The sequence below is a fragment of the Oscillibacter acetigenes genome (genome assembly GCF_025567605.1).
GTDB lineage: Bacteria > Bacillota > Clostridia > Oscillospirales > Oscillospiraceae > Oscillibacter > Oscillibacter welbionis.
On sequence record NZ_JAOQKG010000005.1, the window covers coordinates 14,296 to 58,305 of the forward strand.

Here is a 44,010-nt window from a genome sequence, read left to right on the forward strand (position 1 = left end):
GAAATCGTGGATGTCGATGGCGTCGTCGATGCAGTGGATCAGGGTCTGGACCCGCCGCCGGGTCTCCTCGGTGACGCCGTCGTCCGTCACCACCGGGTCCATGTGGATCACTGCGTCGCAACCCAGCTTCTCCCGCAGCTCCTTCTCCACGTTGTCGATCTCATCGTGGAGGGCCAGCACGTCCTCGTTGGCGGGCACCTCCGCGTGGAGGGAGATCATCACCCGGCCGGGGCCGTAGTCGTGGACGATCAGATCGTGGATGCCTAGAATGGTGCTGTGGGCCATCACCAGATCCCGGATGCGCTGGACGAACTCATGGGTGGGCGGCGTGCCCAGCAGGGGGTCCAGCGTGTCCCGCACCGCATTGATGCCGGACCAGAGAATAAAGGCCGCCACCAGCACGCCGCACCAGCCGTCGATCTCCAGGCCCGTGAAACGGCCCACCAGCGTGGCGATCAGCACCGCGGCGGTGGCCACACTGTCGCTGAGGGAGTCCATGGCGGTGGCCTCCATGGCGGGAGAGGCCAGCTTCTTCCCCAGCCGCCGGTTGTAGAGGAACATATACAGCTTCACCAGAATGGACGCGCAGAGGATCGCAAAGATCAGCGGGCTGGAGTCCACCGGTTCCGGATGCAGGATCTTCTCAATGGACGTCTTCCCCAGCTCCAGGCCCATCAGCAGGATCAGGACCGATACCGCCAGGCCGGAGACGTACTCCATCCTCCCGTGGCCGAAGGGGTGTTCGGAGTCCGGCTTCTGCCCCGCCAGCTGAAACCCCACCAGTGTCACGAAGGAGGACCCGGCGTCCGACAGGTTGTTGAAGGCGTCCGCCGTGATGGCGATGGACCCGGAGAGGGTGCCCGCCAGAAACTTTCCGGCGAACAGCAGCACGTTCAGGCAGATGCCCACAATCCCGCAGAGGACGCCGTAGGCCCTGCGGGTCTCCGGCTCTTCCCGGGCCGGGTCCGGTTTGATAAACAGCCGCGCCAGCAGTGAGATCAAAGCAGGTTCCTTCCTTTCCATGGGGCCGCGGCCCCGGTGTCTATATCCAGCCGGGCATCTCCGGCCAGGAAAAAGCCGCCCTGCGGCGGCGTGGTTTTGGGCCAGGGTGCGCTTTTCCGTCCCATGGCCGGACCGGTGGAGCGGATCAGTTCCGCTTTCCGGGGATCACCAGCTTCATGTGGCAGCAGAGATCGTCCAAGTCCCGGTCCGTGGCGGCCGGGATCCGAAGCTTGGCCCCGCAGTCCCGGCAGATGAGATCCACGGCGCTGCGGCGGATCTCCATACCGTACCGTCCGCTGCCGCAGGCGCAGGTGATTCCATCCGGCCGGGCGGCGATATCCTTCAGCTCAGACAGGATCTCGTACATGATGACGTTGTCCACAAATGCCTCTTCGCCGTCCTCCTGCTGCTGGTGCTCCTTCTCCGCCAGCACCGCCAGATCCCGCAGGTTTTTCTCCACCGTCCCCTCCGGGCCGATAAAGCAGCAGAATTGCCGCGTCTTGGCGCAGCCCAGGGCGGTGGCGCCCCGGAGCACCCGCTCCGGCGGGCAGTGGGCCTCATGGGTCTCCCCGCAGATGCCGCAGGGGACGTAGATGTGGTACTCTGTCCCGTCGAACTCCACCTTCAGGGCAGACTTGCCGCAGGCGCACTCCACCTCGGCGTTGGATGCCTCCAGCGCAAAGACAGATCGGGTCCCCATGACGGTTTTGCCGCACTGGGGGCAGAGGTATCCAAATGTCCGCATCTCTTCTTTCATGGTATGCGCCTCCTGACCGGGATGTTTCCATTAGATGAAGATTATACCACCACGCGGAACAGTTGTACAGAGTTTTTTGAACATTAGCAGAGGCTAACTGCCCGTTTTCTCTGAAAACAGGTCTGTTCAAGTCGTTTTTTCTGTGCTATGATGGGGCAAAAGGAGGGAGCTGTATGTATCATCTGCTGTCCGTGTCCTCTGCAATGCTCATCTCCTTTTTGATCGGCCTGCTGTTTGCCGCTATGTGTGCCATTGTGGGCCGCCAAAAAGGGTATTCCACTGCATTGTGTATCCTGCTGGGCTTTTTTGGCAGGCTCATTTGCTTGCTTATTCTGATTCTTCTACCAGATCGGATGCAGGAGCAGTACGAGTCCGACCATCTGAAGCAGGAGCTGTCCTCTCTACGCCAACGGATGGCCGAACTGGAGCAGGCTTTGGAACCAACGCCCGCCCCGGAGCCTGCCGCCCCGGCAGCGGATGCTCAAGCAGCGCCCCCCAAGCGTCCGCCGGACGCCCCTGCCGTCTTTCCCGCCCGGACGGAGGAGGTCATCGCCTGCCCCCGGTGTGGCCGCCACCAGAAGGGCAATCGGGATTCCTGCTACGCCTGTGGCCTGCCGTTTCAATATGAACATGAATAAGTACAGGAGGTGCCGCTATGTTTGCTGCGCTGAACCTTGATGCGAACGACGCCTCGATCTCTCCCTCCTGATCGTCATGGCCTGGGCAGTCATCAGCTTCTTCTGTGGCCGTTATGGCCGGGAAAAGGGCTACTCCTTCTGGTTCAGCTTCCTGTTGTGCCTGTTGGGGCAGCTGATCGGTCTGCTGGCAGTGCTCCTGCTGCCGGACATCGCCCGTATCCGTGCGGACGCCGTAGGACGTGACCGCGCCCAGGATCAGGAGATCGCCACATTAAAGGCGCGCCTGGCTGTTTTGGAGAGCGGATCTGGCACACCTGCTGGCACCCGAGTTGAAAGCCCGCCTGCCGCCCCCGCCGTCTTTCCCGCCCGGACAGATGAGGTCATCGCCTGTCCCCGCTGCGGCCGCCGCCAGAAGGGCAATCGGCATTCCTGCTACGCCTGTGGCCTGCCGTTTCGATATGAACAGGAATGACCTTTCAGAGGTCCGGCTTCCGCCGGGCCTCATATTTTTGCCTCTTTGGGACAATCTAGCTACGAAAACTTTCTTCAATTGCGAGGTGGCGCATCATGAATGACAAGCGTCTGGGCCGCCAGACCGTGGCCCTGGCCCATCCCCCCTCCGTCCTCTCCTTTTCCAATATTGGGGGGAAATTCGAGGGCCAGGGCCCCCTGGCGGACTTTTTTGACGAGATCAGCAACGACTCCTTCTTCGGGGAAAAGACCTGGGAGAAAGCAGAGTCCGCCATGCAGAAGACGGTCCTTCAGCGAGCGCTGGAGAAGGCGGAGCTGACGCCGGAGGACCTGGACTATATCCTGGCCGGAGATCTGTTGAACCAGTGTATCGGCTCCTCCTTCGGCCTGCGGGACTTCCGGGTGCCCTTCTACGGGCTCTACGGTGCCTGCTCCACCATGGGAGAGAGCCTGAGCCTGGCGTCCCTGCTGATCGATGGCGGCTACGCCGACCGGGCCGCCGCCCTGACCTCCTCCCACTTCTGCACCGCCGAGCGGCAGTACCGGATGCCGGTGCCCTACGGCAGCCAGCGGACGCCCACCGCCCAGTGGACGACCACTGCGGCTGGCTGCACCATCCTGGGCAGCGACGGCCCCGGCCCCTACGTCACCCACGTCACCTGCGGCCGGATCGTGGACAAGGGCATTACGGACGCCAACAACATGGGCGCCGCCATGGCCCCCGCAGCCTACGACACCCTTTCCGCCTTCTTCCGGGACACCGGGTACAAGCCCGCGGACTTCGACCTGATCCTCACCGGTGACCTGGGAGAGCTGGGCCACGCCATCGTCCGGGACTTCTTCCAGCGGGACGGTGTGGACATGGGCCCCCAGTTCCAGGACTGCGGCCTGCTGCTGTATGACCGGAAGCACCAGGATATGCACGCCGGAGCCTCCGGCTGCGGCTGCTCTGCCTCCGTGCTCAACGGCTATCTCCTGCGCAAGATGCGGGAGGGCAAGTGGAAGACCATTCTCTTCGCCCCCACCGGGGCGCTGCTCTCCCCCACCTCTTCTGGCCAGGGGGAGTCCATCCCCTCCATCTGCCACGCCGTGCGCCTGAGCGCCGTCCGGGAGTAATTGGTCAACCTATATAAATTTCGGATAAATTTTTGGCGGATTCAGCAGATTTCTTGTGAAGAACGTGTCTTGACGCTGTCCGTCTACCGTGGTAAAGTGTTCTCCATCAAAGGCAAGGGCGCCTGTGAGACCATCTCACAGACGCCCTTGCCTGTATTTGTTCCAAGGCGCGGCGTGACGCGCGGCCGCCGCCCGTGGTGATTTAGGAGGGAACACGATGTATTCATCAGTCAACACCATCTGGGTCCTGCTAGGCGCGGCGCTGGTCTTTTTGATGCAGGCGGGCTTCGCCATGTGCGAGGCCGGCTTCACCCGGGCCAAGAACACAGGCAACATCCTCATGAAAAATCTCATGGACTTCTGCATCGGCACGCCGGTCTACTGGCTGCTGGGCTTCGGCCTGATGTTCGCCAGCGGCGGGGCCCTGATCGGCGGCCTGGACCCTATGGTCCAGGGGGACTACTCCGCCATCCTGCCGGAGGGCGTGCCCCTGTTCGCCTATCTGATCTTCCAAACCGTTTTCTGCGCCACATCCGCCACCATCGTCTCCGGCGCCATGGCGGAGCGAACAAAATTCCTCTCCTACTGTATCTATTCCTTCTGCATTTCTGCCTTCATCTATCCCATCTCCGGCCACTGGATCTGGGGCGGCGGCTGGCTCAGTGATCTGGGCTTCCACGACTTTGCCGGCTCCACGGCGGTCCACATGGTGGGTGGCATCTGTGCCTGTATCGGCGCCGCCATCCTCGGCCCCCGACTGGGCAAATACGACAAGGACGGCAAACCCCGGGCCATCCTGGGCCACAGCCTCTCTCTCGGTGCCCTCGGTGTGTTCATCCTGTGGTTCTGCTGGTTTGGGTTCAATGGGGCCTCTACCGTCTCCATGACCGGAGACAACACCCTGGTCTCCGCGGGGCTGATCTTCGTCAACACCAATATGTCTGCTGCCGTCGCCTGCTGCGTCACCATGCTGTACACCTGGCTCCGCTATAAAAAGCCAGATGTGGGCATGACGATGAATGCCGCCCTGGCGGGACTGGTGGCCGTCACCGCCGGATGTGATGCGGTTTCCATCGGCGGCGCCGCCATCATCGGCATCGCAGCCGGCCTGCTGCTGCCTATCTCCGTGAACTTCTTTGACTCTGTGCTGAAGATTGACGACCCGGTGGGCGCCATCTCTGTCCATGGCGTCTGTGGGGCCGCAGGTACCTTGCTCACCGGACTGCTGGCAGTGGACGGCGGTGTGTTCTACGGCGGCGGCTTCCATTTCTTCGGCGTTCAGTGCCTGGGTGTAGCGGCCACGGCGGTCTGGACCATTGTCACCATTACCATTGTGTTCCAGGTGCTCAAGCATACCATCGGTCTGCGGGTTTCACCCGAGGAGGAGGTCAAGGGACTGGACATCACCGAGCACGGCCTGCCCACCGCCTATGGCGGCTTTGCCTTTGCCTATGACGATACCCCAGACGGCGCTGCTGTACTGAATCCTGCCGCCCCGGCCGCCGCGCCGGTCCCGGTGCAGGAGGCGGTGCCGGTGGAGGTGGTCACTGCCCCGGCAGATGCGGTATCCGCTTCCCCCGGCGTCAAGATGACCAAGGTAGACATTCTCTGCAAGATGGAGCGGTTCGATGCCCTGAAGCGGGCCATGTTCGACATCGGCATCACCGGCATGACTGCCATCAACGTCATGGGCTGCGGCGAACAGCGGGGCAAGACCGAGGGCTACTTCCGGGGGGCCAGGGTGGAGGCCACTATGCTGCCCAGCATTCAAGTGTCCATTGTGGTGTGCAGGCTGCCTGTGCGCCTGGTGGTAGAGACCGCCAAAAAAGTTCTGTACACCGGCCATATCGGCGACGGCAAGATCTTTATCTACGACGTGGAGAACGTCATCAAAGTCCGAACCGGAGAAGAGGGATACGGCGCACTCCAGGATGCGGAATAAACATCTCTTTTCGCCCCATGGTTTCATCACGGCCCGGAGATCTGTGTCTCCGGGCCGCACTGCATAATCCCGCCGGAACCGGGCACACTGCTCTTATGAAAAGAGGGGGAGACATCTCATGGAATATCTCAACGCGTTTCTCTGCGGCGGTATCCTGTGCGCCGTGGGACAGATCATCATCGACAAGACTCAGCTGACCCCCGCCCGCATTCTCACCGGATACGTGGTAGTGGGCGTGCTGCTCAGTGCCCTGGGGCTGTATGAGCCCCTGGCCCAGTGGGGCGGCGCCGGGGCCACGGTCCCCCTGACAGGCTTCGGCCACACGCTGGCCAAGGGCGTCCGGGAGGCGGTGGCCTCCGATGGCTGGATCGGCATCTTCACCGGCGGGCTCACCGCTGCGGCGGGGGGCGTCACGGCCGCCGTGGTGGCGGGCGTGCTCATGGCGGCCATCTTCCGGCCGGGGGACAAGCGGTAAGGGAACCGGGGCCGCCGCGGCATTCGTGCCCGCAGGCGCATCAAATTCTGGGTTCAGCCGCCTCCTGCGCACGGCCGAAACCACTTCCCGCCCCATCTGTGCAAGACCTGTCCGTCTCCTATGGCGGGCAGGTTTTGCGCGCTGGGTCTGCAGCTCTAAAAGAGTGGCTGCAGCCACTTTTTTGCGGTCTCAGGGCAACCGTTGCCGCCCTGTTCTTATTTTGTCATTTTTTTGTTGTTCTTTCCTGTCCGGTTTCCTGCTATACTATGGTCACCGACAAAAATCGACAGAAAGGAACATCCGATCATGCGCCGTTTTACCGCACTGCTGCTTGCCGCGCTGATGCTGCTCTCCCTGGCTGCCTGCGGGCAGGGAGCCTCCGCTGGCGGCTCCGCTCAAAATGCCGCCGGAGACCCGACTCCGGAAGAGGAGGCCCCGGAGTTGCCGGAGCCGGAACCCTATGAGATTTCAGACCCCACGGTCATGCCGGAGGGCGGCGTTCGGGACGGTGTCACCTACGCGGCCTATGACGGCATCGTGGAGCACCTGTTCTTCCATCCAGTGGTGGCCTATCCGGAGCTGGCCTTTGACGGAGACGCCCAGGCCAACGGCATTGACGATTACATGGTGACGGTGGATGAGTACAACAAAATCCTCCAGAGTGTCTATGACAAGGGCTACGTGCTGGTGGACATCGGCGATGTGTGGAGCGAGACCACCGGCGAGGACGGTCAGCCTAAGATGGTTCGGAACACCCTCTACCTGCCGGAGGGCAAAAAGCCCCTGATCCTCTCCTACGACGACACCAACTACTATGAATATATGCTTGCCAATGGCTTCACCTACAAGCTGGTGATCGGGGAGGATGGCAAGATCGCCTCCTGGGGCAAGGACCCCCAGGGCAATGAGGTGACCTCCCGGGACCTGGACGCCATCCCCATCCTGGACAAGTTTGTGGAAGAGCACCTGGACTTCTCCCCCTTCGGCGCCAAGGGCTGCCTGAGCCTGACGGGATATCAGGGCATCCTGGGCTACCGCACCCAGACGGATCAGGATGTGGAGTGGACCGCGGAGCGGGAGGCCAACCGCCAGAAGGAGATCGAGGCGGTGAAGCCTATTATCGCAGAGCTCAAGCGCACCGGCTGGACCTTCGGCAGTCACACCTGGGGGCACATCCGCCTGGGCACCAAGAGCCTGGAATCCATCCAGGCGGACACCCAGCGATGGTTTGACGAGGTGGGCAGCCTGGTGGGTCCCACTACCATCCTGTTTTACCCTCACGGGGAGCGGCCCGACGGCAACGACTGGCAGAACACCGGCCCGGTGTTCCAATACCTCCAGAGCCAGGGCTTCCGAGTCTTTGCCTCCGTGGGCATTGAGAGCTTCAGCTATATCAAGAAGGATCTCTGCGCCGTCATCTGCGACCGGCTCCACCCGGACGGCACCACCCTGCGCCATTCCAGAGACCGGTACTTGCAATTTTACGACGCAAAGGATATCATGGATGTAACGGTTCGTCCCCAGCGGGAGATCGACTGGGCGTAAGGGGGGAGAGCCACCGTGAAAAGGTGTGTCTATTTGTTTCTGCTGTCCATCCTTCTGGTGGCCGGGCTGACGGCCTGCGGCTCCGGGAAAGCAGAACAGGAGGTTCCCTCCCTGACTGAGATCGAGGGCATGACGAATGATGAAGCCGCTGAGGCCCTGTCCGGTTTTTGCCGCCAGGACATTCTGGACGCCTGGGGAAAGCCGGGCGGCGGCCTGTCCGGCCTGTTCGGGGACATTTATGATGCCCCCACCCTGGGCGGCTGGGTGATCGTCCAGTATGATATCCCGGCCACCACCAGCACGGACACCGACCTGAATGCTCTGCCGGTGAGCTGGGTGTCGCTTCCGGCCGTCAGTTGAGCGCATCTTGCAAAGGAGTGTATTTCCATGACCCGTGAAGAACTGAAGGCCGCGGCCGTCGCCATGCTGGACCGGGCCTACATCCCCTATTCCCACTTCCCCGTGGGCGCCGCCCTGGAGTGCAGCGACGGTACGGTGTTCACCGGCTGCAACATCGAGAACGCCTCCTTCGGTCCCACCATCTGCGCCGAGCGGACCGCGGTGGCCAAAGCCGTCAGCGAGGGGCACCGGGACTTTGTCCGCATCGTGATCGCCGGGCGGAGCCGTGAGCTCTGCGTCCCCTGCGGCGTGTGCCGCCAGGTGCTGCGGGAGTTTGCCCCCAACATCGAGATCATCTGTCTCAACGGCGCCGGAGAGGAGCGGACCTTCACCCTGGAAGAACTGCTGCCCCACAGCTTTGGCCCGGAGTACCTGCAGTGACGGCTCCCGCCGAAGGGGCGCTGCGCATCCTGAAACTGGAGCCGGTGGACTTTTGCTGCGGGGAGGTCCTGGCCGAGTCCCAGATGTGGGTGCTGGCAGAGGACCGGACCGGAAAGCGCCTCTCCCGCCGGATCCCAGCCACCAAGGCCGCGGAGCTGGGCCTTCTCCCAGGCGGTTTCTGCCGCCGGTCGGATCTGCACATCTGAATCAAAACATGCCGCCGGTGCTGAGGCACCGGCGGCATGGGCTTTATACCAGCTTTTCAAAGTAGAAGAAGGTGTCGTCCTCCCCCTTCTTCCGCATACAGGCCGACAACATCTTGTAGGACGCCTGGTTCTCCTTGTAACACTTGGCCACCACCCGGCTCAGATGGATTTTGTACAGGCCCCACTCCGCCACAGCAGCGAAGGCCTCGGTGCCGTATCCGTTTCCGGCGTATGCCTTGTCAATCCGGCAGCCCAGCTCCGCGCCGCCCCGGCAGTCGAACCGGTACAGCACCGCCTCGCCGATGAGCTTCCCATCCAGCCGGACGGCAAAGTTCACCGCCTGCCGGTTTTCAAAATCCCGTTTCGCCACGTCGAAGAAGCTCCGCTCCTCCACCCGGCCGCCCAGGCCGCCCACATCGTCATAGCCCCACCAGCGGTTCCGGTCGGCGTCCAGCACCAGGGCGTTGTAGGCGGGGATATCCGCCTCTGTCAGGGCGGAGAGGGTCAGCCGCTCCGTCTTCAGCTCCGGAATGGCCTGCACGTGGTTCAGCAGCTCATTCTGGGGATCGAACCGGTACTTGGGCGCCAGCCTGGCCGGGCCGTACTGGAGCTTGGAAGTCCTGAGGCCCTTGTCCGCCGCGTCATCCTCCCGGTTGATCCACTGGCAGCCATCGCCAAAGGCGTCGGCGAATGCCTGGACCAGCGCAGGATATACACCGGTATAGGAGTAGAGGGCCTTTTCAATGTGGATGATCAGGGTGTCCCCACACTTTTCCGCCAGGGACAGGGCGATCAGCTTCTCCCCGTCAAACATGCCGCCGGTGAAAAAGTAGGGCTTGCCGGTCATCTTCAGCATCTTTTTGGCCAGCTCCAGCTCATTTTTGGCCTTGGCGTTGCTGTCCTTGGGGAACTCCGCCTCATAGTCCTGCCAGAACTGCTCGATCACCGGTGCGTCCGCCGCCGTCAGGGGGCGGAACTGCGCATCCGGCCACTTGGACCGGAACTTGTTGATGTGGTTCCGCTGGCCGGAGTACCGCCGCCCGGCGAAGAACTGCAAATCCTCCCGGTAATAGACGTAGTCCCGCCAGGTCCGCACATCGCTGACCCGCACATAGGGATACCGGCCCAGCAGCTTGGCGGCCCTGCACTCCGGCACCACAGAGATCACCGGGGGGATACCCCGCTCCAGACAGTCGTTCTCAATGGCCTCCAGGGCCGCATCCTCGTCCCCCTCCGGGCCGGGAACCGGGTAGTCGAAGACTACCTGGCCGTCGATCTCATTGCGGACCACCAGGCATCCGGCAATCTCCGCCCAGGCCGGGTGGAGCGCGGCCTTCCACATGAGCTTGGTGCCCACGGAATACTCACACAGGCCGAACTCACAGGTCTGGTAATACCGCCGGAGGCGGGGGGCCTCCTGCTTTGTCACTGGTTTGAACTCTAGCATACTTTCATTCCTTGTCCTTGATCGTAAAGCACGGGATATGCCTGTGCCGTTTCCTACTCTTCCCGCAAAGTATATGCCCCGCTCCGCAGGGGTGCAGTCGTTTTCGCAACAGCTCTCCGGGCTGTCAGCGGAGAAAACGGCCGCGGGTGCCAGCCCGCGGCCGCTGCGTCACACATCAGTTCATCTGCTTGCGGCGGCTGAGATTCATCGTGCCGTCCTGCATGGCGTTCAGGGAGTCCAGACTCTTGCCGGTGCCCAGCGCCACACAGCTGATAGCGTCGTCGGCAATCACTGTGTGAATGCCGGTCCGGGCCGTCACCAGCTTATCAAAGCCGGAGACCAGGCTGCCGCCGCCCGTCATGACGATGCCGTTGGTGGAGATGTCCGCCACCAGCTCCGGCGGCGTCCGCTCCAGTACGGAGTGGATGGCCTCCATGATCCGCTCCACCGGCTCCTCAAAGGCATCCATCATCTCCGTGGAGCTGACGGTGACCACCTTGGGCAGGCCGGTCAGCAGGCAGCGGCCCTTCACGTCCATGGTCTCCTCCTCGTCCTTGGGGAAGACACAGCCGATCTGCTTCTTCATCTCCTCAGCGGTGCGCTCGCCCACCAGCAGGTTGTGCTTGCGGCGCATGTACTTGACCACGGCCTCGTTCAGCTGGTCGCCGGCGATCTTGATGGAGGCGCTCTCCACCACGCCGGACAGGGAGATGACAGCGATGTCCGCGGTGCCGCCGCCGATGTCCACCACCATGTGACCGTCGGGCTGGGTGATGTCGATGCCAGCGCCGATGGCTGCGGCCACCGGTTCTTCAATGAGGTAGACCTTCCGGGCGCCAGCTTGGATGCCCGCGTCGATGACGGCGCGCTCCTCGACCTCCGTAATGCCGGAGGGCACGCAGATGATGACCCGGGGCTTGAAGAAGGACACGCCCGCCACCTTGTGGATAAACTCCCGCAGCATCCGCTCCGTCATGTCGTAGTCGGAGATGACGCCCTCCCGCAGGGGGCGGATGGCGATGATGTTGCCGGGGGTCCGGCCCAGCATGGCCTGAGCCTCTGCGCCCACCTTCAGCAGCTTGCCGGTTGTCTTGTCCATGGCCACCACGGACGGCTCGTTCAGGACGATTCCCTTCCCCTTTACATATACCAAAACCGACGCGGTACCCAGATCGATACCGATATCCTTCGTCATGGACATACTGACTCCACCTCATTTGATCTTTCTGTCTTATAGTATAAGCGGTTTTCCCGCGAACAATCATACAGTCTTTATTATACTGGCAGTTTCCTGGGAATGCAACACTAATTTGTGAACAATTTCCACCGATTCAGGCCTTTTTCCCGCTGTCCCTCTCCAGCGGCGTCAAGGCCGCTGCGGCGCAGACCACGTCTGCCGCTCCGGCCTCCCGCAGCACCCGGGCGCACTCTGCCAAGGTGGCGCCGGTGGTGCAGATGTCGTCCACCAGCAGGATACGATGCCCCGAGATCCGCTCCGGGTCCACCGCCTCATAGACCCCCAGCACATTGGCCCGGCGGGCGGCAGCTTCCTTCAGTCCCGACTGGGCGGGGTTGTGGACGGTCTTGCGCAGCAGCGGCAGCGGCTTCGTCTCCCACAGGCGGCAGGCGCTCTCCGCCAGCAGGCGGGCCTGGTCATACCCCCGCTGACGCAGGCGCCTGGGGCTGACAGGTACCCAGGTCACCGTGTCGAACGCTCCGGAGAAGTGCTCCGCCGCGCACCCGGCGATCAGCTCTCCCAGGGGCGCCGCAGCAGAGGACATCCCCCGGAACTTGAAGCGGTGGAGCCCCTCTCGGGCCAGGCCCTGGTACCACAGAGGCGCCGCGCAGAGAAAGCCGCCGGGCCCCCGGCGCAGGGCGTCGGCTCCCTCCGTCCAGGGAAGCTCCCCGCGACAGGTGTCACAGATGCCCGGTCTGTCCAAAACACGGCCGCAGAAGGGGCACTTGGCTGGGAAGATGAGGTCCAGGAGGGCGGACAGCAGGCTCATCGTTTCTCTGCCTCCGCCAGCAGTTCGTCATACGTGGTATGCAAAGCGTCACGGATACCCCGGAGCTGGGAAGCCTTGATATGCTGAGCCCCTCGTTCAATCTTCACCAGCGATTCCCGGGTGATTTCCACGCCCTCCAGCTGGAGCAGGCGGACCAGTGCCATGGGCTTGATGCCTCGATTTTTTCGGATCCGCCGAATATTGGCTCCAATCCGGATGTCCTGCTTGATCTTCTGCTCCTCCATAGACGCCTCCGCAACAGGACCTGTTTCGGTCCGATTTTGCTTTATTCTATGGAGGAAAGGTAAAAAAATGGGACCCATATGGGTCCGTGTTGCACGCCTGTTCTATGAAACCGTTGGCGTCAGTTTCCATCTGCAAAACTCAGCCATGACGGCTGGGCGGATACGCAGGGGACGCCGGATGGCGGCCTCGGGGTGTCTGCTCCCGCAGGGGCTGGTCCAGCAGGGATACAGCCCCCGTTTCTCTTTTGTCTTTCCAAAAGGGAAACGGGGGTGTATCTGCCCAGCCAGCAGCATAACTGCCCGTCCCGCGTCCAATGGGACGCACCCCATCCTCCACCGGCAGCAAACCTGGCGGCCTTTATCTCTCCGCCGGATCCGCAAAATGTGCCAGCCTCCACCGGAGGCCGGAATACCGCCGCTGCTGACGGTCGTTGGCCGCCATGGCCCGGATGGCCGCGTCGTCCCCCACCACGATCAGAAGCTCTCTTGCACGGGTCAGGGCCGTGTACAGCACTCCCCGCACCATCAGGGACGGCGCTGCCGGCATGGCCGCCAGCACCACGCACTGGTACTCGCTGCCCTGGGCCTTGTGGACCGTCATGGCATAGGCCAGATCGATCTCATTGAGCATATCCAGCGTGTACGTGGCGATCCGGTCATCAAAGTTCACCACCAGCAGCTCTCCGGACGGGTCGATCTCCACGATCCTTCCCACGTCTCCGTTGAACATGCCGGTGCCCACGGTGCCGTCCGCCTTTTCCCATACCACGTTGTAGTTGTTTTTCGTCTGCATGATCCGGTCTCCGGTGCGGAACAGCCGCTCTCCCCACTGGATCTCCCGTTTGTCCGCCGCCGGCGGGTTCAGCGCCGCCTGAAGACAGCGGTTCAGATTCTCCGTGCCGCTGGGCCCCTTCCGGGTGGGCGTCAGCACCTGGATCTGGTCCGCCGGGATGCCCATGTGGTCCGGCAGCCGGGTTTTGCACAGCTCCACCACCGTGGAGAGGGTCCGCTCCCCATCCCGGCGGCAGAGGAAGAAGAAGTCTCCCTGGTTGTTGGCCAGCTGGGGCGGCTGGCCCAGGTTCACCGCGTGGGCGTTGCGGATGATGGCCGACTGCTCCGCCTGGCGGAACACCTCCCGGAGGAACACCGTCTCCACCCTGCCGCTGCGGATCAGGTCGGAGAACACGTTTCCCGCCCCCACGGAGGGCAGCTGGTCCGCATCCCCCACCAGCACCAGCCGGGTGCCGGGCCGCAGGGCCCGCAGCAGAGCGGAAAACAGCGCCAGGTCCACCATGGACATCTCATCCACGATCACCGCGTCCGCCTCCAGCGGCTCCTTTTCCGTCTTTTGGAACGTCACCTGATGGGTGACGTCGTTCCAGCTCATCCCCAGCATCCGGTGGACCGTCTGGGCCTCCATGCCGGTCAGCTCGCTCATGCGCTTGGCCGCCCGCCCGGTGGGGGCCGCCAGGACGATCTCCAGGCCCATCCGCCGGAACAGGGCCACGATGCCCCGGACTGTGGTGGTCTTGCCGGTGCCGGGGCCTCCCGTGAGGACCAGCACCCCCGTCCGGGCGGCCAGCTCCACCGCCTGCCGCTGCAGGGGCGCATAGGTGATGCCCTGCTGGGCCTCCAGCTCGTCCACCGCCCGGCCCGCCTGGGCACTGCGGTCTGTATCCGCAGCCAGCAGCCCCGCCAGGCGGATGCAGGCGGAACACTCCGCCTCCCACAGCCGCCGGAGGTAGCAGGCCTCCACATGGGCCACCTGTTCCTGGACCACCGCGCCCCGTTCAATGAGGCTGTCCAGAGCCTGCTCCACCAGCTCCGCCCCGCTGTCCAGCAGCTGGGTCGTGGCGGAGATCAGCTTGTTCCGGGGCAGGAACACGTGGCCGTTGTTTTCATTGTGGCTCAGCTCAAAGGTCACCGCCGCCTGGAGCCGCTGGTCGCTGTCCGCAGCCAGCCCCATGCCCATGGCGATCCCGTCGGTGACGGAGAACTCCACCCCGCACGCCTCGCCGGAGAGGAGGTAGGGATTCTCCCGCACCTTCTCCAGCGCCGCGTCGCCGTACTGCCGCCGCAGCTCCATAGCCAGGACAGGAGGCAGCTGGTACTGGGCCAGAAAGGCCATCAGCCGCCGCAGGCCCATGTGCTGGCGGAAGCTCTCCGCGATCTCCTGGGCCTTGCGGGCGGTGACGCCTTTGAGCGTGGTCAGGCGCTCCGGCTCCCGCTCCAGAACGTCCAGGGTCTCCGCCCCGAACCGCTCCACAATCCGCCGCGCGGTGGCGGGGCCCACCCCCTTGCAGATGCCTGAGGAGAGATAGCTGAAGATCTCCTCCTCGTCCTCCGGCAGGCTCCGCTCCAGCTCCACCGCCCGGAGCTGTTCCCCGTGCTGGGGGTGGGTCTCCGGCACGCCGGAGACCGCCAGGTGCTCTCCCGGCGCCACGCAGGGGATACAGCCCACCACCGTAATCACCTCACCCTCCTCCGTCAGGAGGCGCAGGACCGTATAGCCGTTCTCGGCATTTTGAAAAATGATGCTATGTACCGTTCCCTCACAGGTGACCAGCTCTTCCATGCTCTTCCTCTTTCGTATGCTCGTTTTCGTCCAGACGGATCACAGCGCCGTCCGTCAGCGCCACCCCCGGATCCCGGTCCGCCAGATAGGCCGCCAGCGCCCGGGCGTCCCGGGTTAGCCCACAGTCCGCCAGCACGATTCTGGCCCCGGGCAGGCGCCCCCGCAGGCGCCGCAGCTCCCGCACGTCCGCCTCCATGGCCAGGGCCTCTCCCCGCAGGGGCAGCACCAGCAGCAGCCCCGGCACCGCCGGCCGCCCCGCCCGGAAAAAGGCCCCTGCCACGATCCACACCAGGGTGGTCACGCCCACCGCGGAGAAGAACGCGATCAAACCGTCTTGCAGCAATGTCATCCCAAATCACCTCGGGATAGTGTATGCAACGGGGCAGATTCGGTGTTCCGGGGCGGGAGTGTTTGGGGTGCGTCCCATTGGACGCGGAATGGCAGCTATGATGATAGCTGGGCAATGCACCCCCCATTTTCTTTTCGGTCTTGCCGAAAAGAAAACGGGCCGTGCACGGTCCAAAAGAAAAGGCCGCTTGGACGCGCTCCGGTGCAGTGGCCCTCCGCGCTGACGGGGGTCGGCGTACCGGTGCCTGCTCCGATTTTGCCTAGCCTTCGGGCACGCTTAGGTCTTCTGCGGTTCCCCCAACTGCCGACCCGTGGCGGATGGTGCGGAGGTCGTCGGGGTGCAAGATCGCATTTGACCAGCTTCTCTTTTCGCGCGTTCCGCGTCGCTACGCGCTGGCTGGTTCTCCGCGGAAGCGTGAGCGGCAGCGGAAAGCGAAGCAGGGGTATCCCTGAACCTCCCCGGGCCTAAGGATTCCCCAAGGGCGGTGCGTTTCCGTCCCTGACTTCTGCAAGGGAGTGCCAACCATCCCCCGCCGGCGGCAGGAGGTCTGCGCTGGCGCAGACCGCCCCGCCGAAGCGCTTTTTCTCTTCCACCGGGCGCGGCGCATTCTCTTTTTGGCGCAACCAAAAAGAGAATGGGGGGCGCATCCCGCCGGACAAGCCCCCTGCGGGAGCAGAGATCCCCGAGGCCGCCGCGACGGCGGCCCATCTCATGTTACCCCCGCTTGTCGCTTCGCCCCACCAGATAGTCGATGGTGACGCCGAAGTGGTCCGCCAGCTTCCAGGCGTTTTCCAGGTTGGGGAGGTTAACACCACCCTCAAATTTCTGGTAGTGCTGCTCAACAATCCCAATCGCCTCAGCTACCTGAACCTGTGTCTCTTTTTTCTCCTTGCGCAATTCTCGCAGTCTTTCTTTCAAAAGCATTTTGTTCCTCTTGACACCGCGAATTAACTGTGTTATCTTTTCATCATAGCACAGTGAAAATGGTGTTTTTTGAAAGGTGGTTTCTATGTCAGACTTTATGATATGGCTTTATCTCCACTACATCAAGCCCTACCTGGACACTGTCCCAGCGGACGACTATAACTTCCACATGGATATGATTCATAACGAGTTGGGTTATCACGCCTTGGAAAGCTATGAAAAAAACCTGGAGTTCACCGCCATCCACGCTTTCCTGCTGGGCCTGCGCACCGGCCGGGGCCTGCCCCGGGAGTGATTCACCGCCCGATGCCCAGCTCCCCCAGGATGGCTTCCTCTCTCGCCCGCATCTGGGCCTTCTGGGGCCCCTCGTCCAGATGGTCGTACCCCAGCAGGTGCAGAACAGAGTGCACCACCAGATAGCTCAGCTCCCGCCGTTTGGCGTGGCCGTACTCCCTGGCCTGGGCCGCCACATGCTCCATGGAGATCACCATGTCCCCCAGGGGCACCAGGCCGGTGCCCGGGTCTGCGTCCTCCGGTGCGGGCAGCTCCCCGGGCCGAAGGTCGAACTCCGGAAAGCTCAGCACGTCCGTAGAGGCGTCCACCTGCCGCATCTCCCGGTTGATTTCGTGAATGCCGCTGTCGTTCGTCAGCAGCACGTCCACCTCACAGGGAACGTCCACCCCCTCCGCCGCCAGGGCGGTGCGGATCACCTTGCGGATCAGGGCGCAGTTGCCCTCACTGGCGGCGCCGGGCACGTCGGCGGTGACGGGGATATAATGCCGCTTCGCCATCACTTCCGCCCCTTTCCGCCGTTTTTCGCGGTCTCGTACCGCTCATAGGCCTCCACGATCCGCTGGACCATCACATGGCGGACCACGTCGGCGTTGGTCAGCTCGCAGATGCCGATGCCCTCCACGTCCCGCAGGACCCGCATGGCCTCCTTCAAACCGGACGCCTTGCCGTCCGGCAGGTCGATCTGGGTCACGTCGCCGGTGATGACGATCTTGGACCCGAAGCCCAGCCGGGTCAGGAACATCTTCATCTGCTCCCGGGAGGTGTTCTGGGCCTCGTCCAGGATGATGAAGCTGTCGTCCAGCGTCCGGCCCCGCATATAGGCCAGAGGGGCCACCTCAATGTTGCCCCGCTCCAAATACTTCTGATAGGTCTCCGCCCCCAGCATGTCGAAGAGGGCGTCGTACAGCGGCCGCAGGTAGGGATCCACCTTTGATTGCAGGTCCCCGGGCAGGAAGCCCAGCCGCTCGCCGGCCTCCACCGCCGGACGGGTCAGGATGATGCGGTTCACCTGCTTGTCCCGAAACGCCTGCACGGCGGCGGCCACGGCCAGATACGTCTTGCCGGTGCCCGCCGGGCCCACGCCGATGGTGACGGTGTTCTTCAGGACGGACTTGATATACTCCTTCTGACCGATGGTCTTGGGCTTGATGGGCCGGCCCTTGGCGCTGATGCACAGTACGTCGCCGGTGAGCTCGGTGATCTGGGACTCCTTGCCGCTGCGCACCAGGCCGATGACGTAGCGGACGTTCTGCTCCCCGATGGCCTCCCCCCGCGAAGAGAGGGTCAGCAGGGCCTGGATGGCCTTGCAGGCCAGCATGGTGTCCTCCGGCTCGCCCTCCACCCGGAGCTCCCCGTCCCGGTTCACCACCGTGACGGAGAACTCCTGCTCCAGCAGGCGGATGTTCTCGTCAAAGGAGCCAAAAATATTCACGGCCTGCTCCAGCCGCTCAATGCTGATTCGCTGTTCCAAGGTATCACTCCTGTATCTCCCGGGCATCAGCCGCCCGATTCTTCTGTGGGGTCTGTGTAGATGGGCACGGCCCGGCCGATCTCCTCCACACACTCCGCCGTCAGTGTCACCAGCAGTCCGTCCCCCTCCCGGCGAGAAGTGCACAGGGTAGAGCTGACGGTGCCGTAGGGGTCCACCAGAGTGTGGAGGTAGTCCGTGAGGATCGCCTCACCCCGGCTCTCCGCCTGGGCGGCGGAGACCTCGGCGGGGACCGTCTCGTAAAAACGAAAGGTCTCCTTCACAAAGGTGACCGGCAGCGGCAGCCCGAACAGGGACCACTGGGTCCTTTCGGTTATTTTATCATAGTTTCCCGTCCCGATGCTACTGTTTAAAAAGAATTTTACCCGATTTGTCCCAAAGACCAGGGAGTAGCCCTGTTTCTCCTCTCCGGTGTACTGCTTTTCCGCCACCGTCAGAGGCATTACTGTGGAGAGGGTGTACCAGGTCCGGGCCTCCGCCTTTCCCATGCCGGTCAGGACCCGGGCGCCCACGGTCTCCGTGTCCTCCACGCCGGAGATCAGCAGCTCGCCCGCCTCCACCGACGTCCCCGGCAGCACGCACCGGACCCCATCCATCGCCTGGATGTCCAGGATCAGCCCGTCCCGGCGGGCCACCACGTTGGTGGGCTCCCGCTCGTCCACCGGCTCCGGCGCCTCCACCCGCTCCCGCACCTCTACATAGGCCCGGCAGCCGGAGACGTTCACTGTGATCCACAGCAGCTCCGGAATCTCCAGCAGCACATGGTTGCGGATGTCCTCCGTGTCCAGGGAGATGCCGAAGGTCCCGATCCCCACCCCCTGCCGCTGCAGCGCCCGCAGGATCTCCTCGTCTGTGACCCGCTGGTTCCCCTCCACCGTGAAGTCCCAGATGAAGAAGGAGCCGAAGAACAGCAGTGCGCTGCACAGGGTCAGTCCCGCCAACAGCGCGTGCCGCCGCCGGAACCGGCCCAGGAAGAAGGGTACCCCCTCCTTCCGCACCACGGTCAGCCGGCAGTCCAGCTGTTTCACCGCCCGGCGCAGGGCGTAGTAATCCCGCCGGTTCAGCCGGCAGGTGAAGGCAGTCTCGGACTCCCACTCCATATCCCAGAAGGCCAGGTTCCGGGCGCCGCACAGATTCAGCACCCGCTCCGGAAAGGGGGTCTCCACCCGGATCCGGACCTGGCCCTGGAGCCGGTTGACGATCTGATTCAGCATGGTGTCACCTCACCCACTCCACGGCGGCAATGTCCCCGCCGATCCGCAGCTCCTCCGCCGTCATGGCCATCAGGGCCAGGCGGGCGCCCCGGACCCGCAGCACGCCGCCGGTAGTGTTTACGTCGATCTGCTCGTCGCTGTACGCCAGGATGCCTGTGTGGTGCTCCAGATACAGCTGGCGGCTGCCCATCATCTCCAAGTGGGGCAGGCCCGCCACCAGATCTGCCGGCAGGTCGAACAGCTCCGCCACCGTGTCCAGCACGCCGCCGTTTCGGTCCTTTCGATTCCGCTCCATACGTTCACCTCTTCCCGACTGTATGCACAAACGTCCCGCAACATGCCGGGGGCATAGTGTCCCCCGCTCCGGCATAGGGTGTGGAGAGGTGATGCGGGATGCGGATTCGATGGCGGATACTGGCCTGCCTGTGCCTCGGCGGCCTGCTGGTGTGGTTTCTGGCGGACGCCGGGGCCGTGCGGGACAGTGTGGCGGAAGCTTTGGCCCTCTGTGCCCGTTCCGTGGTCCCCTCCCTGTTCCCCTTCCTGGTGGCCTCCTCAGCGCTGCTGGCTCTGGGGTTCGGGGAGCTGGCCGCCCCCTGGCTGGCGGGGCTGATGGAGCCGCTGTTCCGGGTCCCCGGCGCCGGCAGCGCTGCGCTGGTGCTGGGGCTGGTGGGGGGCTACCCCATCGGCGCCAAGACGGCAGCAGACCTCTACCGGGAAAATCTGGTCTCCCGGGAGGAGGCGGAGCGGCTGCTGGCCTTCTGCAACAACTCCAATCCGGTGTTCCTCATCAGTGTGCTGGGCGTGGGGGTGTTCGGCAGTGTGCGGGCCGGGGTGTGGCTGTGGCTGATCCATGTGCTCTCCGCCCTTCTGACGGGACTGGTGTTCCGGGGCAGCGGAAAATCCGCTTCCCGGCAGGAGCTGACAAGGCGTCCTCCTTTCCGGGCTGTCAGCTTTGCGGAGGCCTTCACCGGGGCTGTCCGGTCCTCGCTTGCCGGGATTCTGTCTGTGTGCGCCTTCGTGGTGTTCTTCTATGTGCTGGCGCAGCCTCTCACCGCCATGGGCGGCCGCCTGGGGGCGGTCCTGGTGGCGGCGCTGGAGCTCTTCTCCCTGACGCCCCTGCTGACAGCTGATGCCTTCGGCTTTCTTCTGGCGGCGGCAGCAGCGGGCTGGGGCGGCCTCTCGGTCCTGTGTCAGACGCTGGCGGTGCTGGAGGGCAGCGGCCTGCGGCTGCGGAACTGCTTCCTGGGCAAGGTGGTGCAGAGTGCCTTCTCCCTGCTGCTGGCCGCTCTGCTGGTGGGCTACGTGCTGGGATAAAAACAGCCTCCCTGTTGTCGAAGCCGATAACAGGGAGGCATATTTTGTCGTGAAATTCCGTTTTGTGATGGAATTACCGCTGGCCCTTGTCGTAGGGAATGCCCTCCGCCTTGGGGGCACGGGACTTCTGAGATGTGAAGGCCAGCACCACCAGAGAGATGACATAGGGCAGCATGTTATACACGGAGCTGGGCAGGTTCAGATTGCTCAGCAGGTCGAAGCCGCTGTACACATTGCCCAGGGCCCGGAAGAAGCCGAACAGCAGCGCCGCCAGGGCGATGCGGGTGGGCTTCCACTGGCCGAAGATCATCACCGCCAGGGCCAGGAAGCCGAAACCGGCCACGCCGTTTTCAAACTTCCACTCGCTGACGCCCGCGATGATATACACAATGCCGCCCAGGCCGCCCAGCACGCCGGAGATCAGTACGCCGGCGTAGCGCATCCGGTAGACGTTGATGCCCACGGAATCCGCTGCCTGGGGATGCTCGCCGCAGGCGCACAGCCGCAGGCCGAAGCGGGTCTTGTACAGCACCACATAGGCGATTACCAGGGCGATCACCGCCAGCAGCATGCACCAGTTGAACTCAAAGCCGCCGATGTTCACCAGGAATGCCTTGCGGCCGTCCAGGTACTGGATGGTGGAGGACACGTTGTCCGGATCGGCGGCGGTGTTCATGGCCTTCACGAACACGGTGGCCGCGGCGGTGCCCAGCAGGTTCATGGCCGTGCCCACCAGTGTCTGGTCCGCCTTGAAGTTCACGGCCGCCACCGCCAGCAGCAGGGAGTAGATCATGCCCAGCAGGATACTGGCCAGCACCGTCAACAGCACCACCACAAAGGCGGAGGTGCCTGCAGGCAGGAACTTCATCATCAGCGCACCGCCCAGGGCGCCCATGACCATGATGCCCTCCAGGCCGATGTTGATGACGCCGGAGTGTTCAGAGAAGCAGCCGCCCAGCGCCACCAGCAGCAGGACGGAGGCGAAAATCAGCGTGTATTGCAGCAGCAGTAACATTACGCCTTCCCTCCTTCCTCAGAGCCGGGCCGGTCTTCCTTTGCCCGCCGCTTTTCATCCCGCCGGTCCAGCCGGCTGTTCATAAAGACCTTGAAGAACAGTACGAAGCCGCACAGGTAGATAATCAGGGCGGAGATCAGATCAGAGATCTGGGCGGAGTACATGGTCTTGTCCACATACGCGCCGCCGTTGGTGATGTGCTGAATGAAATACGAGGAGAAGATAGCGCCGATGGGATTCAGTCCGCCCAGGAAGGCGGCGGCGATGCCGTTGAAGCCCATGGCCGGCACTGCGGACTGTGTGACCTGCCACTGCTCGAATCCGGTGAGGAACAGCGTGGCCGCGCCCATGCCGGCAAGGCCGCCGGCGATGGCCATGGTGAGGATGATGTTTCGCTTCTCCTTCATGCCGCAGTACTTGGCCGCAAACTTGTTGCAGCCGGTGGCCCGCAGCTCATAGCCCAGCTTGGTCTTCTCCAGCAGGACCCAGATGCCCACGGCCACGATCACCGTCAGGGGGATGGCGATGGTCACATACTGGTTGTCGGAGAACAGGGCGCCCAGGCCCAGAGAGGGCAGGATGGCGTCGGGATTCGTGCTGCTCAGGGTGAAGGTGTAGGGACTGGCTGTCTCCTTCACCTGGGACAGCAGGGCGTTCACCAGATACAGGCTGATCCAGTTGAGCATGATGCAGGAGATGACCTCATTCACATTGCGGTACGCCTTCAGGAGCCCGGAGATGGCGCCCAGCACCGCACCGGCAGCAATAGCCGCCAACAGGCACACGTACCAGGGCAGCCCGAAGCCCAGGGCGCAGTACAGGCTGGCGCCGGCGCCGATGACGTACTGGCCGGCGGCGCCGATGTTGAACAGGCCCACCTTATAGGCGAACAGCACCGACAGGCTGCACATCAGCAGCGGCGCGGTCTTCACCAGCGTGTTGCCCAGATACCGCAGCCGGGCCGCGGCGCTGGGATAGTACAGGAAGTTCTCCACAATGGTGCGGATGGCCTCTCCCGCGCCGGCGGGGTTGATAATCAGCAGCACGATGTAGCCGATCAGCAGGCCCAGCACGATGCACAGCAGGGATGCCAGCAGGGACTGGAATCCCTTGTTCCGCAGGAGGGATGATTTTTCTTGTCTCATGGTTTCTCAAGCCCCCTTCCGCTTGGCGCCGGCCATGTACAGGCCCATCTCTTCCGCCGTGGTGGTCTTGGGGTCCAGCTCGCCCACGATCTCGCCCTCATAGATCGCCAGGATACGGTCGGACAGGGACATGACCTCGTCCAGCTCCAAGCTCACCAGCAGCACCGCCTTGCCGGCGTCCCGCTGGGCCACGATCTGCTTGTGGATATACTCGATGGCGCCCACGTCCAGGCCGCGGGTGGGCTGCACGGCGATCAGCAGCTCCGGGTCCTTGTCGATCTCCCGGGCGATGATGGCCTTCTGCTGGTTGCCGCCGGACATGCTGCGGGCCACTGTGACAGGCCCCTGGCCGGAGCGGACGTCGTACTGCTCGATCAGGCGGTTGGCGTACTCGCGGATGGCCTTGCGCTTCAGGAAGCCCGCCTTGCTGACGAACTGAGGCTCAAAGTACCGCTGGAGCACCATGTTGTCCTCCAGGGTGTAGTCCAGCACCAGGCCGTGCTTGTGGCGGTCCTCCGGGATGTGGCTCATGCCCAGCAGAGACCTCTGCCGGATGGGGGCGCGGGTGATGTCCTGGCCGCAGAGCGTAATCTTGCCGGACTCCAGGGGCTCCAGGCCCGTCAGGCCGTAGATCAGCTCCGTCTGGCCGTTGCCGTCAATACCGGCAATGCAGACAATCTCTCCCGCCCGGACCGTAAAGGAGATATTCTTCACAGCATTGTTGTTATGGAGCTTGGAGGCCACGGTCATACCCTCCACCACCAGGATGGGATCCTTGGGCTTGGAGGGCTCCTTGTGGACTGCGAACTCCACGTCCCGGCCCACCATCATGCGGGACAGCTCTTCACGGCTGGTCTCGGCGATGTTCACCGTGCCGATGTATTTGCCCTTCCGCAGGACCGTGCAGCGGTCCGCCACGGACATGATCTCATTCAGCTTGTGGGAGATGAACAGGATGGATTTGCCCTCTGCCGCCAGGTTCTTCATGATCTGCATCAGCTCGTCGATCTCCTGCGGCGTCAGCACAGCGGTGGGCTCGTCGAAGATCAGGATCTCATTGTCCCGGTAGAGCATCTTCAGGATCTCCGTGCGCTGCTGCATGCCCACGGTGACATCCTCCACCAGTGCGTCCGGGTCCACCTGCAGGCCGTACTTCTCCGACAGGGCCAGGACCTTCTCCCGGGCCTCCTGCTTCTGCAGGAAGCCGTTCTTGCAGGGTTCCACGCCCAGGATGATGTTGTCTAAAATGGAAAAGCATTCCACCAGCTTGAAGTGCTGGTGGACCATGCCGATCCCCAGTGCGTTTGCATCGTTCGGGTCCTTGATCTGCACCACCTGGCCGTCTTTTTTGATGACGCCCTCCTCCGGCTGGTACAGGCCGAACAGCACGCTCATCAGCGTGGACTTTCCGGCGCCGTTTTCTCCCAACAGCGCGTGGATCTCGCCCCGCTTCAGTTGGAGCGTGATGTTGTCGTTTGCGACAATTCCCGGAAAGCGCTTGGTGATATTCAGCATTTCAATGGCATATGGCTGTTCCAAGCTTACCGCCCTCCTCCTCTTGTATAGTGTATTTATTGTACTATATCTTCCGGAATATTTCAAAGAAAAAATACAGGAATATGAGGTTTGTTTTGTAAAATTTGCCCAGAGGCAAAAAAGAGGACGGGATTACTCCCGTCCTCTTCCTGCAAAGACTTTGATCTTTACTTGATGTTGCCGGCGAAATTGACCGTGATGGTGGTCGCGGGCATGGCAGAAATGTCATTGGAAACAGTGACACCGCCGTCGTACATCGCCTTCACCAGGGCCTTGTAGTCATCCTGAGTGAAGCCGTCGCCCCACTGGGTGCTCTCCATGGGCAGCTGGACATAGTTGGCGGTAGGATCATCGCCGCTCACCAGGCCCAGGGTCTCCACCTGGCCGCCGTAGTTGGCAAAGCTGCCTGCCACGACCTCGCCCAGCATGTGCTTGACAGTCTCGGCCAGCCCCTTCATGGCGGAGGTCACACACATGCCCTCGCCATAGGTGTTGATGTTGCCGGACTGGTCCACGTCCACGCCGATCAGCTTGCCGCCGACCTTGGCAGCAGCCTCAGCCGCGGAGGTGTAGATGCCGCCGCCGCTGGCGAAGACAACCTCCACGCCCAGGGTCTGATACCAGTTGTCCATGTAAGCGGTGATATCGCTGTCGCCAAAGAACTGGTTGCCGTAGACGTATTCCATCACAACCTGATCGGCGATGCCCATTTCCACGGCAGCGGCGTCAGCGCCCTGCACGAAGCCATAGCCGAACCGCTGCACGGCGGGAACGGCCATGCCGCCCAGCACGCCCAGGTGGGTGTAGCCCAGCTTCACGGCGGCGTAGCCGGCCATGTAGCCGCACAGCTCTTCCTGATACACAGCGCAGTACACGTTGGAGGGCACGGTGTAGTCCTCGCCCAGATCGCCCTGCGCCACGTCCAGCGCGATGAAGGTCACGTCGGGATACAGCTCCGCGGTCTCCTTGATGGTCTCGGCAAAGGCGTAGCCGGGCATCACGATGACGTTGTAGCCGTCAGCCACAGCGGCGTCCACCATGGCCACACGCTCGGCGGTGGAGTCACCGGCGGGCTTGTAGTACTCGAACTGCAGGCCCTCGGCGTCACAGAACTCCTGGCAGGCCTCATAGGTGGTCTGGTTGAAGGACTGGTCGGTGATATCGCCGTAGTCAGTAATCATAGCCACCTGATAAGCGGCGGTCTCGGCGTTGCCGCCATCCTCCGCATCGGCACCCCCGTCAGCGGCGGTGTCGTCCCCGCCGCCGCAGGCGACCAGGGACAGGGACATCACCAATGCCAGGAGCAATGCAAGAAACTTCTTCATTGGAATCTACCTTCCTTCGTTTTGTTATCCGCGCGAAAATCTCTCCGCGCAGGATGACCTCAACGGGTCAGGCCCATTATAACAACTCTTCCTGAGGATTGCAACCGCATTTCCAAATTGTTTTCTTTTTCGCCACATTTTGTTGAAATTTTTATGAATTTCGGATATCTTTTTTACGGTTTTGTAAAAAGCAGAACCAATTCTGCAAAATTTTTGCTGTGGTTTGTCACGGCTCTGTTTCCATTGTCACCGGTCATTTCCCGGAGAGGCTCGGCCTGTGCCGGACCGGGAAAATATGGAAAAGATGCTCCGCGTCCCGGCCCGGCGGCTTTGCCGGCGGGCCTCCCGCTTTCACCTTTGCCGAAAGTCGCCGCTGCGGCGGGCCGATCAACTATGAAGGGGGACTCAACGTCCCCCTTCATGCTTCCCCCGCGTGGCCGCGGGGACTGATTCTTCTTTTTTGAACTCGCCTTACTTCTTCGCCATCTCCACAGCAACGCCCAGGGCAATCTCCATCATCTGGGTGAAGGTGGTCTGGCGGTCGGCGGCAGGCAGCTCCTCGCCGGTAATCAAGCTGTCGGAGATGGTACAGATGGCCAGGGCCCGCTTGCCCGCCTCGGCGGCGTTGCAGTACAGGGCCGCGCTCTCCATCTCTACAGCCAGCACGCCCATCTTGCCCCAGTCCAGAGTGTTGCCCGCCTTGTTGTAGAACACGTCGGAGCTGAGCAGGCTGCCCACATGGGGCTCGATGCCGAGCTTCCGGGCTACCGTCACGGCGGTCTCCAGCAGGGTGAAGTCCGCGATGGGGGCGAAGGTGCCGCCCAGGCCGAACTGGTGGGCGTAGTTGGAGTCCGTGCAGGAGCCCTGGCCGAACACCACGTCCCGCACCTTCAGCTGGGGGGAGATGGCGCCGGCGCTGCCCACCCGGATGATGTTGTCCACATCATAGAAGTGGAACAGCTCATGGGAGTAAATGCCGATGGAGGGCATCCCCATGCCGGAGGCCATGACGGACACAGGCGTGCCCTGATAGGTGCCGGTGTAGCCCTGGACGCCCCGGACGTTGTTCACCAGCTTCGCGTCCTGCAGAAAGGTCTCCGCGATGAATTTGGCCCGCAGCGGATCGCCGGGCATCAGAACGGTCTTGGCAAAGGCCCCCTGGGCCGCCTCGTTATGGGGAGTTCCCATGCTTTCATTTCCTCCTTATTTCTCTTCCATGGCCTTCACGGCCTTGACGATGCGGCTGGTGCCCAGGCGGGAGGCACCCAGGTTGATGAAGTCCTCCGCGTCCTTCAGGTCGGCGATGCCGCCGGCGGCCTTGATCTTCACATCGGGACCCACGTGCTTTGCAAAGAGGGCCACGTCCTCCCGGGTGGCGCCGCCGGTGCCGAAGCCTGTGGAGGTCTTGATATACTCCGCGCCGGAGGCGGTGACGATCTCGCACATCTTGATCTTCTCCTCGTCTGTGAGGAAGCAGCACTCGATGATGACCTTCAGCAGCTTGCCCTTGCAGGCGGCCTTCACGGCCTTGATCTCGGCGAGCAGGTCGTCCCACTTCTGATCCTTCACCCAGCCCAGGTTGATGACCATGTCCACCTCCTCGGCGCCGTTCTCCACGGCGTCCGTGGCCATGAAGCACTTGGCGGCGGTGGTGTCATACCCGTTGGGGAAGCCGATCACCGTGCAGATGGGCAGCTTTCCCGCCACATACTCCGCCGCCTGCTTGACATAGCTGGCAGGGATGCAGACGCTGGCGCAGCCGTACTTCATACCATCGTCGCAGATGGCCCGGATCTCCTTCCAGGTGGCCGTTTGGGCCAGCAGAGTGTGGTCGCACTTGCTCAGAATCTCTTTCACTTCCATTTGAAGCATCTCCTTTATCATTCATATTTTGTCGCCCACGCCGGCGAAATATACCCGTTTTCCATGTATCTCCTGGCGGAAGACCCGCCCTTGGGCCTCCAGATGGTCCAGATGGGCCAGGGCCTCTCCCACGGCAAAGAACTTCTGCGCCAGGGGAAAATCCGCCCAGTTCCGGCAGCGGATGCTCCAACGCATCCGGCCTGCGATCTGATAGGCGGTGAGGCCCGGCGCCTTCTCCACGGTCCGCAGGGTGTCCTCCAGCCGGCGGGCGTGGTGGGCCTTCAGCTCCGCCGTCCGCTGCCGCAGGTCCCCGGTCTCCGCCCGGTGGGCGGGATACAGCTCCGCTGTGTCCAGAGCGGCCGTCCTGTCCAGACTGCTGAGATAGTCCCCCAAAGAGTCCTCCACTCCCTGCCAGCGGCAGATGTTGGGCGTGATGTGAAACAGCACATGGTCGCCGCAGAACAGCCGCCGGCGGGCCGGGTCATACAGGCACAGGTGCCCCGGCGTGTGGCCCGGCGTCAGCACGCACCGCAGCATACGGCCGCCGTAATGGAGCGCCGCGCCGTCCTGCAGCTCCGTATAGAGCCCTTCCCGCCAGGGCGGGGCCGCCGTCTGGGCCGGATTGTCTCCCCACAGGGCCTCCATCTCCGCCTGGGTGAAGCCGTCCCGCACATATTCCCCGTAAAGCCGCTTCCAACAGGACGGATCCGAGGCGTTTTTCACGCCGGGGCTGTCGATCTCCCCGATATAGATCCGGCAGCCGGGGCGGATCAGCTCCGGCGCCAGCCCTGTGTGGTCGCTGTGGAGGTGGGTGCAGAAAATGTCCAGCCGGTCCCGGTCCACGTGCGTCTCCGCCAGCTGGCGCTCCATGGCCTCGCGGCAGGACTGCTGGCGGAAGCCCGTGTCGATCAGCAGGCTCCGCTCTCCGGTCAGCAAATAGCTGTTCAAGTTTTTCAGCGGGTTCCCCACCAAGGGGATGTCCAGCCGCCAGAGGTCCTCCGCCAATCGCTCCGCCATGGGCCGCTTCCTTTCCAAAAGGTAGATTCAGTATAGCAGACTTTGGCCCGCCTGTCCAGTGAGACGGGCCTTGCTCCCCCGCCTCCTCCGGACGGATGGGCAGCTCCGGCGCTTTCGCTGAAGGGGCCCGCTTCCAAACCTTGAAGCAGCCAGACGTATATGATATCATATAGAAAAGCAACCATTTCCGTATAAAAGGGAGGCCATCCACATGAAGCCATTGATCTTCTGGTCTATATTGGCAATGCTGTTGATGATAGGCTGTCCGTGGTTGGCAGCAACATTTGCAGGCAGCGCGGGAATGGCCGTCTGCCTTCTGCTGTTCTTTGGGGTCAATCCCATATTTTCTGCTGTATGCGGCGTATTTGCAGGAAAGGACATCAAGCGGCTGTGGCCCCTTCCAATTGTTGTCGCGGGATTATTTCTGGCAGGGGCGTGGCTATTCTTTGCGATGGGTGAAACAGCGTTTTTGTTGTATTGCGTCTGCTATCTCATGATTGGCATGATCGCGATGCTGATGCGTTCTTTTCTGAAGGGCAGAAGAGCGTGATCCCAATATACAGAATAGTGGAACCAAGGCCCTCATGTGCGGCAGCGGGGCCTTTTATATACCGTTCTGTTCCGTCTTTTCCGCCAAGAGAGTCTTGGGAACGCCCAAATCGGCCCGGGCAGTAAAGGGACCGGGCCTTGCCAAGCGCTCTGCCCGGTGCTAAAATGGAGCCATTCTCAAGATTTGGAGGCTACCCCATGAAAAAACGACTTCTTTCGCTCCTCTGTGTCCTTGTCCTGACGGTGAGCGTGATCCCCGCCGCCTCCGCTCTGGAGGGGGAGGCGGCCCGGGCCGCGGACACCCTCTCCACCCTGGGACTGATCGACTCTACATATAATCTGGACGCCCCCGCCACCCGGGCACAGGCGGCCGTGCTGCTGGTGCATCTGGCCGGGGCAGAACAGGCCGCCGCGGCAGACAACTGGCTGGCCGGCTTCCGGGATGTTCCCGCCTCCATCGCCCAGGAGGTGAACTACGCCGCCCGGCAGGGCTGGATCACCGGCGTCACGGCGACAGCCTTCCGGCCGGACGCGGCCCTCACCGCCAACGCCTGGAGCGCCTTCCTGCTGCGGATGCTGGGGTATTCCGACAAGGCGGGCGACTTTACCATTGCCGACGCCGCGGGTTTCGCCCAGCGGATCGGCCTCTTCCCCATCGCCTATACCGGCACCCTGACCCAGGGGGACCTGTTTGAGATGGCGGCGGACGCTCTGTCCTTCTCCTACCGGGACGGCAGCGCCACAGTGATCGGGCGCCTGGTGAGCCAGGGGACCGTCTCCCGGGCCGCGGCCAACGCCCTGGGCCTGCTGACCCCCGCCCTCACCGCCCGGCAGGTGGCGGACCGCTGCGCGGCCGCCGTGTTCCGTCTGGACACCTATGAGACGGAGGCGTACCGGGACGAAGGCCTTGTCACCGGCGAGGCCAGCGGCTTCTTCATCACGGAGGACGGGCTGGCCATCACCAACTACCACTCCATCGCGGACGCGGTCTCCGCCACCGCCACGCTCTCCACCGGGGATGTATATGAGGTGGAGCGGGTCATCTACTACGATCCGGACATCGATATCGCGGTGATCCGCGTCTCCCACGCCGCCCTAAAGGGACACGACACCTCTGCTTTTGCCACGCTGGACATCGCGGATTCCGGCACCGGAGACCTGCGGGCGGGCGACACGGTCTACGCCATCGGCAATCCCCTGGGCCTGGGGCTGGCAGTCAGCTCCGGCATCGTCAGCGCCACGCAGCGGGATGTGGAGCGGTACGCCCTGCCCTGCGTCATGAGCACCGCCGACATCTCCGAGGGCAGCAGCGGCGGCGCCCTGCTGAACGTCTACGGTCAGGCGGTAGCCGTTACCTCCGGCGCCTATGTCTACGGCAATAGTATGTATCTGGCGGTGCCCATCGACCCCATCCTCACCGCCGATCTCACTGGTGAGGGCCTGACCCTGCCGGAAGTCCTCGAGGCGGAAACCGTCGGCTGAATACCGAAGCGCCTGAAAGAGGCGGCGCCCCATGGGCGCCGCCTCTTTTTTCGCATTCAATGGGTCAGGATGAACTGCTCCAGCTCCTCCGGTGTCCGGACCACGGCCACAGCGCCGCTCTCCGCCAGCTCGCCGGGGGCGGCGTAGCCGAAGAACTCCACGCCCGCGCAGGCGATGCCGCACGCCTTGGCGCCCAGCACGTCGAACTTCCGGTCCCCCACCATCAGGATCTCCGGCTTGTGGGCCTCCGTCAGCTCCAGGCGGCGCATAGTCTCCCGGATCACGTCCGCCTTGCTCCAGTCCCCCACGGGCGGGCTGCCCGTCACAACAGCCAAAGACGGCGTGAAGCCGAACTTCTCGCAGATGGGCACACACAGGCTCTCCGGCTTGGAGGAGGCCAGAGCCAGCACATAGCCCCGGGCCTTCAGCCGGGCGCACAGGTCCGCCATGCCGGGGGCGGCCATGTTCTCAAACTTGCCGACAGGCTCGTACCGCTCCCGGAAGGCGGCGATGGCCTCCGCGGCCCGCTCCGCCGAAAAGCCGCAGAATTCCGCGAAGGAGTCCTGCAGGGGCGGGCCGATGAATTTGATGAGGGTGCTCTCCGGCGGCACCGGCTCCCCCAGCTTGTCAAAGGCATACCGCAGGCTGTTGAGGATGCCCTCCTTGGAGTCTGTCAGCGTGCCGTCCAAATCAAAGAAAATATAGTGATACATACACTTCTCCCCTTATTCTTCGCCGGAGAGATTCTATCATGTTTCGCCCTCCTCCGCAAGAGGGGGGCGGCGCTTTTTCCAATGTAGCAGCGTCCAAACCAGCACGCCAGCCCCGGAGACGGCGCCGGCGATCAGCACCCCCTGCCGCAGCCGGAGCCAGAGTGCCACATCCGCCTCCAGCCGCCCCCGCAGGATGGTCCAGCTCTCCGGGAAACCGCTTTGGACCAGCTCTTCCCCATATCGGGCGATCCAGGGCGCCAACACCCGGTCCAGCTGGCCGTCCGCCAGGAACCACAGCCCCGCCAGAAGTACCGCCCACGCCAGCCACACCAGCCAGAGCCGCCGGGTCCGCCGCAGGAAGCCGCCGCTCCGGTGGAGCATTGGCCGCAGCCGCTCCGGTATCCACAGCAAAGAGGCATCCGCCCCCGCCCGGCGGCGCAGGGCCCGCTCCAGCACGGCGCACAGCAGCGCCAGCCCCACGGCGAAGAGCAGCGGCTTCCAGGCTTGCATGGTGTCGTAGTACCGCATCTCCGCAAAGTCCACCTCCAGCCTGCCCAGCCGCACCAGCCGCAGCAGGGCCCACCACTGGACGGCGGAGGCGGCCAGCAGCTTGCGGTACAGGTTTTCCCAAATTTTAGCATCCAACGATATATCACCGTACCGGGCCGGATGGACAGCCAGCACATAGCCGATCCATAAGAGGCCCACCGACAGCGGCCAGGCCGCCAGACTGACATAGGCCACCCGGAATGCCGCCAGCACACCCAGCGCCAGGCTGCCGATGAAACAGAGGTCGAACCGGGTCCGCAGCCGCAGCAGCAGGAGGCGCCGCCGTGCCGGTCCCTGGGCCTCCGCTGGCCGGCCCCGCAAGGTCTCTCCCGCCAGGATATCATCGGCGGTGACGCCGTACAGCTCCGCCAAGGCAGGCAGCACGGTGATATCCGGCAGCCCCGCGCCGTTTTCCCACTTGCTCACGGTCTTGTTGGAGACACCCAGCTGATCCGCCGCCTCCTGCTGGGTCATGCCCCGGGCTTTCCGCAGCGCCGCCAGATAGGCGCCTGTCTTTCCGGCATCCATGGGCCTCCCTCCTCTCTGGCCTCAGCATACCGCAAATCAGGCTGTTTGACCATCCCCCGCCCTTGAATTTTGTCTGCGGAGCGTAGAATCGGGCCGGGGACGGCAAAAAACGGCAGAGCGGGCGGCCTGCTCTGCCGTTACGCTTTCCCGTCCGGAATATGCCGCATAATGTCCCCCACCTCACACTTCAGGATCTTGCAGAACATCTCAATGGTGTGGGGGCTGACGCTCTCATTCCGCTTCAGGCGGGTGATCTGGGCTGGATTGATGTGCCAGCGCCTAATCAGGGCGTATTGAGAGATGCCTTTTTCCTTCATTTTGTCCCGCAGGCTGTCATAGGAGATCATCACACGCAAGCCTCTCTTTCTGCCTGCATGTTAACCGAAATTGATGTATGACCAGATCAACCAACATCAGTTCATGTATATGGGAGCAGAAAAGCAAGCGCCCCTCAGGGCCTTGAAAGATGTTACAGATTCTGATTAGTTTCGTGCGGCGCGAACGGTCTTACCTCTCTTTTTATAAAAATCCCCCCGGCCGGCGGCCGGGGGGATTTGCCGTATGGACTTTTCGAATCAGCCGAAGTACCGCTTCAGCAGGCCCTCGAAAGCCTTGCCGTGACGGGCCTCGTCGCGGGCCATCTCATGCACGGTGTCGTGGATGGCGTCCAGGTTGTACTGCTTGGCCAGCTTGGCCAGCTCGAACTTGCCCAGGGTGGCGCCGTTCTCGGCCTCGACCCGCATCTCCAGGTTCTTCTTGGTGGAGTCGGTCACCACATCGCCCAGCAGCTCCGCAAACTTGGCAGCGTGCTCGGCCTCTTCCAGAGCGGCCCGGCGCCAATACTCACCAATCTCGGCATAGCCCTCACGATATGCCACGCGGGACATGGCCAGATACATGCCGACCTCAGTGCACTCGCCGGTGAAGTTGGCGTTCAGACCGTCGATGATCTCCTTCTGGACCTCGGCGGGAACAGACTCGCCGAAGGACTTGCCCACGCCGACCACATGCTCGGCAGCCCAGCTCAGCTCACCCTTCTGCTCGGTGAACTTGGAGGCGGGAACACCGCACTGGGGGCACTTCTCGGGGGGATTCTCGCCCTCATAAACATAACCGCAGACAGAGCAGACCCACTTCTTCATAGTAAATGTCCTCCTTTTATACTTATCTTTTTTGAAAGCCTTTTTTCCTCAGTCCCCTTGGGACAGTTTGAGTATAACAGGATATTCTAATATTTTGAAGTTGCTTTTGCAACTAATAGAAAACTTTTCCTGGATTTTAAGTCGGCAATTTACGACTCCGTTCAAAGATCAGGTCCACCCGGCTAATCCCTCCATGACTCGTGAAGCTCACCGGGAAAAATCCCACATACCGCCAGCCTTCTGCGGCGTATGCGTCGATAAGCTCCCGGTGTTCCCGGGTGTCTGACAGGAAGCCGCCGCCGGTATCCACCGGAATGTATTTATATTGATACATGTGCCCGCTCCTTTCATACAAATTAACAGCTTGTGGCATTTCTGCTTACAGAAACGGCGGGGAGTTTGCTCCCCGCCGTTTTGGTTTTTGCAAATGTGCGTTATCTTTCCTCCGCCGCCTGGAGCGCCTTCGCCTCCGCGATGGCCTTCTCCTGGGCCGCAGGCGGGCAGTCGCCCCGCAAGCCGCTTTGCGCCCTGCGGGGACCCCGCATTGGATGCAAATCGCCCGAAGTGAATTCGGCCGATTTCAAGATTTTGCCTCCGGCAAAATACTTGTACGCCGGACTCCCGGCGGAGAGACGCGGACTGCCTCTTCCTTACTTCTCCTCCGCCGCCTGGAGCGCCTTCGCCTCCGCGATGGCCTTCTCCTGGGCTGCCGGCGGGCAGTCGCCCCGCAAGCCGCTTTGCGCCCCGCGGGGACCCCGCATTGGATGCAAATCGCCCGAAGTGAATTCGGCCGATTTCAAGATTTTGCCTCCGGCAAAATACTTGTACGCCGGACTCCCGGCGGAGAGACGCGGACTGCCTCTTCCTTACTTCTCCTCCGCCGCCTGGAGCGCCTTCGCCTCCGCGATGGCCTTCTCCTGGGCTGCCGGCGGGCAGTCCTCGTAGCGGACGAAGTGGAAGGTGAAGCTGCCGCGGCTCTGCGTCATAGACCGCAGATCGATGGCGTAGCTGCCCATCTCAGCCATGGGCACCTCCGCAGAGATCACCTGGTTGCCGTCGCCGGTGGGATCCATGCCCATGACGCGGCCCCGGCGCTTGTTCAGATCGCCGATGACGTCGCCCATGTAGCTGTCGGGCACAGTGACCTTCAGCTCGCCCACCGGCTCCAGCAGGACCGGGTTGGCCTCCGGCAGGGCGGCCTTGTAGGCCAGCTGCGCCGCGGTCTTAAAGGCGATTTCGGAGGAGTCCACCGGATGGTAGGAGCCGTCGTACAGCACGGCCTTCAGGTTCACCACGGGATAGCCCGCCAGGGGACCGTGGGCGCAGGCCTCCCGCAGGCCCTTCTCCACCGCAGGGAAGAAGTTCTTGGGCACGCTGCCGCCGAAGACCTCCTCGGCGAAGATCATGTCGTCCTGCTCCGTCTGGGGTTCAAACCGGATCCACACGTCGCCGAACTGGCCGCTGCCGCCGGTCTGCTTCTTGTGGCGGCCCTGCTTCTGGACAGTCTTGCGGATCTTCTCCCGATAGGGCACCCGCACGGGCTTCAGATCCGCCTCCACATTGAAGCGGCTCTTCAGCTTGCTGACCAGCACATCCACCTGCATGTCGCCGGAGCCGTTGAGCACCATCTGGTGGGTCTCGGCGTTGTTGGTGACGGAGAAGGTGGGATCCTCCTCGTTCATACGGGCCAGGCCCTGGGCGATCTTGTCCTCCTGGCCCCGGGTCTTGGGCACGATGGCCACGGAATAGCAGGGCTCTGCGAAGGGCAGTTCCTTCAGGGCGACGACCTTCCGGGCGTCGCACAGGGTATCGCCGGTCTTGACCTTCTCCATCTTGCCGATGGCGCCGATGTCGCCGCAGCCCAGCTCCTTCACCTCGGTGGCCTTCTTGCCCCGCATGGTGTACAGGCGGCCCAGTTTTTCAGAGACGCCGGTGCGGGCGTTGACCATGGGCAGATCCGGCGTCAGGGTGCCGGAGAGCACCTTGACGAAGCTGTACTTGCCGTACTGGTCAGAGACGGTCTTGAACACGAAGGCCGTAGGCACGCCGCCGGGGGAGACCACAAAGGGCTCCGTCTCGCCGTCCTGGCGGGTGGCCTTGTGATAGTTGCCCTCCATGGGGTTGGGCAGCAGGTCCACGATGTCGTCCAGCAGCATCAGGCTGCCCATGCAGTTGACAGCGGAGCCGCACAGCACGGGGAACAGGCTCAACTCCCGCACGCCCTGGCGCAGGCCCTGAATCATCTCGGCGTAGGTGAAGTCCTCGCCGCCGAAGAACTTGTCCATGAACTCCTCGCTGGTTTCGGCCACGGACTCCTTCAGGGCGTTGTTGAACTCCTCGATGACGGCGTCCTTGCCCTCGGGGATCTCGATCTCCACCCGCTTTTGGTCCTGCATCTCATAGGCGCGCTTGTTCAGCACGTCGATGATGCCGGTGACCTTCTTGCCCTCGTCCCAGATGGGCACCACCAGAGGCGCGATCTTGTTGCCGAACCGGGCCCGCAGAGCCTCGAAGGTGGCGTTGTAGTCGCTGTTGTCCTCGTCGGTCTTGGAGATATAGATAAAGCGGGGCATATTCCGCTCCTCGCAGTATTTCCACGCCTTCTCCAGGCCCACGGACACGCCGTCCTTGGCGGAGCAGACGATGATGGCGGCGTCGGCGGCCCGTAGAGCCTCGATCACCTCGCCGGCGAAGTCGAACGCGCCCGGCGTGTCCAGCACGTTGATCCGGCACCCCTTGTACTCCAGCGGCGCCACAGCGGTGGAGATGGAGATCTGCCGCTTGGTCTCCTCCGGATCATAGTCGCAGACCGTATTCCCGTCCGCGCCCCGGCCCATCCGGTCGATGGCCCCGGTCATATACAGCAGGCTCTCTGCCAGGGCGGTCTTGCCGTTTCCGCTGTGGCCCAGCAGACAGACGTTGCGGATGTTTTGTACAGAATAGCTCATGTTTGTTCCACTCCTTATGTTGTGCTGTTGCCGCGGCCAGTCCCACCGGCCGCCGGGGATGCCTAATGTAGAAATTATACAACCTTTGCCGGTGCAATACAACAAAAATTTTGGCACATTCCCCGTTTTGGGCAGGAGAGCGAAAAAACAGCCGGAAATTTCGTCAAGTCGGCGAAAAACAGTTTCCCCCCGCCGGGCGGCGCCATGCAGGCACGCACGGCCGTCTCCAGCGCGGCTGCAAAGACGGCAGCCGGGCCGTCCGGCCACCGGAGCAGCTGTGGCGGCCCCTCATTTCTCTCCGCCGGCTGCATCTCTCCCGCCTGTTCAAATTTCCCCTCCATCCAAAGCTGAAGGGGTGTAGAAGTTCATGATGATCCGTGATATGAGTCCCTTCTCTCCTCGTCAAACGCACCAGGGTGGGCTTTTGTCCCCGCAGTCCGTTTCATCAGAGCGCCCATTTTTTCCAAAAGGGGTTGGAAATGCCACAGTTTGAAAAATTTTCTGCTTTCGGGGAAAAAACGCGCCGGACAGAATCCTGTCCGGCGCGTGCTGGAAGGAGCGGGTCTCTCAGGTGTTGTCCCGATTGATGGGTTCCCGCACCAGCAGCCGGCGAAGCGCCTTGCCGTTGAAGGGGATCAGGGGATAGAGATACCCGTGGCCCACCAGGGGTTTTGTGGTGGCCAGCAGGACTAGGATGCCCACGAACCCCAGGCAGAATCCCCAGACGTCGAAGGCCGCTGTCAGCAGCAGCAGCGCCACCCGCAGCAGCTTGAAGGCGTACCCCAGCTCATAGCTGGGCTGGGCGAAGCCCGCCACGGAGACGAATGCCATATACACCAGTACTTCCGGCCCCAGCCATCCGGCCTGCACGGCAAAATCACCCAGGATCAAGGCCCCCAGCATGGAGAAGGAGTTGGACAGCGTATCCGGCGTGTTCAGGGACGCCAGCTTCAGCACGTCGATCAGGAATTCCACCACCAGCAGCTGGGACAGCAGAGACAGCGCCGCCGGCTCCGGGGAGGAGAGGAAATCCAGCCAGGACGGCAGGCGCCCCGGCGAGCTGACCATCAGGTACCAGGCAGGGGTAATCAGCAGGGAGATCAGGAACACCGTCACCCGCAGGACCCGCAGATACGTGCCCACCAGCGGGGGAAAATAGAAGTCATTGGCCTCCTGGGTAAAGTCAAAAAAGGTGGTGGGCAGGATCATCACCGCCGCAGAGTTGTCCACCATCAGGATGATGCTGCCCTCCATGACGCAGGCGGCGGCGGTGTCCGGCCGCTCAGTGTACCGCACCTTTGGGAAGGGGTTGTACCACTGCTTGGGGCGGATGGCCTCCGCCACGCTCTCCTGCGCCATGGTGAGGGAGTTGGCCTGGATGTTCTGGAGCTTGTGGCGCAGCTCGTCCAGCAGGGCGTGGTCCACCCGGTCATCCAGGTAGCACAGCGCCACGTCGCTGTGGGTCCGCTGGCCGACCTTCAGCCCCTCCATGGTCAGGTGGGGATCCCGGATGCGGCGGCGCAGCATGGCCATGTTGGGCACCACCGCCTCAATGAATCCGTCATGAGAGCCCCGGAGGACCTTGCCGTCCGGCGGCTCTCCCACGCTGCGGCTGGGATACTCCTTGGCGTCGATCAGCGCCGCGCCGGACAGCCCCTCCATCACCAGCAGGCTTTTGCCCATCAGCACGGAGGTGACGATGTCATCCCGGTCATAGCTGACGTTCACCTCCATAAAGGTCACATAGCGGTCCGCGAACTGCTGCATCTCCGTCAGGCCCTGCACCGCCTCCGGCTGGAGCGACAGCCAGAAGGCCCCCATCCGCTCCAGGATGGCGTCCCCGCCGAAGCCGTCGATGACCCAGAACCGGGCCCGCCGGCCGCCCACATACAGGTCCCGACATACCATGTCGCAGCTGCGGCCTGCCCCTAGCACGTCGTTGAACCATTGCACATTTTCCTCATAATTGGATGAAATCCGATTCATGCTCCACCTCCGTGATCCCCGCTAGTATGTGCCGCGGCGGCGCGGTGTATGCCCGACAGCGAACACAAAACGGAATATCATCCGTCAAAAATCCACATCATTTTCAAAAATCCGGCAGGAAAACAGCGCATCCAACGCCGGATGCGCTGTTTGTTCCGTTCTGTCTTACGGCTTGTTCTCCGACTCCTTGGAGGCGGCCTGCCGCTCCCTGCGCCTCCTCTTCCAGAGAAGGCGGCCCGCCACGGTGCCAACCGCCGCCAGAAGCAGCAGCCACACCCAGCCGTAGGCCAGGGCCACGGCCAGACTCTCCAGTGCGCCCACAAACCCCCGCCAGCCAGAAGCAAAGGCCGCGCCCATGCGGCTTGCAAAACTGGTAGCCGGCTCCTCCACATTGGAGAGCTGGTACACCTCCTGGAGGGAGAGATGGACAGTGGCGTAGTCCACCAGGGCGTCATACTGCCGCAGGGTGCCGGTGAGCCGCTCGATCTCCAGCTCCGTGTCGGAGATGGCGGATTCGATGGTGATAATGTCCTCCATATTCTCCGCCTGGGCCAGCAGGTTCTGCAGCCGCTCCAGCTTGGTCCTCTGAGTGGCCAGGCGGCTCTCCGCGTCGTAGTACGCCTCGCTGACGTTCTCGCTGGTCTGCTCCTGATAGGTGACGTGGCACAGTGTCCCCACCCGGTCCAGGAAAGGCTGGAACTGATCCGCGGGGATGCGCACTTTGTAGTCGCCGGAGCGATAGCCGCTGCCGTAGTCATGGACCGCCGCCTGCTCAAAATAGCCCCCCAGGACCTCCACCAGCGTCCGCAGGTCCGCGTCGGCGGTGTCGAAGGCGGTGGTCTCCACCTCCATCCGGGCGGTGTAGATCATCTTGGCGTTTTCCAGACGGTCGGAGGCACCGTCCTCCGCCGTACCGCCGGAGTCCTCAGCCACTTCCGCCTCCGCCCAGGCGCCGTAGGAGCCGCCCGGGTCGTCCGCCCCATCCGTGGCGGCGCTGTTGGAGGCGGTGTCCGACACAGTCGTATCACCACCACCGCCGCAGCCGGACAGCAGACCCAGCAGCGCCAGCAGCGTCAGCAGCCACGCAAAGCCTCTTTTCATTCCAATACCCTCCTTTTCACGCCCCGCTTCCAAACCGGGGCCTCTGCCTATTCAGACGGAAAGGCGGGCCGTATGTTGCAGGAAAACAAAAAATTTTTCCAGCCTCTTTTTGCGCCCGGGAACTTCTCTGCCAAAGGTTGCCTTTTTCTTTTAAAGGGAGTACAATCAAGGCAGCCTTCCGCGGCGTGCCGCGGTTTTCGGAAAACAATTCGGAGGGGAAAATCTATGACATATCAGGAAGTTCTGGAACAAGCGCGGGGCGCTATGGGCCCCTACTGCAAGGCCTGTCCCGTGTGCAACGGCTTGGCCTGCAGGAACACCGTCCCCGGCCCCGGCGCCAAGGGCATCGGGACCGGCTTCATCCGTAACTATCAGAAGTGGCAGGAGCTGTGCGTCAACATGGACACCATCTGCGAGAACAAGCCGGTGGACACCTCCTTCACCTTGTTCGGCCGCACGGTGGACCTGCCGGTCTTCGCTGCCCCGGTGGGCGCCATGACGCTCCACTACGGGGACAAGTACAACGATCTGGCCTATAACGACATCCTGGTGGCCGCCTGTGCTGAAGCGGGCATCGCCGCCTTCACCGGCGACGGCACGGACCCTGCGGTCATGGAGGGCGCTGCGGCGGCCATCGCCAAGAACGGCGGCTGCGGCGTGCCCACCGTCAAGCCCTGGAACCTGGAGACCATCCGGCAGAAGATGGACCTGGTGAAGGCCGCAGATCCCTTTGCCATCGCCATGGACATCGACGCGGCGGGCCTGCCCTTCCTGAAGAACATGACGCCCCCCGCCGGCAGCAAGACTGTGGAGGAGCTGCGCGAGATCGTTGCCATGGCGGAGAAGCCCTTCATCGTCAAGGGCATCATGACCGTGGCCGGGGCCAAGAAAGCTCTGGAGGCCGGGGCCAAGGGCATCGTGGTGTCCAACCACGGCGGCCGGGTGCTGGATCAGTGCCCCTCTACCGCAGAGGTGCTGCCCGCCATCGTGGACGCTGTGGGCGGCCGGATGACCATTCTGGTGGACGGCGGCATCCGCACCGGCATGGACGTGTTCAAGGCCCTGGCCCTGGGCGCGGACGCGGTGCTGATCGGCCGGCCCTTCGTCACCATGGTGTACGGTGCCGGTGCCGAGGGCGTCAAGACCTATGTGGAAAAGCTGAAGGCCGAGCTGGCCGACACCATGGCTATGTGCGGCGCCCACTCCCTGGCGGACATCAGCCGCTCCATGCTGTACGGGTTCTGAGCTCTGCTCCCGCTTCAAATCACAGCGCCGCCCCGCGGATGCGGGGCGGCGCTTCGCTGTTCTCTTATTCCAGGTCCGCCAGGCAGGCACGCTGCCAGCGGTCCACCACCGCCAGCTGCTCCGGCGTGTGGAACCAGTGCTCTCCGGCCTCCTCCACAGTCAGGCGGCAGCCATTCCGGGCGGCAAAGGCCTCCACGGTCTCCCGGTCCGTCAGATGGTCCCGGGCGCCGTACAGGATGGCCGTGGGCGTCCGCCACCGGCGGGCAGGGTGGGTCCGGACGTATCGCAGATATTCCCAGGAGAGGGTCTGGCCGAACGTTGTGGGGATGCGCCCCTCCCGGGCCAGCCGCTCCTCACTGACACCGGCCCAGCCCATCATTTTGCGGATCAGGGCCTCCATGTCCACCACCGGAGAGAGGAACAGCGCCCCCGCCAGGGGCGCGTCCGGATATGCCAGCAGGCCGAACCAGGCCCCCAGGCTGGAGCCGAAGAGCCCCACCCGGTCCCATCTGCCCCGCAGCTCCGCCAGGGCGCACCGCAGCTCCGGCACCACCTGCCAGGGGACCAGAGCCGCGGCCTCTGACTCCCGGTCCCCGTGGCCGGGCAGATCCACGCTGACGGTCTGCCACCCGGCGTCCGCCGCCGCGGCGGCAAAGAACGCAGCCTCCGCCTTGCTTCCGCCCTGGCCGTGGAGGTAGAGGATCCCCCGCCGGCTGGGCCGCCCCCAGCGGAGGGCCGGCATCCCGCCCAGGGAAAACGGCTCCGCCCGCATCTTAAAACACGCACTGGGCGGAGAAGCAGACGCCCTCCGGGCCCAGGCCCTCCATCAGATACTCGCCGCCCTTGCGGCAGCCCACCATCCGCAGCTCCTGGCCCAGGGTGGCTTCCTTGCTGTAATTGATGAAGAACTCCCGGGGCACCTTTTCCTGCAGGTCGGCGGGCAGGTAGTCCCAGACGAAGTCACCGTAGTTGCCGCTGTACACATGGCCGTTACCGTCCAGGTCGGACCAGACCACCTTCCGGGCGCCCAGATCCTCAACCCCCTCCCGGGGCAGCAGGATCTTCCGGGGCTCCGGAGCGTCGATGGCCTTGGGGCAGGTGCCCAGCTTCTTGGCTGTGAAGGTGCCGGGCCGCATGATGCGCCGGGTCTGCGGGTCCACCAGAATCCAGTCGCTGCGGATGGACACCAGAAGTCCCTCCCTGTCCGTGATCTCATACACCCGCTGCATGTGGGCGGCCTTGACGCCGTCCTCCCAGGTGGTGACGTCCACCACCTGCAGCGCCCTGGGGCAGCGATGGATCCGCAGGGCGATGCGGGAGAGCAGGAACACCTCCCGCATCTCATAGAGCTTCTCATAGGTCAGACCCCGGGCGTCGTAGTCCGCCCCGGCCACGGCGGCGGCGATGCTCAACAGCGTGCTCACCCGGGCCCGCTGGTACCGGTCGCAGTCCGCGAAGATCAGCTGCTTCTGGCGCAGATAGCTGTTCTCCTGAAGGACTTCCCTCAAATCGCTCATACTTGCTCTTCTCCTTCCGGCGGGCCGTCCGCCCTTCCTGTAAGACATTCCAAAAAAGTATACCACGATTTTCCCTTTTTCACAAGCGCCGGTAGTTGACTTTTCTGCGGCGGATGTTATGATGAAGGTATCCAAATCGATCAAAGGAGGGTTTTCCCATGAAAACCGTGATTTCCACCCCCAACGCTCCGGGCGCCATCGGCCCTTACTCCCAGGGCTACGCCTTCGGCGACCTGGTCATCACCTCCGGCCAGATTCCCGTGGACCCCGCCACCGGCGCTATCCCCGAGGGCATCGCCGCACAGGCGGAGCAGAGCTGCAAGAACGTGGGCGCCATTCTGGAGGCCGCCGGCGTCACTCTAGAGAGCGTGGTGAAGACCACCTGTTTCCTGGCGGACATGGGCGACTTCGCCGCCTTCAACGAGGTGTACGCCAAGTATTTCACCTCCAAGCCCGCCCGCAGCTGCGTGGCCGTGCGAGAGCTGCCCAAGGGCGTGCTCTGCGAGATCGAGGCCATCGCCGTCAAGTAAATCTGATTTCCAGCAAAGAGAGCCGGTCCCCAGAGGGGCCGGCTCTTCTGTTTGATGCCAGGGCGCGGGAAGCGGGCCGCCGGGCCTGCCGCCCGCAGCGCGCACGGTCTCACGCCTTCCGCAGGAAGATCACGCCCAGGGTGCCGGGGCCGCAGTGACAGAAGATGGTGCACCCCGCCTTGGCCTCGATGATCTCCTGGAACCGCCCGTCCTGACGCAGGACCTCCCGGGCGATGGAGGCCAGGTGGTCGTCCGGGCAGGTGTCCACCAGAAAGGCCCGGTGGGTGTCCAGGTCCGCGCGGTCCCGCAGCCGGTCCCGGACGTACTCCTCCACCACCTTCTCGATGGAGCCCCGGTACTTCTTCGTCACCGGCAGCTTGCCGTCCACTACGTCCAGGCAGGGGTGGAGCTTCAGCAGGCTGGCACCCAGGGCCGTGGCGGTGGAGCAGCGACCGCCCTTTTTCATGTAATCCAGCCGGTCCAGCACAAAGCTGGTCTCCACCCGGGGAATCATCTCCTCCAGCATCGCCAGGATCTCCGTCACAGACTTCCCGGCCTCCGCGGCCTCTGCGGCGGCCAGCACCAGCATCCCATGGCCCACCGTCAGGTTGGCGGAGTCCACCACATACACGCCGTCCACCTCCTCCGCCGCCAGGCGGGCGTTCTGGTGGCAGCTGGAAAAGCCCATGCCGATGTTCAGGTGGATGACCGCGTCATACTCCTCCATCAGACGGCGGAACAGCTCCTCATAGTCCGCCACATTGACGGCGTTGGTGGTGGTGATCTCGCCGCCGGCGTCCACATGGGCGGCGATGTCCCCGGTGCGGATGTCCACCCCGTCCTGGTACAGCTTCCCCGCCTTGATGATCCCCAGCGGGGTCACGGTGATATTGTATCGCTCCAGCAGCTCCCGCGGCAGGTCGCAGGTGGAGTCGGTGGTGATCTTAATCATACAGACAGCTCCTTTTGGTCGCATCCCCGGACGGCCGTCCGGGGTTGAGGTTGTTGGATGGTCGGCCCCCCCACGGGA

The 44,010-nt window shown here is 63.2% G+C and carries 47 protein-coding genes; 15 read left to right on the forward strand and 32 right to left on the reverse strand.

What is annotated here, in order from left to right; all coding sequences use genetic code 11:
* Positions 1-1,002 (reverse strand): cation diffusion facilitator family transporter (locus OCV80_RS10875; protein ID WP_267288398.1); only part of this gene is annotated, 1,002 nt, incomplete at its 3' end.
* Positions 1,003-1,147: 145 nt separating this feature from the next.
* On the reverse strand, positions 1,148-1,759 hold the full coding sequence (locus OCV80_RS10880; RefSeq protein ID WP_021748477.1) for a hypothetical protein: 612 nt from the start codon (positions 1,757-1,759) through the stop codon (positions 1,148-1,150).
* A gap of 173 nt (positions 1,760-1,932) precedes the next feature.
* On the opposite strand from OCV80_RS10880, the gene OCV80_RS10885 reads away from it, so the two are divergent.
* From OCV80_RS10885 to OCV80_RS10925, 9 genes are all read left to right on the forward strand, one after another.
* Positions 1,933-2,397: a hypothetical protein gene (locus tag OCV80_RS10885; protein ID WP_119310508.1), complete on the forward strand. Its 465-nt coding sequence runs from the start codon at positions 1,933-1,935 to the stop codon at positions 2,395-2,397.
* A gap of 76 nt (positions 2,398-2,473) precedes the next feature.
* Positions 2,474-2,869, forward strand: a complete 396-nt coding sequence (locus tag OCV80_RS10890) for a hypothetical protein (protein WP_119310507.1) — start codon at positions 2,474-2,476, stop codon at positions 2,867-2,869.
* Between the two features lie 95 nt (positions 2,870-2,964).
* A complete protein-coding gene (gene spoVAD, locus OCV80_RS10895; protein ID WP_021748480.1) occupies positions 2,965-3,984 on the forward strand; it encodes a stage V sporulation protein AD in 1,020 nt (339 codons plus the stop codon).
* Between the two features lie 217 nt (positions 3,985-4,201).
* Complete coding sequence (locus OCV80_RS10900) at positions 4,202-5,926, forward strand: ammonium transporter (RefSeq protein ID WP_119310506.1); 1,725 nt, start codon at positions 4,202-4,204, stop codon at positions 5,924-5,926.
* Between the two features lie 118 nt (positions 5,927-6,044).
* On the forward strand, positions 6,045-6,401 hold the full coding sequence (spoVAE, locus tag OCV80_RS10905) for a stage V sporulation protein AE (RefSeq protein WP_021748483.1): 357 nt from the start codon (positions 6,045-6,047) through the stop codon (positions 6,399-6,401).
* A 306-nt stretch (positions 6,402-6,707) separates the two neighbouring features.
* On the forward strand, positions 6,708-7,946 hold the full coding sequence (locus OCV80_RS10910) for a polysaccharide deacetylase family protein (RefSeq protein WP_119310505.1): 1,239 nt from the start codon (positions 6,708-6,710) through the stop codon (positions 7,944-7,946).
* A gap of 15 nt (positions 7,947-7,961) precedes the next feature.
* A complete protein-coding gene (locus OCV80_RS10915; protein WP_025545243.1) occupies positions 7,962-8,306 on the forward strand; it encodes a hypothetical protein in 345 nt (114 codons plus the stop codon).
* Positions 8,307-8,333: 27 nt separating this feature from the next.
* Positions 8,334-8,726, forward strand: coding sequence for a cytidine deaminase (gene cdd / locus OCV80_RS10920; protein WP_021748486.1), 393 nt, complete (start codon positions 8,334-8,336; stop codon positions 8,724-8,726).
* Entirely contained in the window at positions 8,723-8,932 is a 210-nt protein-coding gene (locus OCV80_RS10925) for a hypothetical protein (protein ID WP_021748487.1), read from the forward strand. Before cdd ends, OCV80_RS10925 begins: the two co-directional genes overlap by 4 nt.
* Before the next feature lie 43 nt (positions 8,933-8,975).
* Here the strand turns inward: OCV80_RS10925 and OCV80_RS10930 are convergent, their stop codons facing one another.
* The 7 genes from OCV80_RS10930 to OCV80_RS10960 all read right to left on the reverse strand — a co-directional run bounded on the left by OCV80_RS10930 (position 8,976) and on the right by OCV80_RS10960 (position 16,472).
* Positions 8,976-10,379 (reverse strand): GNAT family N-acetyltransferase, encoded by a 1,404-nt coding sequence (locus OCV80_RS10930; protein WP_021748488.1) that lies wholly within the window; start codon positions 10,377-10,379, stop codon positions 8,976-8,978.
* A 175-nt stretch (positions 10,380-10,554) separates the two neighbouring features.
* Entirely contained in the window at positions 10,555-11,580 is a 1,026-nt protein-coding gene (gene mreB / locus OCV80_RS10935; RefSeq protein WP_021748489.1) for a rod shape-determining protein, read from the reverse strand.
* A 130-nt stretch (positions 11,581-11,710) separates the two neighbouring features.
* Positions 11,711-12,385: a ComF family protein gene (locus OCV80_RS10940; RefSeq protein ID WP_119310502.1), complete on the reverse strand. Its 675-nt coding sequence runs from the start codon at positions 12,383-12,385 to the stop codon at positions 11,711-11,713.
* Positions 12,382-12,630: a helix-turn-helix domain-containing protein gene (locus tag OCV80_RS10945; protein WP_025545758.1), complete on the reverse strand. Its 249-nt coding sequence runs from the start codon at positions 12,628-12,630 to the stop codon at positions 12,382-12,384. Before OCV80_RS10945 ends, OCV80_RS10940 begins: the two co-directional genes overlap by 4 nt.
* Positions 12,631-12,988: 358 nt before the next feature.
* Positions 12,989-15,205, reverse strand: coding sequence for an SF1B family DNA helicase RecD2 (recD2, locus tag OCV80_RS10950; RefSeq protein ID WP_119310501.1), 2,217 nt, complete (start codon positions 15,203-15,205; stop codon positions 12,989-12,991).
* Positions 15,183-15,554: a hypothetical protein gene (locus tag OCV80_RS10955; RefSeq protein WP_119310500.1), complete on the reverse strand. Its 372-nt coding sequence runs from the start codon at positions 15,552-15,554 to the stop codon at positions 15,183-15,185. Before OCV80_RS10955 ends, recD2 begins: the two co-directional genes overlap by 23 nt.
* A 714-nt stretch (positions 15,555-16,268) precedes the next feature.
* On the reverse strand, positions 16,269-16,472 hold the full coding sequence (locus OCV80_RS10960) for a helix-turn-helix domain-containing protein (protein ID WP_158629789.1): 204 nt from the start codon (positions 16,470-16,472) through the stop codon (positions 16,269-16,271).
* 91 nt (positions 16,473-16,563) lie between these two features.
* Here OCV80_RS10960 and OCV80_RS10965 point away from each other — a divergent pair, with 91 nt between their 5' ends.
* Complete coding sequence (locus OCV80_RS10965; protein ID WP_021751371.1) at positions 16,564-16,773, forward strand: hypothetical protein; 210 nt, start codon at positions 16,564-16,566, stop codon at positions 16,771-16,773.
* A gap of 1 nt (position 16,774) precedes the next feature.
* Here OCV80_RS10965 and ybeY read toward each other — a convergent pair whose 3' ends face one another.
* From ybeY to OCV80_RS10985, 4 genes are read right to left on the reverse strand one after another with little or no spacing between them, the layout of a single operon-like run.
* Complete coding sequence (gene ybeY, locus OCV80_RS10970; protein WP_136891445.1) at positions 16,775-17,269, reverse strand: rRNA maturation RNase YbeY; 495 nt, start codon at positions 17,267-17,269, stop codon at positions 16,775-16,777.
* Positions 17,269-18,270, reverse strand: coding sequence for a PhoH family protein (locus OCV80_RS10975; protein WP_021751373.1), 1,002 nt, complete (start codon positions 18,268-18,270; stop codon positions 17,269-17,271). The genes ybeY and OCV80_RS10975 overlap by 1 nt, the downstream gene beginning before the upstream one ends.
* On the reverse strand, positions 18,270-19,475 hold the full coding sequence (locus OCV80_RS10980; protein ID WP_136891444.1) for a sporulation protein YqfD: 1,206 nt from the start codon (positions 19,473-19,475) through the stop codon (positions 18,270-18,272). The genes OCV80_RS10975 and OCV80_RS10980 overlap by 1 nt, the downstream gene beginning before the upstream one ends.
* 4 nt (positions 19,476-19,479) lie before the next feature.
* Positions 19,480-19,770 carry a YabP/YqfC family sporulation protein gene (locus OCV80_RS10985; protein ID WP_021751375.1) on the reverse strand — a complete coding sequence of 97 codons (291 nt, stop codon included), beginning with the start codon at positions 19,768-19,770 and terminating at the stop codon, positions 19,480-19,482.
* A gap of 98 nt (positions 19,771-19,868) precedes the next feature.
* Here OCV80_RS10985 and OCV80_RS10990 point away from each other — a divergent pair, with 98 nt between their 5' ends.
* The gene (locus OCV80_RS10990; RefSeq protein WP_267288399.1) at positions 19,869-20,789 is read left to right on the forward strand and encodes a nucleoside recognition domain-containing protein; all 921 of its coding nucleotides are present in this window, start codon (positions 19,869-19,871) and stop codon (positions 20,787-20,789) included.
* A gap of 73 nt (positions 20,790-20,862) precedes the next feature.
* On the opposite strand, the gene OCV80_RS10995 is transcribed toward OCV80_RS10990, so the two are convergent.
* The 7 genes from OCV80_RS10995 to OCV80_RS11025 all read right to left on the reverse strand — a co-directional run bounded on the left by OCV80_RS10995 (position 20,863) and on the right by OCV80_RS11025 (position 28,690).
* A complete protein-coding gene (locus OCV80_RS10995) occupies positions 20,863-21,804 on the reverse strand; it encodes an ABC transporter permease (protein WP_021751377.1) in 942 nt (313 codons plus the stop codon).
* On the reverse strand, positions 21,804-22,949 hold the full coding sequence (locus OCV80_RS11000) for an ABC transporter permease (protein WP_021751378.1): 1,146 nt from the start codon (positions 22,947-22,949) through the stop codon (positions 21,804-21,806). Before OCV80_RS11000 ends, OCV80_RS10995 begins: the two co-directional genes overlap by 1 nt.
* A 6-nt stretch (positions 22,950-22,955) precedes the next feature.
* Complete coding sequence (locus OCV80_RS11005; protein WP_267288440.1) at positions 22,956-24,464, reverse strand: ABC transporter ATP-binding protein; 1,509 nt, start codon at positions 24,462-24,464, stop codon at positions 22,956-22,958.
* A gap of 188 nt (positions 24,465-24,652) precedes the next feature.
* Positions 24,653-25,810 (reverse strand): BMP family lipoprotein, encoded by a 1,158-nt coding sequence (locus tag OCV80_RS11010; protein WP_267288400.1) that lies wholly within the window; start codon positions 25,808-25,810, stop codon positions 24,653-24,655.
* A 471-nt stretch (positions 25,811-26,281) separates the two neighbouring features.
* Positions 26,282-26,998, reverse strand: coding sequence for a purine-nucleoside phosphorylase (gene deoD / locus OCV80_RS11015; protein ID WP_136891443.1), 717 nt, complete (start codon positions 26,996-26,998; stop codon positions 26,282-26,284).
* A gap of 15 nt (positions 26,999-27,013) precedes the next feature.
* On the reverse strand, positions 27,014-27,673 hold the full coding sequence (gene deoC / locus OCV80_RS11020; protein ID WP_267288401.1) for a deoxyribose-phosphate aldolase: 660 nt from the start codon (positions 27,671-27,673) through the stop codon (positions 27,014-27,016).
* A 21-nt stretch (positions 27,674-27,694) separates the two neighbouring features.
* Complete coding sequence (locus OCV80_RS11025) at positions 27,695-28,690, reverse strand: MBL fold metallo-hydrolase (RefSeq protein WP_267288402.1); 996 nt, start codon at positions 28,688-28,690, stop codon at positions 27,695-27,697.
* A gap of 211 nt (positions 28,691-28,901) precedes the next feature.
* Between OCV80_RS11025 and OCV80_RS11030 the strand changes: the two genes are divergently transcribed.
* Complete coding sequence (locus tag OCV80_RS11030; RefSeq protein WP_119310496.1) at positions 28,902-29,240, forward strand: hypothetical protein; 339 nt, start codon at positions 28,902-28,904, stop codon at positions 29,238-29,240.
* 197 nt (positions 29,241-29,437) lie between these two features.
* Complete coding sequence (locus OCV80_RS11035) at positions 29,438-30,721, forward strand: S1C family serine protease (RefSeq protein ID WP_160117387.1); 1,284 nt, start codon at positions 29,438-29,440, stop codon at positions 30,719-30,721.
* A 56-nt stretch (positions 30,722-30,777) separates the two neighbouring features.
* Here OCV80_RS11035 and OCV80_RS11040 read toward each other — a convergent pair whose 3' ends face one another.
* The 9 genes from OCV80_RS11040 to OCV80_RS11080 all read right to left on the reverse strand — a co-directional run bounded on the left by OCV80_RS11040 (position 30,778) and on the right by OCV80_RS11080 (position 39,688).
* Positions 30,778-31,434: an HAD hydrolase-like protein gene (locus OCV80_RS11040; protein ID WP_119310494.1), complete on the reverse strand. Its 657-nt coding sequence runs from the start codon at positions 31,432-31,434 to the stop codon at positions 30,778-30,780.
* Between the two features lie 36 nt (positions 31,435-31,470).
* Entirely contained in the window at positions 31,471-32,511 is a 1,041-nt protein-coding gene (locus tag OCV80_RS11045) for a helix-turn-helix domain-containing protein (RefSeq protein ID WP_119310493.1), read from the reverse strand.
* Positions 32,512-32,648: 137 nt separating this feature from the next.
* Positions 32,649-32,858: a helix-turn-helix domain-containing protein gene (locus OCV80_RS11050; RefSeq protein ID WP_021751390.1), complete on the reverse strand. Its 210-nt coding sequence runs from the start codon at positions 32,856-32,858 to the stop codon at positions 32,649-32,651.
* A gap of 228 nt (positions 32,859-33,086) precedes the next feature.
* Positions 33,087-33,653 (reverse strand): NADH peroxidase, encoded by a 567-nt coding sequence (locus OCV80_RS11055; RefSeq protein ID WP_021751391.1) that lies wholly within the window; start codon positions 33,651-33,653, stop codon positions 33,087-33,089.
* 136 nt (positions 33,654-33,789) lie between these two features.
* On the reverse strand, positions 33,790-33,987 hold the full coding sequence (locus OCV80_RS11060) for a DUF4177 domain-containing protein (protein WP_136891438.1): 198 nt from the start codon (positions 33,985-33,987) through the stop codon (positions 33,790-33,792).
* Positions 33,988-34,303: 316 nt separating this feature from the next.
* Entirely contained in the window at positions 34,304-34,453 is a 150-nt protein-coding gene (locus tag OCV80_RS11065) for a hypothetical protein (RefSeq protein ID WP_267288403.1), read from the reverse strand.
* Positions 34,454-34,519: 66 nt separating this feature from the next.
* Positions 34,520-36,601: an elongation factor G gene (locus OCV80_RS11070; protein ID WP_025545335.1), complete on the reverse strand. Its 2,082-nt coding sequence runs from the start codon at positions 36,599-36,601 to the stop codon at positions 34,520-34,522.
* Between the two features lie 567 nt (positions 36,602-37,168).
* Complete coding sequence (locus OCV80_RS11075; protein WP_021751395.1) at positions 37,169-38,587, reverse strand: spore germination protein; 1,419 nt, start codon at positions 38,585-38,587, stop codon at positions 37,169-37,171.
* A 165-nt stretch (positions 38,588-38,752) separates the two neighbouring features.
* On the reverse strand, positions 38,753-39,688 hold the full coding sequence (locus OCV80_RS11080) for a DUF4349 domain-containing protein (protein ID WP_256264352.1): 936 nt from the start codon (positions 39,686-39,688) through the stop codon (positions 38,753-38,755).
* 225 nt (positions 39,689-39,913) lie between these two features.
* On the opposite strand from OCV80_RS11080, the gene OCV80_RS11085 reads away from it, so the two are divergent.
* A complete protein-coding gene (locus OCV80_RS11085) occupies positions 39,914-40,933 on the forward strand; it encodes an alpha-hydroxy-acid oxidizing protein (RefSeq protein ID WP_021749287.1) in 1,020 nt (339 codons plus the stop codon).
* A gap of 64 nt (positions 40,934-40,997) precedes the next feature.
* On the opposite strand, the gene OCV80_RS11090 is transcribed toward OCV80_RS11085, so the two are convergent.
* Positions 40,998-41,705 carry an alpha/beta hydrolase gene (locus OCV80_RS11090; RefSeq protein ID WP_136891436.1) on the reverse strand — a complete coding sequence of 236 codons (708 nt, stop codon included), beginning with the start codon at positions 41,703-41,705 and terminating at the stop codon, positions 40,998-41,000.
* Between the two features lies 1 nt (position 41,706).
* Positions 41,707-42,450 carry an acyl-[acyl-carrier-protein] thioesterase gene (locus OCV80_RS11095; protein WP_025545641.1) on the reverse strand — a complete coding sequence of 248 codons (744 nt, stop codon included), beginning with the start codon at positions 42,448-42,450 and terminating at the stop codon, positions 41,707-41,709.
* 158 nt (positions 42,451-42,608) lie between these two features.
* Between OCV80_RS11095 and OCV80_RS11100 the strand changes: the two genes are divergently transcribed.
* The gene (locus tag OCV80_RS11100; protein WP_021749284.1) at positions 42,609-42,980 is read left to right on the forward strand and encodes a RidA family protein; all 372 of its coding nucleotides are present in this window, start codon (positions 42,609-42,611) and stop codon (positions 42,978-42,980) included.
* 109 nt (positions 42,981-43,089) lie between these two features.
* Here OCV80_RS11100 and OCV80_RS11105 read toward each other — a convergent pair whose 3' ends face one another.
* The gene (locus OCV80_RS11105; RefSeq protein ID WP_119310487.1) at positions 43,090-43,932 is read right to left on the reverse strand and encodes a DegV family protein; all 843 of its coding nucleotides are present in this window, start codon (positions 43,930-43,932) and stop codon (positions 43,090-43,092) included.
* Positions 43,933-44,010 lie beyond the last annotated feature (78 nt).

What these genes read in the sequence shown, in the direction of transcription:
- OCV80_RS10880 (WP_021748477.1), bottom strand. Translation starts at nt 1,759, where the DNA reads ATGAAAGAAGAGATGCGGACATTTGGATACCTCTGCCCCCAGTGCGGC.
- OCV80_RS10885 (WP_119310508.1), top strand. Translation starts at nt 1,933, where the DNA reads ATGTATCATCTGCTGTCCGTGTCCTCTGCAATGCTCATCTCCTTTTTG.
- OCV80_RS10890 (WP_119310507.1), top strand. Translation starts at nt 2,474, where the DNA reads ATGGCCTGGGCAGTCATCAGCTTCTTCTGTGGCCGTTATGGCCGGGAA.
- spoVAD (WP_021748480.1), top strand. Translation starts at nt 2,965, where the DNA reads ATGAATGACAAGCGTCTGGGCCGCCAGACCGTGGCCCTGGCCCATCCC.
- OCV80_RS10900 (WP_119310506.1), top strand. Translation starts at nt 4,202, where the DNA reads ATGTATTCATCAGTCAACACCATCTGGGTCCTGCTAGGCGCGGCGCTG.
- spoVAE (WP_021748483.1), top strand. Translation starts at nt 6,045, where the DNA reads ATGGAATATCTCAACGCGTTTCTCTGCGGCGGTATCCTGTGCGCCGTG.
- OCV80_RS10910 (WP_119310505.1), top strand. Translation starts at nt 6,708, where the DNA reads ATGCGCCGTTTTACCGCACTGCTGCTTGCCGCGCTGATGCTGCTCTCC.
- cdd (WP_021748486.1), top strand. Translation starts at nt 8,334, where the DNA reads ATGACCCGTGAAGAACTGAAGGCCGCGGCCGTCGCCATGCTGGACCGG.
- OCV80_RS10930 (WP_021748488.1), bottom strand. Translation starts at nt 10,379, where the DNA reads ATGCTAGAGTTCAAACCAGTGACAAAGCAGGAGGCCCCCCGCCTCCGG.
- mreB (WP_021748489.1), bottom strand. Translation starts at nt 11,580, where the DNA reads ATGTCCATGACGAAGGATATCGGTATCGATCTGGGTACCGCGTCGGTT.
- OCV80_RS10940 (WP_119310502.1), bottom strand. Translation starts at nt 12,385, where the DNA reads ATGAGCCTGCTGTCCGCCCTCCTGGACCTCATCTTCCCAGCCAAGTGC.
- OCV80_RS10945 (WP_025545758.1), bottom strand. Translation starts at nt 12,630, where the DNA reads ATGGAGGAGCAGAAGATCAAGCAGGACATCCGGATTGGAGCCAATATT.
- recD2 (WP_119310501.1), bottom strand. Translation starts at nt 15,205, where the DNA reads ATGGAAGAGCTGGTCACCTGTGAGGGAACGGTACATAGCATCATTTTT.
- OCV80_RS10955 (WP_119310500.1), bottom strand. Translation starts at nt 15,554, where the DNA reads ATGACATTGCTGCAAGACGGTTTGATCGCGTTCTTCTCCGCGGTGGGC.
- OCV80_RS10965 (WP_021751371.1), top strand. Translation starts at nt 16,564, where the DNA reads ATGTCAGACTTTATGATATGGCTTTATCTCCACTACATCAAGCCCTAC.
- ybeY (WP_136891445.1), bottom strand. Translation starts at nt 17,269, where the DNA reads ATGGCGAAGCGGCATTATATCCCCGTCACCGCCGACGTGCCCGGCGCC.
- OCV80_RS10975 (WP_021751373.1), bottom strand. Translation starts at nt 18,270, where the DNA reads ATGCCCGGGAGATACAGGAGTGATACCTTGGAACAGCGAATCAGCATT.
- OCV80_RS10980 (WP_136891444.1), bottom strand. Translation starts at nt 19,475, where the DNA reads ATGCTGAATCAGATCGTCAACCGGCTCCAGGGCCAGGTCCGGATCCGG.
- OCV80_RS10985 (WP_021751375.1), bottom strand. Translation starts at nt 19,770, where the DNA reads ATGGAGCGGAATCGAAAGGACCGAAACGGCGGCGTGCTGGACACGGTG.
- OCV80_RS10990 (WP_267288399.1), top strand. Translation starts at nt 19,869, where the DNA reads ATGCGGATTCGATGGCGGATACTGGCCTGCCTGTGCCTCGGCGGCCTG.
- OCV80_RS10995 (WP_021751377.1), bottom strand. Translation starts at nt 21,804, where the DNA reads ATGTTACTGCTGCTGCAATACACGCTGATTTTCGCCTCCGTCCTGCTG.
- OCV80_RS11000 (WP_021751378.1), bottom strand. Translation starts at nt 22,949, where the DNA reads ATGAGACAAGAAAAATCATCCCTCCTGCGGAACAAGGGATTCCAGTCC.
- OCV80_RS11005 (WP_267288440.1), bottom strand. Translation starts at nt 24,464, where the DNA reads ATGCTGAATATCACCAAGCGCTTTCCGGGAATTGTCGCAAACGACAAC.
- OCV80_RS11010 (WP_267288400.1), bottom strand. Translation starts at nt 25,810, where the DNA reads ATGAAGAAGTTTCTTGCATTGCTCCTGGCATTGGTGATGTCCCTGTCC.
- deoD (WP_136891443.1), bottom strand. Translation starts at nt 26,998, where the DNA reads ATGGGAACTCCCCATAACGAGGCGGCCCAGGGGGCCTTTGCCAAGACC.
- deoC (WP_267288401.1), bottom strand. Translation starts at nt 27,673, where the DNA reads ATGGAAGTGAAAGAGATTCTGAGCAAGTGCGACCACACTCTGCTGGCC.
- OCV80_RS11025 (WP_267288402.1), bottom strand. Translation starts at nt 28,690, where the DNA reads ATGGCGGAGCGATTGGCGGAGGACCTCTGGCGGCTGGACATCCCCTTG.
- OCV80_RS11030 (WP_119310496.1), top strand. Translation starts at nt 28,902, where the DNA reads ATGAAGCCATTGATCTTCTGGTCTATATTGGCAATGCTGTTGATGATA.
- OCV80_RS11035 (WP_160117387.1), top strand. Translation starts at nt 29,438, where the DNA reads ATGAAAAAACGACTTCTTTCGCTCCTCTGTGTCCTTGTCCTGACGGTG.
- OCV80_RS11040 (WP_119310494.1), bottom strand. Translation starts at nt 31,434, where the DNA reads ATGTATCACTATATTTTCTTTGATTTGGACGGCACGCTGACAGACTCC.
- OCV80_RS11045 (WP_119310493.1), bottom strand. Translation starts at nt 32,511, where the DNA reads ATGGATGCCGGAAAGACAGGCGCCTATCTGGCGGCGCTGCGGAAAGCC.
- OCV80_RS11050 (WP_021751390.1), bottom strand. Translation starts at nt 32,858, where the DNA reads ATGATCTCCTATGACAGCCTGCGGGACAAAATGAAGGAAAAAGGCATC.
- OCV80_RS11055 (WP_021751391.1), bottom strand. Translation starts at nt 33,653, where the DNA reads ATGAAGAAGTGGGTCTGCTCTGTCTGCGGTTATGTTTATGAGGGCGAG.
- OCV80_RS11060 (WP_136891438.1), bottom strand. Translation starts at nt 33,987, where the DNA reads ATGTATCAATATAAATACATTCCGGTGGATACCGGCGGCGGCTTCCTG.
- OCV80_RS11070 (WP_025545335.1), bottom strand. Translation starts at nt 36,601, where the DNA reads ATGAGCTATTCTGTACAAAACATCCGCAACGTCTGTCTGCTGGGCCAC.
- OCV80_RS11075 (WP_021751395.1), bottom strand. Translation starts at nt 38,587, where the DNA reads ATGAATCGGATTTCATCCAATTATGAGGAAAATGTGCAATGGTTCAAC.
- OCV80_RS11080 (WP_256264352.1), bottom strand. Translation starts at nt 39,688, where the DNA reads ATGAAAAGAGGCTTTGCGTGGCTGCTGACGCTGCTGGCGCTGCTGGGT.
- OCV80_RS11085 (WP_021749287.1), top strand. Translation starts at nt 39,914, where the DNA reads ATGACATATCAGGAAGTTCTGGAACAAGCGCGGGGCGCTATGGGCCCC.
- OCV80_RS11090 (WP_136891436.1), bottom strand. Translation starts at nt 41,705, where the DNA reads ATGCGGGCGGAGCCGTTTTCCCTGGGCGGGATGCCGGCCCTCCGCTGG.
- OCV80_RS11095 (WP_025545641.1), bottom strand. Translation starts at nt 42,450, where the DNA reads ATGAGCGATTTGAGGGAAGTCCTTCAGGAGAACAGCTATCTGCGCCAG.
- OCV80_RS11100 (WP_021749284.1), top strand. Translation starts at nt 42,609, where the DNA reads ATGAAAACCGTGATTTCCACCCCCAACGCTCCGGGCGCCATCGGCCCT.
- OCV80_RS11105 (WP_119310487.1), bottom strand. Translation starts at nt 43,932, where the DNA reads ATGATTAAGATCACCACCGACTCCACCTGCGACCTGCCGCGGGAGCTG.